Raw genomic sequence first — 55,272 nt, 5'->3', positions numbered from 1 at the left:
GGCGGCACAGGCTGCGCTTGAAGCCCAGATCGGCCCGGTTCACACAGGTTTTGCCGAGTGGCAACCGCATGAACGTGTCCTGCTTGCGGTATTTGGCCTACAGGTGTTTTTGAACGATCGTAAAGCTGCCACCAAGCTGCTCGATGACCTCAATCGCTCCTGCTTGGTGAAGGGCCTATCGCGGGCTCCTACTTACTTGCCGCTGTATTCGTTGGCCGACAAGGCTTTTGCGCGGGTGGTGGCAACGCCGGCCTTGGCGGAGTTGCTGGCAGTTCACTCGTTCAAGCGCACCATACTGGCCGGGCTCTACGGCCGGGATCTGCGTTTACCGTCTGCCCGTTTTCGCTGGCTCAAGGGTGTGGATCGCACCCTGTGGTACGCCTTGCACTCAGCGGATACTGCCAAGGTCTACATCGAAGGAGCGGGCGTACTTGCTCGCGCAAGAGCTGAAGCCAAAGCAAAGCAGCTCGCGTTGCCTTGCGGCCTACGGGTAGAGAAGGCCGTTGACGGGCTGCATAGCGAGCTGGAGGGCATTGGGCTGCTCCATGAGCATGAGTCAATGCCGGAAGCTGCAGCATCGGTTGAAGCAGTGCCATTGCTGCAGGCCATCTACAGCGCCGAGGCGATGCCCGCCGACGTGTAGATCCGCTGCTGGATCCGTGACATCCCCTTCGCGTCAACCACACCTCATTCGAACACTGACTACGTGACGCCATCGGCCGCCACAGCGAAGCCATGCGCGTCGTTCGTGCCCTGCACCCAAGGATTCCCATGCAAGCCACCATCCCACCGTTTCAAATCACCATCGCTGACGACCTGATGACCATCAGATGCTTTCGTGATGGCCACCCGCAGATGCTGTGCCTAATCGATCTAAGTGAGCGCTGCCATTTTGCTCTCGACGGGCGAAACGTCATCTACATCGGCGAACTGGGTCAGCTGGTGATCCAGGCACCCGAGCACACCGATGCTGCTGCGCTGCTGGATTGCATCGAATCTGCAGTGACCCACGATAAGAACAGCAAAAAACGCCGCGCCGTTAAACAGGCGCGTCGCAGAGTGCGTCGCACCAGCATTGCGTCGGCGGCATTGACGGCGATCGCCGTTGCCGTAGCGGTTACGTTCTCGGGTTGGAGCATCAAAAACATAATGAGCTTTACAGAACGTCAGGCCCCTGCCTTCGTGCAGGCATCTGATGTTGCGCAGGTCATGCCTGGAAACCCGAAGACCACACCTTCCGCAGCCACCTTGCCCGGCGCACCTCCGTCGGCACCAGGAATAACCGCAGAAACTGCCGAAACTGCTGATGTCGCCCAAGACGGCTGGACACTGCCCGAATCCATGCGCGCCGCCTTGCCGCGCAACCTGCAGATGGCCGCAGAGCGCAGGCTGTTTACGGTCGAGTACTCCAGTGGCCATGCCCGCACGCTGTATGTGTTTGCTGATCCCGAGTGTCCCAACTGCCATCGTCTGGAGCCGGCCCTGAAAGCCGCTGCCAAAGACTTCAACGTGGTGGTGTTCCCGGTCGCTGTAGTTGGCCGAGAAAAGTCGATCGCCTCGATCACACCGGTGCTGTGCCTGCCGCCTGAACAACGCAAGGCCGCCTGGAGCGATCTGTTCGACGTCGGGCACGGTGTGATGGAGCTGGGCAAAGCACAGGAAAGCGCTGCAGTAGAACCGGGTCATTGCGATATCGCCGGCAAGGCCCTGGGCGTCAATGAGGTGGCTTATCAAACGTACCGCATCCCCGGCACGCCGTGGGCCATTGCCGATGACGGCCGGCACGTGTCCCAGGAGGTGCTGCAGAATCCGCTGAAGCTACAAGCCTTTATGGCCGCAGCGGAGGTGAGCCATGCAGCCCAATAACCATGCGGTGGACCGCGCACGCATTAATCGGCGCGTTTACCACTCACCGCTGACGGCGTGGATGATGGGACCGGGTACCTTGGCGCTGGGCATGTTGGCCGCTGTGGTGGGTGGGGTTGTCTACCCCATCAGCCTCTGGCTTAGCTTTCCGGTGTTGATGTTCTGGGCGCCCGCGCTGCTGTTTGCTGACTGGCAGATGCCCATGCGCATGCCGATGGACATGGACCGGCTTGATCCCTCGACGCAGCGTCAGGTGCCTGGAAAGCTCTGGGGCTTCTTGCCGATCGCAGTCGCGCGCACGACGATGGATAAAGCCGCGGGCATTTTGTACATGGGCTATCTGCGCGGACAGGATGCAGGCCGCGAATTGTGGATGAGCATGGACGATATGTGCCGGCACATCCTGATGTTCGGCACCACCGGCGCCGGCAAGACCGAAGCGCTTCTGGGTTACGTGCTGGGTCAGCTCGGTTATGGCAAGGGCCTCATCTACACGGACGCCAAGGCACAGAACGACGTGCCGACGGCCATTGCCTCGCTGGCCCGTTACTACGGCCGTGAAGACGACTTGCGGCACAAAAACTTCATCAACGGCGGTCGCTCGCGTGCCCAGCAACTTCTGAATGAGGACAAGGGTCGCCCCGAGACCAACACCATCAACGCCTTTGGCTTGGCTCAAGAGTCCTACATCATCAACCTGATGGACTCGATGTTGCCGCCTGCCGGCAATGACGGTGGCTGGCAGGAGAAAGCCAAAGCGATGATCCAGGCGCTGGTTTTTTCCCTGGTCTATAAGTGCCGCCGCGAAGGCATAGTGATGTCGCAACGCACTATTCAGTCGCACATGCCCCTGCGCGCCATTGCCAAGTTATACATCCAGTCGGTGGAGGAGGAATGGCACGAAGAAGCCCGTCTACCCATTGAAAACTATCTGAACATGTTGTCCGGCTTCGACATCACCAAGGTGGATACTCCGGCCGACTGGGCACCTGAAGCCCTGAACCAGCATGGTTACCTGATCCAGCAGTTCAGCCGCATGCTGTCGCTGTTCAACGACATGTACGGGCACGTGTTCGCGCTCGATGCCGGCGATATCGACCTCAAGGACGTGATCCACAATGATCGCATTCTCATGGTGCTGATCCCGGCGCTGGAACTATCCGCCAGTGAGGCGTCAACGCTGGGCCGACTGTATGTATCGCAGATAGCCATGATCCTCGCCCAGGACCTGGGTGAGAAAATCGAAGGTAAAGCCGAAGACATCCTGGTGGTGCGCAAATACAAGGATCGCTTCCCGTTTCTCTGGTTCATGGATGAGATTGGTGCCATCTATACCGAAAAGGTCGGTGAGCTGGCCACGCAGGTGCGTTCCCTGGGCATCTGCCTGTTGCTCGCCGGGCAAGAAGCACAGCGTTTGAAGTCCGCTGCCGGCGACAAGATCTGGACCCTAATTGCCAACATGGGTACGCGGATCACCGGCAAGATCATGGACCCCAAGGACACCCTGGAAATTCTGCAACTGATGGCGGGTAAAGAGGTCGTGTCTGAAGTCAGTGGCATGGTGCGCCAAGCCGGCGTGCTGGGCAGCAGTTGGCAGGACTCAGACTCCCTGAACCTGCGCGAGCACAACAAAGTCAGCGTGGAAGAGGTGCAAAAGCTGCAGGAAGGCGAAAACATCACCTTGTTCAAAGGCGAGGTGATTCGGGGCAGCTCGCTGTACATCCCCGACGTGGACAAGCTGTCCAAAGAGGCCATCCGCATCAACCGCTTCATCGAGGTAGCTCCACCGACCCTGGAGGAGCTGCTTGCCACGGCGCCGGAGAAAGTCCGTCGCAGCTACCCACGCGCCGGGCGGATCCAGCAGATTCTGTTTCACCTCAAGTCCAAGCCTGGCCGGGCTGACCTGCAGAATCTGGTACTGATCGATCCAGCTTTGGCAGCGCTGAACGAGCTGGAGGAGGAATGGCAGCACATCTGGCGTCGCACACCTGGCGCGGCTGTGCGCAGCACGTTGCTCTGGCACACGGCGCTTGGCAGCATTCCAGCCCGGGGCCGAGGCTACCGAGCGCAGGTCGACGAGGCTCAGTCGTTGACAGTGGCGTTCAAGCGCCTGGATGCCTACAGCGGGCAGCACGTGCAAGCGATCAAACCCCAGCAGAACCAACACGGCTCTCGCCATTGGCAGTGAGGCACAGAGACGATGAGCAACATTTCATCCTTCATGCGCTGCGTGGGTGAATCACCTCGTGGCGATCGCAAGGCTCACAGCAATGTCCCCGTTACTCATGACGGGCCCTGTGATCTGCAGTACGAATTACGCGGGAATACCCACGTCGCTCGCTTCAACAGCTATCAACAGGCGCTGACGGCCGCGACGCTGGCCATCTTCTGTGAGGTGCATGACTACGCTCGTGTGTTGATTCGTGCCGGCACAGAGCCTGAGCCCTCGCAGCGCTTTCCCAATGCAGTGACCTGGCGCCGGGCGCAAGCCTGACCTAACCCGAAGCAACACCATTCACGCCGCCTGTTTTCAGGCGGTGCGAACTCACTCATCCCTGAAATGGAGCAATCTCATGGCACGTGGCGTAAACAAAGTCATCCTGGTGGGCACTTGTGGCCAGGATCCGGAAACCCGATACATGCCAAACGGCAACGCGGTAACCAACCTATCGTTGGCCACCAGCGAGCAGTGGACAGACAAGCAAACAGGTCAGAAGGTCGAGAAGACTGAGTGGCACCGCGTCTCGCTGTTCGGCAAGGTCGCTGAGATCGCCGGCGAATACTTGCGCAAAGGTTCTCAGGTCTACATCGAGGGCAAGCTGCAGACTCGCGAGTGGGAGAAGGACGGCATCAAGCGTTACACCACGGAAATCATCGTGGACATGCAAGGCACGCTGCAGCTGCTGGGCAGTCGGCCTCAGGGTGACCAGGCGCAGCGGCCGGCTACGGGTGGATATCAGAACTCGGCGCCTCGATCGCAGCCGCAGCGCGAGTCCCGACCAGCTCCGCAGTCAATGCCGCAGTCCAGTTCTGACGATTTTCCAGACGATGACATCCCGTTCATGGATCCCTATCGCTTTAGCTGGCGGCTTGTTTAGCGGCCAGTTCGCACCTTGAAAATCACGCTTTTCCATCCTTACTCAATTTATGAAACAACGACTTGGTATCGGCTGCGGGCTTGGTCAAATCAATCAAATTGAGTAACTGGTGGCTTCTGATAAATAAGTTATGTAAGTTACATCATTGTCACATGACGCAGGAATTCTGTTCTATGATTTTACTGTTAGGTGGGGAAAAAGGAGGAAGCGGCAAAAGCTGCTTGGCTCAAAATTTGGCAGTCTGGCTACAAGCACGAGGGGGCGACGTTCTGCTGCTCGACGCTGACCCACAGGGCACGACAGCGGATTGGGCTGCCGAACGGTCCGCTCAAGGCGATCTGCCCAGCATTCCTGTTGTGCAGGCTCACGGTAACATCCGACAGACCTTGTCAGATCTGCGCAACAGATATCGGCAGATCGTGGTCGATGCTGGAGGTTCTGACTCTGAGGCTCTGCGTTCCGCGATGACTGTCGCAACTCATATGCTTATCCCCTTTAGGCCAAAAAGGCGTGACCTGAAAACGCTGCCGAAGGTCGACAACCTCGCGCGCTTGGCGACGGCGGTAAATCCTTCTCTTATCGTTCGCGCCGTTATCACTCAATGCCCAGCGCTTCCTAGCCAAATTCAACGAATCTTGGATGCCAAGGAGGCGTGCAAGTCATTTGGGATCGAGCCTCTCACTGCAATTACTACGGCTCGGAACGTGTATGACGATGCGGATGAGGATGGATGCTCTGTCTTGGAGAGCAATACAGATCCTCGTGCGAAGGAAGAAATTGAGTTACTGGCCGATGAGTTGTGGGGAGATAAAACATGGGCTTAAAGGATTTGATTCGTAAGCCTGAGCAGGTGCAGTTGACCCGCGAGGAGAATGATGAGGCAGCACTGGCATTCATAGCTGCTGCGCCCGTCAGCGCGACACACAAGCCCAAGCGTAAACGTAAGAAGGCCCCTACCTTCGTGCGAACGACCTTCTCATTATCTAAAGAGCTAAACAGGCAGATCGACAAAATTTCTCTGATGCCCCGATCTTTTCGTGCCTCTCGTTCGGATGTGATTCGAGCAGGCGTTATTGCGTTGCAACAGCTAGATAAAGCGGATCTGCTCGCCTTGCTCGAGGCCGCTTCAAAAGCTGAGCCGCTCGCAATGATCGGGGAGGATGAAGGAGAGGAATGAGGTATGGCAGCTTAGGTTCACATGCCCCACCCCTGGCTTTGGATTATTAGCTTGAGCGTGACGGCTGCAAATGACCTCGGTTGCTCAAATCGTGTCGGCAGCAATAACGCCGCTGCATATGGCGACTCAGCTTGGAATGACAACGCCCTACTGCCGGTTCGCCATTTTCGTTTGCAGAATTGGCACGACCAACGTTCCCCCATGACGCCTTGCCGGTAAGGAATAACACGGCGGCATGGGGAGGCCTGCGAGCTGGAGCGTTTATCTCTACGGGCCATCAGAAATACGGTACAGCGTTAGGAAGGCGCCAACCTTCAAAGCGCTCATCTGCTACCGACGAATACCTGTGAGTCCGTGTCTCACTTCCAGCTATTCGGCGTTCTGTAGCTATGCTGGTGCAGCTTCCTTCATCCCGAAAAGTGAAGGAAAAGCCTGTCCTGTGCCTCAGATTTTATTAAATAACTGATTTAACTTACATAAGTTATTCACTTAATTTCTCTCAATCCCTTGCCTACCGCAGCTTCTAGCCAGGTCGAGGACACTCTTGCTCTGATGAAATAAACGTCTTAAGCGTCTATGCTTTTCGTTGCGAAGAGATGTACGCGGTGATAGTGTGCCCGCAACTTGCCTGTCTGCTGGTGAGGCAGATGCAAATCGGCAGTACTGATTAGCTTGAAAAAAGGGTAGAAATTTCGGTGAGATGACGAATAGCGGAAACCAAAAAGCCCCGGTTGGCGCCGGGGCTTTTTGGAAAATCTTGAACAGGCCCTTCGAAGGGGGAACACCTGTCCAACACACATAACGTGAACCGATTATGGCCTTCACTGGGGCTTCTTGCAACCTCAGATTGAATCCAAGATCGGTTCACCGCTGACATGCGGATATACGGACATGATTCTGAACAATGACGGTGCTATGGATCCAAAAAGCACCGAGCGCAGCACCCCTGATTTACCCCCCTCCCCCTGCGTTTATTGCCCACCCATTGGCCACCTGGTCTATGGCGGTGCTGCATGAAACGCAACCTCACGGTCGTCAAGCTCAACCCTGCTGACCCCCATTCCGCCTTACGCCGATCTGCCCGGCAAATGCCGGCACGCTATGCCGAGGTCCGTCACCTCAGTGAGAAGCAGCTACGTAATCCTCTGATCCGTTCGGCTTATGAGCGACTGAGCAACATGGTCGCGTACCGTGGCCAATACCTGCGCGAGCTGGATTCAGTGCATGGCGATCGGCGTACTCGCGTCGAGGTCTTTCAAGCGATCGAGCGCGTCGCCGAGCAGCTGCTGGTGCGCCTGGATCTGGCCAACAGTGTTCTGGGCTATATCGATCCCGAAAACGGCCGCTACGTCCTCAACACCCAGCGCAACATCGCCGAAGACGCCGGCACTATCTCAGCGCCGGCGCTGTGCCGCCTGTTCAAGACCCTGGAAGCTGCCGGCTACGTCTACCGTCGCATCGAGCGCATACGCCTCGATGAAAAGGACGAATACGGCCTGCACCTGGTGCGCACGCGAGTTCTCATCCGCTTTACCAAACAGTTTTGGGCCGATCTGGGCCTGCGCTACGTCTATGAGCGCGTGCAGAACGCAGCCAAGAAGCGCCGCGATGTGCAGTTGCGGGAGATTGGCCAGCGGCGCATGGCTGAAATCGAACGTCATTCCCTGGATCTGCAGCGCCGCACAATCTCTCGTAAGCGCTGGCAGGCCAAGGAAGCCCGTGACGCACGTGATCCAGAGCAACGACAGCTGGCCTTGCCGCAACAAACGGCAGCTGCTGCAAAACAGCCTGAGCCCGACATTCTTCCCGAACGTATGACCGGTCACCAAGCGCTGAAGGCCATTGGCGCCATGCTCACCCGGAAACCCGCCGGCAGCTGATTCGCTGGTGATCTGATCGGCAGAGCCACGTCCACTCGTTAACCGAGCGGGAGGACGGTAGATGCCTGCACCCTTTTTTCGTATCTGCTCACGCGGAGGCTTGCGCTCGCCTGTAATTCGGGTCAACGCATGCTGGTGACGCACCTGTGCTCAGGGGACGTGAAACGCGCTGCACACAGCGCCGATTTGCCCCTCGGGCGAGCCCTTTTTGAGAGGTGGCCACGCAGCAGCGGGTATCGCCTGTGGATGATTTGGATTAAATGAAATTTTATTCCCCATCCAGTTAACCCCTTCGGGATAAAAAAGAGCTTTCCGAGGTGAAGCACCTCGAACAGCAGTAATGCACCGCGCACTTCGTGCCTTCGGCACGGCGCGGTAACGCTACCTCAAGATTCAAAGAAAGCCTGTCTAAGCGGCCCAGGGCGATGAAGCTGCCCTGCCCTGGCCTACGGCCACCCTACGGGCGCTAAGACCCGGATAAATCGCCCCCGACCGGCAAGCCGGCCGAGTGCTCAACCGGGCGCGTGTGCGCGCTGGCTTACGGGAGAAACACTAACCGCGAATAGCCCTATGTGCCTTCGGTGAAGGCATGCATTTTGAAATCTCGGCCCGGCCACTCGTCATATGGAGCCTCCGACGACGAACCAGGGCTTTTGCAGGCGACTGCAGATGGTGTCCAGGCTGGCCCAAGGGTTAGCGGCCTGTTAGCCGTTGCCGCAACCAGGGCTGTGCGGGAGGTCGACGTACTTGAGATGTTCATGCTGCCGGCGGTGGCAGTACCTGACTGCTGCGGCCGTCGGATGGTGCTTGCAGCCGTTTAAACCACTGCGATACTGTACGCGCATACAGTTAATTGAGTTTCGTTTCATGGCAAAGGCATCCGCACCTCGTCCCCCAACGTCCTACGAGCTGCTGGCAATCAGGCTGCAGAAGGCAATCAACGACCCAATGTCGCAGAAGCGCAAATACGCGATTTTGGAACGTTTGCCTGACGACTGCGCGGACGATTGGTCGCAGATCCTGGAAGAGCTGGATGATGCCGATAACGTGACGGTGGCCTATCGGGATGATGGAGGTGTCCAGGTGTTCTGGACGGTTGTTAAAGACGACTGACGCGAGACTCTTTTTCGGCCCGCCCTGTGCGGGTTTTTTTTCCACCTCGTGCAGGGTAATGGCATGGCATTTTCGATTTTGGGACAACTGCAGGAAGGAGCCAGCAAGATGCCGCTCTATTCTTTCCAAGTGCCTGCTGGTTTCCCCTCCCCAGCTGCCGATCACATCGAGAAGCATCTGTCGCTCGATGAGCTGTTCGAGATTCGGGCGCCGCACGTGTACCTGGTGAAGATCGAGGGCGACAGCATGGAAGGTGCCGGGATCTTTACGGGCGACCTGGTAATCGTCGATCGCAGCCGATATGCCGAGCACGGCGATATCGTCATTGCAGCATTGAACGATGAGCCCGTATGCAAACGGCTCTACATGCGCGACGACCATGTGATGCTGCAGTCGGAAAATTCCCGGTACCCGGCTCGACACGTCATGGAATGCGACGAGCTGGCCATCTGGGGTGTAGTTCGCTACAGCATTCGCGATCATGAAAAAGCTTGAGCCTGTCTTCGCGCTGATCGACTGCAACAGCTTTTATGCGAGCTGTGAGCGTGTGTTTCGTCCGGACCTGGCCAAGGTCCCAATCGTCGTCCTGAGCAATAACGATGGCTGTGTGATTGCCCGCAGCTACGATGCCAAACCCTTTGTGAAGATGGGCGCGCCGTATTTTCAGATCAAGGATCTGCTTCGCCGGCACGGCATCGTCGCGTTTAGCAGCAACTACGCCTTGTACGGCGATATCTCCGAGCGCGTGATGAGCGTCATTGAGTCGATGGCGCCGGACTCCGAGACCTACAGCATCGATGAAAAATTTGCTGACTTGACCGGCATACCCGGCGACCTGACCCAGTTCGGGCGGAAGATCCGCAGCAGGGTGCTGATGCACACCGGCATTCCGGTGGGTGTGGGGATCGCGCATACCAAGACCCTGGCAAAGCTGGCCAACCACACCGCCAAGAAGCTGCAGAACCAAACCGGCGGCGTTGTAGACATCTGCGACCCGGCCAAGCGCGACTGGGTGCTCAAGCGCTGTGATGTGGGTGATGTCTGGGGTGTCGGCAAACGCATGAAGGCTCACCTGGAAGCGATGGGCATCAAGAAGGCCATGGATCTGGCCCAGGCGGACCCTACCCTGCTCGGCCGTAAGTTCAGCGTGGTGATCGAGAAGACTGCCCGCGAGCTGGCCGGCGTGTCTTGCCTGGAGCTGGCTGACGCTGAACCGCCAAAGCAGGAAATCTGCTGCAGTCGGATGTTCGGCAAGCGGTTGAGTGAGATTGAGCCCATTCGCGAAGCGGTGGCCACCTACATGCAGCGCGCAGCGGAGAAGCTGCGCGCCCAGCACTCGCTGTGCAAGAAGATCCGCGTCAGCATCCGCACCGGCATGTTCAATCCCGATGAAGCCAAGTACGCCAATGGCGCCCTGGTGGAACTGCCCTACCCTACCAACGACGTGCGGCTGATGACCAAGGCCGCAATACAGGCGGTGGATCGTTTGTTTCGTCCTGGTTATCGCTACAGCAAGGCCGAGGTGCTGCTGATGGATCTGCGTCAGCCCGGTGAATTCACTGACGATCTGTTTGCCCAGGTCCAGCCGGCGACGGCCGATCGCATCATGGGGGTGCTCGATGAAATCAACGAGCGTTGGGGCCGTGGCACGCTGCGCGCTGCCAGTGTGCCGGCGGATCCAGACTGGGCGATGCGACGAGAGATGATGAGCCAGAGTTTTACCACTCGCCTAGATCAGTTGTGGATTGCAAAGGCCAATTGATCGATAGCCGTCTGGCCTGGCCCTGCAACGATCCTGGTAAGGGTCAGTCGAAACTTCACCCGATCAACTCGGGCATTTCTGGATCTTGAAGCTTGCCAACCTTTGAGGGTTGATCAATGTGCAGCCATTACGAAGCCCCCTCCCCTGCAGCGCTGGCTGAAGCCTTTGGCGTTGAGCCTTACGAGCAGCTCAAGCTCAATTTGTGGCCCGGCTATTTTGGTCCCTTCCTGCGCGCCGCCCCTGACGATGAGGAGCCAGAAGGTTTGACGAGTGGTCTCGAGGTCGAATCCGGCTCTTTTGGCTTGATCCCAGGATGGAGTAAGGACGACAAGATTGCCCGACGAATCTACAACGCCCGATCAGAGACGGTGGCCAACAAACCATCTTTCCGGAACGCCTGGCGTCATGGTCAACACTGCATTATTCCTGCTGCAGCCATCTATGAACCCGACTGGCGTAGTGGCAAGGCTGTGCCCACTCGGATTGAGCGCACTGATGGGGAGATAATGGGGATCGCGGGCCTATGGGAGCGCTGGAAAAACGCAGATGGGGAAATCGTATTCAGTTACACCATGCTGACCATCAATGCGGATGACCACACTTTCATGCGCGACTATCACCAAGTCGACCACGAGAAAAGAATGGTGGTGATCTTGCCCAAAGGTGCGTATCGCGACTGGCTGAAAGCAGCACCTAGCGAAAGCATGGAGTTCATGCGTCAGTACCCTGCTGATCGTATGTCCGTGTCCAATCATAACGACCATTAAGCAGGTCGAAACGGATCCGCCCCTTCCCTGCGCATGTTCAGGTCATGACATTTACTAATTAATAATTCATATTTACTAATTGCCATTAAATAAGGCCCATTTGGGCCTATTATTCTCTTGCATATAGGCCCATATGGGCCTATTATGTGCTTGTTGGTGGCACGCAGAGAGCCACTCGAACCTGAGGAGGCTAGCCGTTGCCACCGCGAGGAACGAGATGAGACTTTCAGATGTAGCGACCATTCGGACGGATTTTCCAGAAGCTCATTTTTGGATAACCCGCCGGGGCTCAGCGGATCGATGTGGAGAGCCAGTACGAGAGTTCAATCCTGAACACATCGGCATACTGGTGAACCGTATAGACATCCTTCTCCCTGACTTCCTTTTCTACTCGTTGGTGCATGTACATCAATCTGGTTACTGGAAAAGGTTAGCAACAGGGACGCTGAGTTTGGTCAACATCCGTGTTTCAGACGTTCAGCGGATCGAGCTGTCGCCACGGTAAGGGGAGGGGCCTCACGGCCCCATTCTCTGATGATGCGAAAAACGAGCCGAGGCAATTGATAATTGATAATTCGTAATTGTGAATTGCGAACCGATGGAGGAGTACATGAAAATTGACTTACCGGATATACCAAGGCAACAGCGGTTGATCTTCGAGATGGCCACTCAAGAGGCCCTGAAGCAGCTTGAAGCTAATCTGAAAGCTCCGCAGCTGCCCAGCCAGGACGAGATAGACGAGTCGTTGTACTCGCGGGCACATCTACTGCGCAAGCACGAGGGGTGGGAACCCCCGCATCCTGAGGTCGTGCGGGCATATTTTCGCCATTTTCAGTCGCACTTCAAGGCCTACGACACGGACAAGAAATTGGCCAGCTTACTCAAGATTGCGTCTGATCGGAGAATTCGAAAATTCAAGGAGGGTAGCCAGGACATACCGTATGAGATCTGGCGAAATTTCCTAATTTTGACTGGCCGGGTGCCACAGGAAATAGTGAAGGTCATTGCCTTCATGGGATGAGAAAGATCGAGAAATGTGCCGGGGAATGGCTGCAACCACCCCCAGCGTGAACACAATTAACCTGGTGGAAAAATCATGCCCGATGCGAAATGTATCACAGCGCGCCCTCTACTGCTGCGCGAACTCACCAACCCAAAATACCGTTACTGGCTCAAGCAATATGCCGGTGAGATTGCCCCTGCCTGCGTCGCGGAAGCGTTGATGTCGATGTTGGAAAAAAGCCGGGCATTTGCTAATATTAATTAATAGTTAGTAATTCACAATTGTGAATTCGTATTTCGAGGTTTGTATGGGTGATATTGTGATCGTTGGTGGAAACAAGGGCGGCGTTGGCAAGACCACAACCGCGGTCAATTTGTCAGTCGGATTGGCAATGGAAGGTAAAGACGTGTGCCTGGTCGACGCAGATCCACAACGAAGCGCGTCGAAGTGGTACGCCGAACGCGAGGCGTCAAACATCACGCCTAAAATTACCCTGCTGGAAAAGCGAGATAACATCACGGTCACTCTGAGGACGCTGAGTGAAAAATTCGATTACGTCATCGTTGACGTGGCAGGAAGAAACTCGCGTGAGCTCATTACCGGCGCCGTCGTCGCTGACATCATCATTGCTCCTAACCAATGCAGCCAGCTTGACCTGGACACGCTTGGCGAGCTGCAGGAACAGGTACTGAGGTGCCGGGATCTGAACCCAAACCTCAAGACGTTCGCCTATCAATCCATGGCTTCGCCTAACCCATCAGTCCGAAAAACTGAGCGGAAAGAGTTTCTGGAGTTTCTGTCTGAGTTTCCCGAAATCCAACCCCTAAACTCAGTAGGGTTTTACCGAAAAGCTTATAAGGATGCGATTCCATTTGGGATGTCAGTGTTGGAAGGGAAAAACCGTGATGCAGCTAACGAAATCACAGAGCTTCTGAGCGAGGTGTTCCATGGCCGTTAAAAAATCGAGTGAAACGGCTACCAAGAAATCGACTGTTAGCCAGGAAGAATCAGAGCGTTTAGCGATTGAGCTGGCCGATAAACCTTACGGATCACAGCCTCAAGTGCGGGCTACCGACAAAAGGAAAGCCGTTCCCATTTCGGTGAGTTTGCCTCCCAGCATGATTGAGCAGATCGAGGACGTTGTGCGCGCAAACAAGCGTGGAGGCATGCCTAACAGAACGGTTAGCGCCCTCATCAGAAGCGCTTTAGAGGCCCAGGGATTTAAAGCGCAGTGAGTAGCCACGCTGGAGGTTAATAATTACCAATTAATATTTACTAATTAGTAATTAGGCGTATGACGTTAGGTTATCGGCTGATATTGGTAAGCCAGGGGAGGGGAGATCTTTGGACGATCCAGATGATCCATACCGTGAGTTCAACGCTGAAGCTGAAGCATATCAACAGGAAGTGAAGAGGATCGAGCAGGAGCGTCGAGTCACTTCGTTGTTGCAGATGCTGGGGGCAGTGACCGGTGAAGCCGTGCCTGCTGCGGATGAGGCTTGGATGGCCTCAATCGACCCCCTTTGGCCCATAGCAAGCGTAGATCGACCGACCATAGGAGCACATCAAAGATGGGCTGCATTTGAAGAGCGGCACCCCAAGCTTAAAGCGATTCCACCCTCGGAACGAGCTGAGCTAGCAAAGCAGGCTCACCCGGGTGAAAGTTGGAGCGAGCTTTTGTACCGGCTTGGTTATTCAAAGCAAGGAAAATCGAAGTCCTAACGTGTTCAAGCGGAGCGCACCATGGCCACCGAAGATAAACAGGATCAACGGACCGGGTTCATTACGGCCTGGCACACATCAGTCGAGGACCGTGAGGCGCTTTTGCGGGATCCGGAGGCGCATACCACGGCGCTGACCGAGCAGGCAAAGCAGGCGTGCGCCCAAGGTGTCATTACTGACGAGGATCTGCGCGAGCTGCTGGAGTGGGTCGATTCGGCGTATTCCTGGGCGGTTGAAGAACAGCTGACCCGCGAGCTGAACCAGTAGGGCGGTCATGTCGCGGCCCGGGCTAAGGACGTGACCCCAAAGAAGCCCAAGGTACGCAAGCGTCTGAACTGAAAGGAACCCCGACATGGCACATGATGATTTGAACGACTCGGAAAACATTGATGAGCATCGAACAGGAAGACTTAGAAGGTTTTGAACTGGTTTTCAGCGTTCAAGTTGATGAGAGCCGGATGCTTGAACTGCTGGTTGACGAGGTTTTTTCTGGGGACTGCGTTTGTCAGGTGACAAATGCTAGCGGCCAGGTCCTGGAGCGCTCCGAGATTTATCAGGATCAAGCGCACTGTCTGCGTGACGGTCTGAACAAAGCATTGAAGTAAGGAAAACGCCCTGCACCACCCCAAGCCCAGCCCTCGCGCTGGGCCGAGGCAGTAGAACCCAGCCACTCATCACGCAAGGAGCCCCACCCATGAGCACGTCCCCCGAGCAACTGGCCGCCGCCCTGGTCGACTTTCGCCACCTGTTGGAGCCGGTGCGCCTGGCCGATACACATGAGCAGCGCATTGACGCGCTAGGCCTAGCCCAGAGCAACCTGTTCATGCTGTGGCGTATCGACTGGATCGACCGCGAGACGTTTGACGTGCTGCACCGCGAAGTGTTGCAGGCCGATGCCGACGGCGTGCGCCGCTGCGAAGCCAAGCGCGGCTAAATCGAACCACCACCCGCCGATAACGCGGAAAATGGCCGCGCCATACAGGAATGGCCACCCATGCAGCAACAAGGAGTCCGTATGAGCTTTGCACACGTGAAAGAAATCGTTGAGGTAAGTGACGTCATTGAAGCCAACCGGCTGATCCAGGCGGGGCATGAGCTGCTACAGATCGTGCCGGGCTGGACCAGTGACAGCACCCCCTGCACGCTGTTTTATCTGAGCAAGCCGGCCGAGCCAGAAGAGGGCGAATACATCGATGGCGATTGGGTGCCGAAAAAGAAGAACTGACGCACAGCGCATAGGGCAGTGGCACCAAAGCGTATAGGAAGGAAAACGTGACCATGGCACATCTGATCGAGGCGCTACGCTCGACCGCCGCGAAGTGGCGAGCAGGCAACCAGGAACACAGTGAAGGCGTCGTGTTGGTGTGGAACGGCGAGGTTTACGGCTGGAAGGATGAACTGCGCGATCCGGCCAGCGAGCGCCCAGGCGCGTATGCCGTGGACAAGGTCGGGCTGATCTTCAAGGCCCAGGGCGGTGACGACTACAACGGTGCAAAAGCGTGGGTCGCGGTGGACCCTGACGCGCAATAGGAAAGCCAATGGACAAGCCGAAACGTCACCACTACCTGCCTGAGTCATATCAAAAAGGATTTTGGGATGAGCGGACCAGGAAGATTCATTTTGTCGACATCAAGTCAGGAAATCGAGCTGCGACAGATCCGAAAAATATAGGACTGGAAAAGCATCTGTACCGTTTTGCCAGTCCCGTGGAAGGCGTGTCAGATACTGCCATTGAGAATCCATTGCTTTCGACGCTTGATGGCCGCTTCGTTGGTGCGTTGCGCAATATACGTGGTGATTTCAGTCATGATGATAGGCAGTCGTTAGCGATCGCCTTGGCGTTTCTCCGCTTCCGTACCCCTACAATGTTCAGATCTATTGAAATGCAGGCGACGGAATTTTTTCTTACCGAGATCAAGAAGGATCCGAGCAAGGTAGCCAAAGCCGCTGAATTCGGGATAGACCTGAATGACGTGACCGGTTTTATGGCTTCTACTTCAGATGTTTTTCAAGTCGCTAAAGACCTTGTGCTCTCAGTTTTTCTCAAAAGCTCAGTGGAGTTTGCATTCGTTCTGGTCGGCATGGGATGGCGCGTCTATACATCAGACACAGGAAAATTCATCACCTCAGATAAACCATTCACCGCAGTGGAGGGGCCTGGGCCTTTCACCGCTCACGGCGTGAGAGGCAGTTTTATAGTTCCTCTCTCGTCGAGCTTATGTCTAGAGCTAGGTGTGTGTGAGCACCCGTTGGAATTCGTTCCTCTGTCGGTAGATGAGGTATATGAAGTCAACGAAATCATCGCGCATTGTGCGGACAAGAGAATTTTGGGTTCAAATTTTGATGACCTAGATCTAGCTCTGCTTGGGCGCAACTAGTGTGTGAACTTTTCAAGGAAAACGACATGATTTATCTAGTGACTAAAAACACCAACAACGAAGGCTATGAGGTGTTTCGAGCCTTCACGAATCGGAATGATGCTGAAGCGCTAGTTGAAAGTTTTGAGGCTTATGATAAGGAAAAACCGATTTTCACTACCGGCCACTTCTTTAATCAACAAAACTTTTCCTCGCTGCACAGACAATTCAATACTTGACCCTGAACGTGGGGGAGTCCTCTGGCCGGTTCTGCCGGCGATCGTAGATCCGCGTCGTGCTGATATTGGCGTGGCCCAGCCAGGCCTGCACCTTGGCGATATCCGCCTCGTGCTCCAGGGCATTCGTTGCCGCTGTAGCGCGCAGCCCGTGTACGCCCAGTCCCGCAACCTCTATCCCTGCAGCCTTGGCGTAATGCCCTACCACTGCGTAGATGCCATCGGCGCTGATTCCTGCGCCCGTTGTGCGGCCGCGCAGCGGGTGGAAGAGGGGAACCTTGCCGTCCTGCTGATCATGGCCGGACGCTTCCAGGTAGATGTAGATGCGTTCAGCGGCCACCGGATGCAACGGCAGAAAGCGCAGTTTGCCGCCCTTGCCGTGGATGCGCAGGTGCTTGATGCCTCGACGCTCCTGCAGGTCGGCGAGCATCAGCTGCGCGGCCTCTTCGCGGCGCAGCCCGTGGTACAGCAGCACCGCCAGAAGCGCCCGATCGCGCTTGCCTTTGAGCGTGTCCGGATCTGGCGCATCGAGCAGGGCCTTGGCCTGGTGATCACCGAGCGCCGGCGTTTTTCCTTCATTGGTTTCGATACGGGGTCGTTTGACGCCATGCACCGGATTGCCACCGGTGACTGCATTACTGTTGAGCAGGTGGTCATAGAGGCTGGCCAGCGCCGCCAGTTTGCGGCGGATGGTTGCGCCGGCAAGGCCCCGGCGCTCCAGATCTGCGCGCCAGGCCAGCACGTGCGCCCGGGTAACCGAGCGAAATTCGTCTGCAGTCGCCAGGCCGACGAACTGGCAGAAGTCCTCCAGATCGCCCTGGTACGCTCGCCGAGTACGCAAGTTGTCGATATTGGCGAACCACTCGACGGCCGCCGGCACTTCAGCCAGCTTCTGAAACTGTGCCGCCGTCAGCCGGCGTTCATTGGGGGAGGGGGCTGATACACCGGTGCCGGTGGCTTGCGTAATATCCTTCATCGAATGCCCGGTCCTGCAGGACGACCTGCCGCATGTTCGCTGGCCACCCAAGCCCAGTATTCGCGGATGGAGCGGTCCACCTCCGATTCGGGTACCAGGTGCTGCCAACGCAGTTGTTCTTGTTCCTGGTCACCCGTGCGGATATCGCGTTTGATTTCTGCGCCGGCAGCGGCAAACCGCCGGCGCGCCTTGCTCCAAAATCCCACGGCGGTGCCCACTTCGTGCAGCGGCACCAAGGGCACCTGGTGATTGCACCACAGACGCCAAAGTGTCGCCGACCCCACACCACGTCCCTGATACTCGCCGTCAATGGTCAGATCGTAGATGTACACCCGATCGTTGAGCGGATTGATGCCGTAGCGGATTTTTCCTGCGCGCTGGCCATCGAGCTCGATGCCGGCGACGAACTCAGTACCGGGAAACGCGAAACACCCGCGTGTGGACTCAGTATGTTCGATCACCACGCGGATGTTCGTACTAAGCTCATCCATCACTTTAGCGTTGCATACCTGACGAAAATTACGAAATCGGTCGAGAACTGACATGGCCTCTCCTGCTGTCCGAGAACTAACGATAACGTATTTTATCACCAGTAGCTGGTTTAGCGCCTGATCATGATTTTTTATTCAACCGAAGCTTTGTAAAATCAGATAAAATCACTGTTATTCATTATGGCCAAATGTGATGAGGATTGACTAATGGCTATTGCTACCAAAACGCGTTCCGTCACCGCTCACGTGCCCGTTGAGCTTGCTGAGCGCGTCGATGAAATCGCCGATCGTCTTGAGCGCTCCAAAAATTGGATTGTCAAGCAAGCGCTGTCTGCATGGCTCGACCAAGAAGAAGAGCGCAGCCGACTCACGCGCGAAGCCCTGCTCGATGTTGATGCTGGCCAGGTCATCGATCATCAGACGGTAGAGGATTGGGCGGCCAGCCTGGGTACCGATTCGCCACTACCGGCACCACGCTGATGCAACTGCAGTGGACCAGCAAAGCGGTATCGGACCTCGCGCGTCTTTACGACTTTCTCGCTCTGGTAAACTTGGCATCTGCTGCGCGTACCGTGCGGCAGTTGACTGCAGCCCCGAGCACCTTGCTAACCAACCCGCGTCTCGGCGAACGACTGGATGAGTATGAGCCTCGTGAGGTTCGCCGCCTTCTGGTGAGACACTACGAGTTTCGTTATGAAATCGTTGGATCGGTGATCTACGTTCTGCGCATATGGCATAGTCGCGAAGGTCGTTGAGAGCAGTAACAACATGGTGCAGGTAGCCATGCAATGGAAGCCAAATTCCCGTGTTTACAATGTGTACAGCTAGGGTAAGTGGCCCTGTTATTCAGGTGTCGTGCGCAGATAAAAATCATTTCCTGGGCCTCATGCTCAAGGGGTCATCGATTGTTTGAAGCAGAGATCAGCCTGCTTTCGCGGGAAGCGCTCGAGGCAGAGGTAAACCAATGGCGGACCGGAAGTCATCGGTTGAGTCAGGACAAAGCCTTACAGATTGCTGTGTTTGACAGTGCAATCGACTTTGCCATGGTAGTGACCGATCCGGCTGGCATTATTACGGCCTGGAACAGTGGTGCTCGGCACCTTATGGGTTGGACGGCCGACGAAATGCTTGGCCAGAATGCTTCGCGATTTTTTACGCCAGAAGACCGAGCAACCGGACGCGTGGCCTATGAAATGCGAGCTGCGTTGCGCAATGGTCGTGCCACAGATGAGCGATGGCATGTAGGCAAGAACAATGTCCGTTTTTGGACTTCCGGCGAAATGATGGTGTTGCGTGATGAAAATGGAACGCACATCGGCTTCATCAAAATATTTCGCGACCGCACCCCAGAGCACTTAGCTGGTAAAGCCCTCGAACAAACCGAGCGGCTGTTGCACCAAGCACAGGAAGCAGGAGGTGTTGGCCTGTTTTCCGTCGACTTGGCGAATGACCTACTCAAGGGAACGTCTGAATTCTTTCGCCTTTATGGCTTACCGCCTGCTGAAAGCTATCCTGCTACCCAGGTTCAAGCACTGATCGTCCCTGAAGATAAAAAACTGGTGTCAGAGGCTCTTCGTCGTCTAACCGATGACTGCAGCCTTGATGTCGAATATCGCATTCGTCGCCCAGACAACGGTGAACTACGTTGGATTAACCGTATAGGAAAAATACTGTGGGATGAAAGCGGACAGCCTGTACAGTTTTCAGGAGCTGTACGTGACGTCACTGCCCAGCGTGCGGATGAGGCGGCTCGCGAAGCGAGCGAAGCGCAGTACCGGATGCTATTCGAAGCGATCGATGACGGGTTCTGTGTCATTGAATTCATTGACGGACCTCACGGACCTTTGAGCGACTATATCCACGTTGAAGCCAATCCAGGGTACGAGCGGCAGACAGGTATTGCAGGGATCGTCGGTCAGACTATCTGGGGACTAGCACCTGATGAAGCCCAGGGCTGGGTCAAAAGGTACCGTAAAGTTCTTGATACGGGTCAACCTATTCGCTTTGAGCGCTATTTCGCTGCTGCAGGTCGAGAAATCGAGGTTTCTGCTGCTCGTGTGGAACGTACGAGCAAGCAGCAGGTTTCCATTTTATTTCGCGATATCACTGGTCGTAAAAATGCTGAAAGACTTGCCCAGCAGAATATTCAACGTGTGCAGCTCGCGTTGTCTGCAGGTGCCATTCTTGGGACTTGGTTCTGGGATATTCCAGCCGATCGTTTCAGTGTAGACAGTGGTTTTGCTAAGGCTTTTGGCCTGGATCCGCAGATAGGCTTGGACAATCTCTCCGTTGCTCAAATCATCCATACCGTGCACCCCGATGATCAAGAGGGCTTGGCCGCAGCCGTCACAGAAGCCGTTGTTCGAGGTGGGCACTACGCACATCAATATCGCGCCTTGCGTACAGATGGTTGCTATTACTGGCTCGAAGGCAATGGGCATGTCACCCATGCGCCGGATGGTACTCCTTTGACCTTTCCAGGTGTGTTGATTGATATCAACGAGCGGCGTGCGATAGAGGGGGAAAGAGACCGTGCGACGGCTGCTCTTCGCGCCCTTGCTGATACGCTCGAGCAACGCGTTGCGCAGCGAACTGAAGACTTACTCAAGTCTGAGGAGCGTCTGCGCCAATCACAGAAAATGGAAGCTGTAGGGCAGCTTACCGGCGGGCTTGCCCATGACTTCAACAATCTGCTGGGCGGGATCATGGGCAGCCTTGAGCTGATGAACCTGCGTCTTACTCAGGGCAGGGTCAAGGATATTGATAAATACATGGCCGCAGCTCAAGGTGCCGCAAAGCGTGCTGCTGCCCTGACGCACCGGTTGCTGGCTTTTTCACGTCGTCAGACGCTCGATCCAAAGGTCACAAACGTCAACGTATTGGCTGATGGTATGTGTGACATGATTCAGCGTACGGTGGGCCCCAGTGTTCACATCACGGTGACTGGGGCCGTCGATGCCTGGCTGGTTCAGGTTGATCCGTCGCAACTGGAGAATGCCCTGCTTAACTTGTGCATTAACGCACGAGACGCTATGCCGGAGGGCGGCTCGATCGTGATCGAGACAGCCAACCGCTGTATTGATCAGCAGGCGGCGTTGCGTCAGGACATACCAGAAGGACAGTACTTGTCCTTAAGCGTTTCGGATACAGGCACGGGCATGTCCCCTGACGTGCTCGCTAAAGCCTTTGATCCTTTCTTCACAACTAAACCGCTAGGTCAGGGAACAGGCCTGGGTTTGTCAATGATCTATGGATTTGCAAAACAATCCAACGGTCAGGTCCGCCTCCACTCGATCATGGGTCAAGGCACTACCGTCTCTATTTACCTGCCACGTCATGAAGGTCTCATCAAAGAGCACTCTTCTGCGCCTGGTGATGCCGTACTACCACATGCCAAGGCCGGCGAAACCGTGCTGGTCGTAGAGGACGAACCCACTATCCGTCTTCTGGTAACGGATGTGCTGGAAGACCTGGGTTACATTGCCATTGAGGCTGCGGACAGCTCGGCAGGACTTCGCGTACTGCAATCTAATGCGCGCATTGATTTGCTGATCAGTGATGTTGGTCTCCCTGGAGGTCTGAATGGCCGGCAGATGGCTGAAGCCGGTCGCGTGGCGCGTCCAGGACTCAAGGTGCTGTTCATAACCGGCTACGCAGAAAATGCTTTGCTGACCCACGGGCAGTTAGAAGTAAGCATGTCCGTTCTGACAAAACCCTTTGCGGTGGATGCGCTAGCAGCCAAGATCGAGCAATTGCTGGAGCACTAGCTGTTTGTTGTTGGCTTTGAGAGGCGTGCTTAAGACCCTGTTCACGGCCTCTTCCGGTCGTGCTTATGCCTAAACAGCTCACTGAGCACAGCCTGCTGTGGCTATCAGCTTGCCGAGATTTCGATGCTAGCTATTCCTTTGGGGCCATTCGTTGAACGACTGCCAGTAGAGCTGAACAGTGTATAGCAGCTTGGCCAGGTCGCCGATGTAGGCATGCACCTGCCTCTCCTCGTTCTAGTCGTAAGACCTGATCGTGATGGATGGTGCAGTGATCGCGGCGAGATCATTTTAGGTGCTACGGCTTTCGCTATGGCGGCTTTTCGATGCCTAGAGCAGTCGCTCGTTATAGGATCCTCTCCGGTCGTCAAACGACAGCTGAGCGATGAGGAGGTGGCCTGGAAAACCGCTGGCACTATTGAGTACTGAGAACTGGCCAAGAGATGCCTGAAAGACATGAAGATTTTTTATCCTGGCCCGCACTCATTTGCGAGCGGGCTCTTGGGGACTACTGTGTGATTTGCCGATTAATTTTCAACAAATACGCATTATTTTCCGCTGTCAGTTGGTCGAAACTGTTCTCGCCTACATGGTTAGCGAGTGTCGTGATTATTTCATCGCGCCGTTTAGGAGCGACCACACGATCTGCTCTCAGCAACGCTGCGCCTATCTGCGCAGCCGTCAGATCCGTGCAATAAACAGGGTTTCCAGGTTGCTGACGCCAAGAATCCAAAAGCGTGCCTGACGGGACTGCGTCAAATCCAGTTTGGTCGACTAGCTCACATACAATGGCCACCCCCTCCTTATCATCGCCTGCGATAGGCAGAGCAATCCTTTCCTGTATTCCCTTGGCAAGCCCCAGGTCAGCCAAGCTACCTGCGAGTATGGTGTTCCATGCCTTCACAACAGGCCGCCCAAGCTGTTCACAAACCCAAAGACTCTCGATCTGGCCTTCCTCAAGGGCGTCTACGGAACCGTCGCGATGTGGGTAATAGTTAGACGTATCGGCAACGATTGTTGTCGACGGTGCTTGGGCAAGGATCGGCTTTAGATGCGGGATTTTTGTGAACGGGACGGATATGATTACGACATCAGCAGCCGTGACAGCTTGCTCAGGTGTCGCAGCTTTAACCCCCGTTTCGGCTGCAAAATTTTCCAGCGACTGGGGGCCGCGAGAGTTCGCTAGGTAGACATCGTGCCCTGCCACGCGCAGCTTTCGCGCCAACGTAGCACCGATGAGTCCACTGCCTATGATGCCAATTTTCATGAAAATCAAACCTCTCAACTATTTGGTTCTGTGCGGTCTCGGGGAGGAACTGTCGGCGATGAGCGCTAAACTCTCGCCAAAACGGATACACCCTCCGGTTAGTGAATTGATTATATGGAGTGTTCCTCCGTATAATCAACTCCTGCTCAGAGCCTAGGAAAGTCCAATGTCCGGCAAGCTACAAATCGCCCGACCGCCTAGATCCGATGCACTGCGAAATCGCGCCAACATTCTTGGGGTCGCTATCAAGCATTTTCAGGATTATGGTACGGGAGCCTCCCTGGAAGGGATCGCCAAGGAGGCCGGTATCGGGGTCGGTACCCTCTATCGCCATTTTCCACAGCGCGAGGATCTGATCGCTGCGGTGTTGCAAACGCGTGAGGTTGCCTTGGGCCAGACCATTGAGCGCTTTAATGCAATGGCGGATGCAAAACAATCCTTGCAGTCGTGGATGGAGGCCTTGAACGAGTATTTGACCAGCTTCGATGGTCTGGCTGATCCCCTCAGCCGCGCGATGATGGCCGCGGAATCTTCGTTGGCCATTTCCTGCGACTGGCTCGTTGGTGTTACTGAGCGATTTCTGACTGCCGCTCAACTAGCGGGGTTTGCCCGCAAAGACCTCAAGGCGCGTGACTTGTTTCTTCTGGTACTCGCTTCATCTTGGGTAACCCGCTCCGTTGTCGCCGATAAGCAGATCTTGAGATCCGTGCGTACCGTGATTTGGGATGGAATCCAGGCAGAGAGCGCAGGACTGCCGCAGCAGTGAATTGCGCCTGAGATCTCGCCGCCTCCGGCAGCTTTGGATTGGTAGAGCTCCCGGCACAGGTAGCTTTCGGCCCAGAGTGTGTAAAAACGCCTTCACGAATCCTTCGCTATGATTTTTAAGGATTCATCGCAGGGATCTCCCATGAATAGCTTTATCCAAGGTGAACATCGAGGCCGAAGCCGATGCCCTCCTCTCGATACATGGTTGTAAGGCGAGATTGTGTCTTAGGCATTCGCAGACGTGATGGGTGGACGCCATAAGCTGCTACCTAGCCATGCGCAGAGAGAACCAGAGGTTGCAAAAAGCTATAGGCATGATGACAATGCGACTGATTATCATTAATGCATTTGGTGCTCACTCGCTCATGCATACTCGCCACTTTGCAGTTGCAGCCCTCTATAGCTCCCATCATGGTTGGCTCAGCACGTGGCTACGTAGCCGCCTAGGCAATGCTTCAGATGCGGCAGACCTGGCTCAGGACACCTTCATACGGCTACTGCAACGTACCGACCGGCTGGAGCTCAAGGCGCCTAGAGCTTTTTTGCGCACTGTTGCTGGCGCACTGGTAATCGATCTCTGGCGCCGCGAGGAACTGCACCGTGCGTATTTAGAAACAATCGCCCATCTTGAGCCTGAATGCGCACCTTGTCCGCAAACCCGACAATTGGTGATGGATCTACTTGAGCAGATCGCGTGGATGCTTGAAAGCCTGCGCCCCAAGGTGCGGGAAGCTTTCCTGCTGGCTCAATGTGATGGGCTCAGCCACAGGGAAATCTCGGCGCGCATGGGCATATCCCTGCGCTCAGTCGAACGGCATGTGGCGGATGCGCTGTTTCGTTGCTACCAACTGCGCTATGAGTGAGCCGTTGCGGCTGGAACAGCACATCGTTAAGCAAGCCATCGACTGGACGCTGCGGCTGCAGAACAACACCGGCAACCGCGGTCTGGTGCAGCAGTGCGAAAACTGGCGGGCCGCGCACGGCGATCATGAGTTGGCGTGGCAACGCGTGCAGACGCTCAACGCCGAGCTTTCCGCCAACCTGAGCGCCCAGCCCGACACCCGCTATATCCTGGAGACCAGTTCACAACGAGTGGGTAGGCGAAAGGCCCTGGAACTGCTCAGCGCCATGCTGGTAATCGGCTCGACCACCTTGCTGGGGAGCGAAGCGAACCCATTGCTTGACTGGACGTCCGACTACACCACGGCGGTGGGCGAACGCAAGCGCTGGACGCTGGCCGATGGCTCGCGCCTGGACCTCAACACCCATAGCGCCGTGGACCTTGCTGTCGGGCCGCAGGTTCGCCAACTGCACCTCAAGCGTGGCGAACTCATGCTCCACTGCGCCAACGCAGACATACCGTGGCGAGTGAGTTCATTGGATACCGTTCTCCAAGCCAACGACGCGCAACTTACCTTGCGCCACGATGACCACTGCACTCGCCTGGGCGTCATCACCGGGCGCGTGGCCATCCATATGCCCGGCCGCACGGTGCAATGGGCCGAGCCTGGTCAGCACTATCGCGTGACCCGGTCTGGGGCGGTGTTGGCACAGCCGCCCGACATGGACATGCAAGCCTGGGCAGAGGGGCTAATCGTGACCCGTGGTATGCGCCTGGACGCCTTTCTTGGAGAGGTGAGCCGCTACCGGCCAGGGCACCTTGGCTACGACGCCGACGTGGCGGATATGCGTTTGTCTGGCGTGTTCCGGCTCGCCGACACCGATGAACTTCTGCAGGTATTGACCCAGACGCTGCCGCTCACTGTTCGCTATCGCACGCGCTGGTGGGCATCCGTGCAGCGGCGGGTGTGAAGTTTTTTTGGCGGGTTCCGCACGCACGTTCGGCTAGGACAGTAAGCAACTCATCATGTCCAGATCGGAACCTCGTCATGCCTACAGCGTTACCAACCCCTCCTTCACCCCTCAGTCGCGCGGTGCGCGTCGCGCTGCTCTCGGCCACCTTGGGTGCCTGTGCACTCCCCGCTCTCACCTTTGGCCAGCCGGACACAGGGACGGCCATGGCCACCTACGACATCGCCCCTGGCCAACTCAGCGAGACCCTGAACACGTTTGCCCGGCAAGCCGGTATTACCTTGTCCAGCACCCCGCCTCAAACCCAGGGCTTGCGATCCTCCGGCGTGCAGGGTAACTACGACCTTGAACAGGCGCTGGTACGTCTTCTGTCCGGCACTGGCCTCAAGGCCGTTGACCAAGGGAATGGCGGATACACGCTGACAGCATCGTCGTCCACTTCCCTGGACCTGCCCACGACAGATATCCGCGGCTTCGCGCTAGGTAATGCTTTGGGTAGCACGGACGGGTACAGCGCTACTCATAGCCAGGTCGCCACCAAGACCAGTACCGCATTGCTCGAAACCTCTCAATCGGTGTCCGTAGTCACTCGCCAGCAAATGGACGACCAAGGCGCACAGACCGTGTCGCAGACCATGCGCTATACGCCTGGGGTACTCACCAATCCCTATGGCGCCACCCACCGCTATGACTATGTGGCCATGCGTGGCTTCAATGACGGGTCCGTGGATAACATCTATCTGGATGGCCTGAAGTCCATGGGTGACAGCGGCACCTACAGCACCATGCAGGTGGACCCCTATTTTCTGGAACGCGTCGACATCCTCAAGGGGCCGTCATCGGTGCTGTATGGCCGCAGTTCTCCCGGCGGCCTGGTCGCACTGACCAGCAAGAAGCCCTTGTTTGAGCCCTATCACCAGGTTCAGGCCAGCGTAGGTACCCAAGGTCAGCGAGGAGCAGGCTTCGACTTCAGCGGGCCATTGGATAATGACAAACGCATCGCCTACCGACTGACCGGTCTTGCGGACGAGTCCGACACCCAATTCGATCATAACGAGGAAAAGCGTTACGCCTTGGCACCTACCCTGAGCATCGACTTCAATGAAGACACTTCGCTGACGTTACAGGCGTACCTGCAACACGACCCAGAGGGTGGATACCACGGAGGACTGCCCGCGGACGGCGCGCTGCATCAGCGCAACGGACAACGCATCTCCGATCACTTCTTCGAAGGCGAGCCCGGCGTCGATCAATACAAGCGCAACCAGCAATCCTTCGGCTATCAGTTCGAACACCGCTTTAACGATGTACTGACTGCACGGCAAAACTTCCGGTACCTGGACTCCAAGGTCACCCTGGACCAGGTGTATGCCTATGGCTGGACCAGCGCCGACAGCAACGCGCTCAATCGGTACTATTCGGGCGGCGACGAGCGCTTGCATGCCTTCATCGTCGACAACATGCTGCAGGCTGAATTCTTTACCGGCAGCGCCAAGCACACGTTGCTCACAGGCGTGGACTATCAACGACGCAAGACTGTAGTGGATGGGGCCAGTGGTGCGCTGGCGCCGATCGACGCATTCAACCCCGTATATGGCAACTCTGCAATCAGCGAGTACCCGCTGACGAGCTACCTAAGGCGGTTGCAACAGACCGGCGTTTACATGCAGGACCTGGTAGAGCTTGATCAGTGGAGATTCTCCCTGGGTTTGCGTCAAGACTGGGTCAAGACGTCCGATGAAAACCGCTTTGCTGAAACCGGCCGCCCGGTTGGTACCAGAATCAGCGACGACCGCTCCAAACTCACGGGTCGTGCAGGGATTTTGTATCTGTTCGAAAATGGCCTGGCACCCTATCTGAGCTATTCAGAGTCTTTCAACCCGAACTCTTACTCGGACGAAGCCGGTAACCCCTTGGCTCCCACTGACGGCAAGCAGTGGGAGGCGGGCATCAAATACCAGCCGCCTGGGACCGATGCGCTCTATACCGCCTCGGTCTTCCGAATCGACCAAGAGAATCTGGCGACCAAGCTGCCGCAGGAAAACTATTACAGGGCCGTGGGCGCGGTGCGATCACAGGGCATCGAACTCGAGGCTCATCTCCAACTGACCGATAACCTCAAGCTACTGGGCAGCTACACCTTTACCGACATCGAGTATTCGAAGTCGATGATCAGTACGCTGAGCACCGCTGACAATGTGATCGAGAACAAAGGCAACTCCCCCACTCAAGCGCCCAAGCAAATGGCTTCGGTGTGGGGCGATTACAGGTTTGTAGCAGGCCCGCTGGATGGACTGCGCCTGGGTGGCGGTGTGAGATATGTAGGCCATAGCTGGGCAGACGCCGAAAACACAATGAAGGTGCCTGCCTATACGCTGCTGGACGCGTCGGTGGGCTACGACCTGGGTAAGCTAGGTCTCAAGGGGGTTGATGTGCGTGTGAATGCAAACAACCTGACCAATGAGAGCTACATCGCCACCTGTGCCAGCCTAAACTTCTGCTACATGGGTGAAGAGCGGAATGTCAGTGCGACGATTAGTTATACGTTCTGACCACAGCTAGCCAGAAAGCAAAACCCCTGCCTGTGTCAGCAGAAAGGGGTTTTATTCAAGCTTGACGATGACTGTAGTCAGACTTGTGAGCTTCCGGATTCTTGAAGCTTAAAGATTCTTCGCGCAAACTGGCTGTGATTGGGCATCAAGTAACAGTTCGCTACCGATTTTCACGTCAGGCGCAACACGCTGATAGCGGGGGTAGCCCTTGGGATCATACTCAATGTAAGCCTCTGCTTACTTAAGACGCTCATGAGCATTGTGAAATGCGATGACCTCGGCGCTCGGCAATGCGTCATTGCCATAGAAATGAGGGATTGCTGGACCTAGCTTCGATTCCGCACATCCTGCAAGCAGTGTACTGGTCAACTGATCCCGAACACTCAACTTAGTTTTTCCTCAGCGACCGCAGACGCTAGCCCTTCGTTGAACTGTTGCAGTCGCCGCCAGTTGTATCGCTCCATCAGGAATCGGCCGATATCATGTTTCGCTAGCGCAATGCTCATGTAGCCACCCGCGCCAGCGCAGTTTCGGTGCCGGCGCGCATGTCCATGGGGTCGGTGGCGAGCCAGATGGAGTCGACGCGGATCATCGCAACAGGTCTCGCAGAAAGGTCACACAGGCCGCCGCGTTTTCGGTCGGCCATTTCACTTTCACGGTGCCGCGAGGTGGGGTTTCGAGGCAAATAGTCGCAGAGGTGATATCTGGTCGTTACGTCGGGGGACGGTAATGCCAGAGGGATAAAGGTAGATTGCTGGACAATCGTTTTTTGCGATCGCAGCCGAATCCACTTATGGACGAGATTTGCGTTGAGGTTGTGGCCCAGCGCGACGCTGGCAATTGAGGCGCCAGGTTCGGAGCACTCCTGAATGACTCCAGCTTCGAATAATTTGGAGTAGGAATGGCGATGTGGCTGCATAAAAGACCCGCTTAAAAGGCTAGAAATAGTGTCTAGTTAAATTTAAGTGCACATCACCGCTCTTTGGTGTCGGGGGTCAGGAAGGCATGTAAACCGGACGCATACGCATGCTTCGGTAACCCAATTGCTTAGAGGTGCGACCTGGCTGTGTCTCTAGAGTTGATTCTGCCTTTCTACGGAAAAGCAGATCCGATGGAAGTCAATGCCATATCGTCGCATCCCTTCCACTTCACATCCCACACACCAAAACGCTCGGGAGTTGATTTGTGTAAGGCTGGGCCTGGTCTCGTCTGAACGAAGAATTATGTATCTAGTCAAAGTAATCTTTAGGTCGGGGTCCTGGAGTCGAATTGCACGGCGGGCACAAAATCGGAGTCAATGCTTTTTCCGCCTACCTCGACAGCTCTATTGAGATTGGTTATTATCCGCAATAAGTCTTTCCAATTTTCGACGGTCCAACGACATTTTGCCGACGTCTCCCTTAATCTCCAATGCCGTTGGCAGCCTTTACGTCGATCACGGCAGTTGGCTGCAGCATTGGTTGAGCCGACGCTTTGGTGGTTCCTTCAATGCCGCCGATGTCGCCGACCTGACACACGACACTTTCGTACGTCTGCTGCTCAAACCCCGCGAGTTCGACGGCAGCGGTGATGCCCGGGCGTTTCTGTGCACGGTGGCGCGGGGCTTGTGCATCGACCAATGGCGCCGCTGCCAGTTGGAACGCGCCTGGCTCGAGGCGCTGGCTTCGCAGCCGGAGTTTGTCGAGCCGTCGCTGGAATACCGCGCGTTGATGCTGGAAACCCTGGAAGAGATCGATGCCATGCTACGGCGCCTGCCGGGCAAGGCGCGGCAGGCGTTCCTGCTGGCCCAGCTGTACGGCGTGGGCTACCGGGAGATTGCCGCCGAGGTTGGGGTGTCGGAGCGCATGGTCAAGAAGTACATGGCCCAGGCAATGTTCCAGTGCCTGTTGCTCGAGGCCGGCCTGGCACCATGAATCCCGATATGAACAGCGCCAATGTCCCCGGCTATCTGGTGCTGCAGCAAGCCGCCAGCTGGTACGCGCTCCTGCGCTCTGAACGTGTGACCGAACACGACCGCAGCAAGTGGCGGGCCTGGCACGACCGGCACGCTGAGCACCGTCACGCCTGGAGCCTGGTGGAGCGGGTAGGCGGGCGCTTCGGACAATTCGGCGACGCGGCGCAGAAAAAAGGCGCGATGGCGGCCCTCCACGACAACGGCGGCCCGGGTCTTAGCCGTCGTCGCACCCTGTTGTCGCTAGGTGGCCTGACCCTAGCCACTTGGCTGGGCTGGCGTACCTTGGGCGACAGCACCGCTGTCGGCGGTTGGCTCGCCGACTACGCCACCCACACCGGCGAACAGCGGCAGGTGCAATTGCCCTCAGGCGGTCAGCTCTGGCTCAACACCGCCAGTGCCATGGACATGGATGGCCCGCGTCTGAAACTGATCAGTGGCGAGATCAACATCGACGACCGCCTCGGGTACGGTGGCACACTGCAACTGAATACACCCTATGCCGAGTTCGGTGCCAGCCGCGCCAGGTTCAACCTGCGCCTGGGCGACGCGGGGCTGTGCCTCGATGTGTACGCCGGTACCGTCGAGGTGGCCTGCAAAGACCAGCGCCAGACCGTGCAACCGGGCCAGCAAATCACTATCAACCGCCAAGGCCTGGGCCCGTTGTCGCTCGCCAGCGAAGCGCACCGCGCCTGGGTGCAGGGCGTGTTGGTGGCTGAAGGCACGCCGCTGGGCCAGGTCATCGCCGAGCTGGCCCGTTACCGCCACGGCTATCTGGCCTGCGACCCGCGCATCGCCAACTTGTCAGTGGTCGGCACCTTCTCCATCCGCGACACCGATCGCGCCCTGGCCTCGCTGGCCAGCGCGTTGCCGGTGCGGGTCAACCGCCTGTTGCCCTGGTGGGTCACCTTGCAAGCGCGCGTCTGACGACCGAGCGCTTGTTATTCGCGATTATTTTCGAGGACTCGGTTCCCTTTTCGCGAACGCCGTTCGGTGTCAGGGAAAGCACGCTATTTCACCTACCATACGTTGCGGAACCGGCCACATGTCTTCGATCCACAAGCGCTCGCGTCGTTTCAACCTCACGCCCCTGGCAATCCTTGTACCTTTGGCTTTGGGCGGGATGGCCCTGTTGGCCGTCCCCAACGCCCAGGCGGCTCAGGGGGTGCAGACCTTTCACGTACCCGCCGGTAACCTGACACTGCAACTGGCGCGCTTCGCCCAACAGGCCGGCATCGAGCTGGCCGGTAACGCCCAGCTAACCGACGGCCGCAGCGGCCCAACCCTGGAAGGCGACTACAGCGTCGACGCCGCTCTCGCAGTGCTGCTCAGCGGTGCTAGCCTGCAAGCGCAGAAGCAGGCCAATGGCAGTTACATGCTGGCCGCCAGTGGCGACCTGCAGATCGCCGCCACCGAGATCGACTCAAACAGCGACGTCAACACCAGCTACCAGCCGGCGCCGCCGACCTCCAGCTCCATCCTGCACAGCGACAAGCCGACGCAGAACACCCCGCAGGTGGTCAACGTCGTCACGTCGCAAGTGCTGCGCGACCAGAAGCCGCGAAACCTCGACGATGCCCTGGCCAACGTCAGCGGCATCACTCAGGGCAACACCTTGGCGTCGACCCAGGACACCATCATGAAGCGCGGCTTCGGCGGCAACCGTGATGGCTCGATCATGCACAACGGTATGCCGCTGGTGCAGGGCCGCGGTCTCAACGCCGCCGCTGACAGCGTCGAAGTGCTGAAAGGGCCCTCGTCCCTGTTATACGGCATCATGGACCCGGGTGGTGTGATCAACGTGGTCAGCAAACGCCCCTCGCTGCAAGCCTACAACTCCATCAGCGCCCGCGCTTCAGGCTACGCCCACGGCCGCGATGGCAGTGGCGGCACCCTCGATAGCACCGGGCCGATCGGTAACACCCCGCTGGCGTACCGCATGATCGTCGACTACGAGGACGAGGATTACTGGCGCAATTTCGGCACCCACCGCGAATCCCTGGTGGCGCCATCGGTGGCCTGGTATGGCGACGACACCCAAGCGGTGTTGTCGTACGAGCACCGCGAGTACCTCACGCCATTCGACCGTGGCACCGCGCTGAGCAACAACGGCACCTTCCTGAAAGTGCCGCGCACCGAGCGCCTGGATGACAAGTTCAACACCATGGAAGGCCGCGCCGACCTGACCCAGCTGCTGATCGACCACCAGTTCGACGACAACTGGAAGGGCCACTTCGGCTACAGCTGGAACCGCGAAACCTACGACGCCAACCAGTTGCGGGTCACCTCCATCGCCAACAACGGCGCGGCCACCCGTAGCAACGACGCCACCCATGGCGCGGTCAGCACCGACAGCTATGCGATCGCTTCGATGGAAGGGAGCGTCGAGGTAGCCGGCTTCCAGAACGACCTGCAGTTCGGCTTCGACAACGAAAAGCGCAAGATCTATCGCGCCGACCTGTTGCGACAGACGCCGTCCAGCGGCTTCAACGTCTACGACCCGGTGTACGGCCAGATGAGCCCGTCGTCGACGGTATCGGCCAGCGACAGCGACCAGACCGACAAGCTGCGTGCGCAATCGGCCTTCCTGCAGGACGCGCTGCACTTGACCGAGAAGTGGACGCTGGTACTCGGCGGCCGTTACCAGATGTACGATCAACTGGCAGGCAAGGGCCGGCCATTCAAGACTAATACCGATATCAACGGCCAGAAATTTCTGCCCCGCGCCGGCCTGGTGTACCAGTTCAATGACGTGTTGTCGTTCTACGGCAGCTACACCGAATCGCTAAAGCCGACCTCCAGCATCGCCCAACTGTCCAGCGGCGTGACCATCGATTCGTCGGTGCTGCCGGAGCACGCCAAGTCTTATGAAATCGGCGCCAAGCTGGAAATGCCCGGCCGCGTGACCGGTACCCTGGCGTTATTCGATATCGACAAGAAGAACGTGCTGGTGTCGCAGTACAATAACGCCACCGGCGCCACCGACTGGCGCACCTCTGGCGCCGCCCGTTCGCGGGGCGTGGAACTGGACGTGTCCGGGGAAATCACCGACGCCTGGAGCGTGATCGGCAGCTATGCGTACCTGGACGCGATCACCACCAAGGACCAGCTCTACCAGGGCAATCGCCTGTGGAACACCGCCCGCCAGACAGCGGCGCTGACGGCGGTCTACGACTTCGGCAACGTGTTTGGCGGCGACCGCCTGCGCGTCGGCAGCGGCGCCCATTACGTGGGTGAGCGCCCGGGTGACTCGGCGAACAGCTTCTACCTGCCGTCGTACACCACGGTGGACGCATTCGCCTCGTACAACACCTACCTTGATGGCCACAAGCTGAACTTGGCGTTCAACGTCAAAAACCTGTTCGACCGCACCTACTACACCTCCAGCGTGAACCGCTACTTTATCTCCATGGGCGACGTGCGCCAGTTCATCCTGTCGTCGACGCTGGAGTTTTAAACCATGAAGACTTTGAAACGGCTGGCCTTGGCTTTACCGCTGGTGTGTGGCCTGGCCCATGGGCAGGACCCCCTGCTGTACCGCACCGAAGCAGTGCGCACCTTGGCCGGCAGCGGCCACAGCTGGGGTTTCGGCGCTCTCGACCCGAACAGCCCGACCCTGTTCGTGGCGCGCCGGGAAAACGGCCTGAGCCTGTTCGACGTGCAGCGGCAGAAAGCCCTCGGCACGCTGGCCAACTCCAGCGGCGCTAACGCGGTGGTGCTGGTGCCGGTGCGCAACCGCGCCTACGTAGCCAACATGGACGGCAGCCTGGGCATTGTCGACCTCAAGCAACGCAAGGTGCTGAAGCGCTTGCCGGTTGACAGCGGCAACCTCAACAACCTGCTGTACGACTCTCACAGCGACCGGGTAATCATCACGAGCGGCCGCCGCGGCGACCACTCGACTCTGTACTTTCTCGACCCGGCCAGCGATCGAATCGTCGGCCAGCGCGACATCGCCGCGCGCAAGCTTGATGGGCCCATTGGGCTTAAGGACGGACGCTTTATAGTGCCGATGAGGGATGAAGATCAGGTCGCGATGCTCAGCGGTCCACAGCTGGTTGAGCAGCGCCTGCTGAGCTATCCGGGCTGCAGCAAACCGAGTGCGCTGGCCGCGGACGAAGCGGGTGGGCATCTGTTCGTGGCCTGCCGCGGTGAGCAGCCGGTGCTGGTTATCGCTGACCTGGTCAGCGGCGCGCCGCAGGCCACGCTGCCGATCACCCATGCGGTCAACGCTCTGGCCTATGATGCACAGCGCAAGCAGGTGCTGGTTCCCAGCGGGGTCGACGCCAGCCTCACCGTGGTTGGTCTAGACGGCGATGGCCAGTTCCGCCTGCGTGGCACCGTGGGCACCCGGCCATGGGCGCACAATATGGTGTTCGACGCAGTGAGCGGCAAGGTCTATCTATTTGCGATGGACTACACCCTACCAGCGGCCGATGATGGAAGTAGCCCGGAGCTCCGATTCCATGCCGGCACGTTTAGTGTGCTGACTATGAAACCTTAAATAAACAGTCAACATCCGGCTCCAGAACTCGCTGAACCGGCCCGTGACGCCCACTTCCAGTCCGTGCGAGCGCTCCTTGCCGGAAGCATGGGTGCAGGTTTCGTACTGCAGGTTTCACTGAACTGCACGTTGTTCTTTTCGATGTTGAACGGCGCCACGGTGGTGATCGCATCGCTTTGGTACTTGGTGTCGTTCTTGTAGAATTTGCCTTTGGGTGGCAAGTTGCCAATGAAGGTATTGCGGCGAAACGACTCGGTGTAGGTGGTGTATAGCGACCACTCCAGCTGGATTATGTACACCGGGCCGACCCAAGCCACCATCTTGCTGTCGTTGACGTTGGCACCAACGATAAAGGGTCGGCTCTTGCCGCTCATTTCCTTAAATGGGTCGTAGCGCAGGCCGTCTTGCGAATCCAGCGTTCAGCTAGATGCATGGTGTCCTGGATGAATAGGTCACGGGTGTCGGCCTAGCTACTGTTGGCGCACTGGCGGCGCTGGGTGCAGGTACTTGACCTTAGACCGGGTTGGTGCAGTTGAAGCCCGCTGGGCGAACGCTACAGGTTCTTCAACAATCGGTCATTTTTCATGTAATCGACCCCTCAAGCCGACTATCGCACTGAGAAATTCATCACGCTGCTCTGTGGAAAAAATTACGCAGATCACACCTAACCTAATGATATGTATAGAATATATATCATGGAAAATAACCTATTTTATCATTAGCTATTACACATCACCTGAACCAAAGCCGTTTTTCAAGGATAGTGGTGACATGTGGCTACGTTATTGGATAGCAGTGGGTTTCATAACGCTGCCTGCATTTCTCTTACGTTTCTTGTAGGTTGACAGATTGACTGGTTGACGAGTTGACAGTATCCCCGTACATTGGCAGTCAGTTGATTGTTTAATGAGTCGTCAGGAGGTTCCATGTCTGTCTCTTTCAAGGCGTCCGTCCCTACTTCGAGAGTGGATCTTGAGGATGCGGTGGACAGACGTTTCCGCCAGTTCATCGCAAAGCTGCCGCAGGCGGTGCTCGAAAAGGCGCTGAAGCTTTCAGATGATAGAGAAGCTCTCGCTGAGATGACGAGATCCACAGCTGAGGCAGTGCGAAGTGTCGAAATCGAGAATCAAGAGGCTGTCGCTGCCATGCGATCCAAAGCCTTTGCGAGGGTGCAGGAAAGGTGCGAACTGCTTGAGAGCAAAGATCTCGTTAGGATTTTGGGTATCACTAAACAGGCGTTGAGCAAGCGTATCCAGGCTGGCCAGATCGCCGTTTATACGAACCAAAGCAACGGCAGAAAATACTATCCGGCTTTCCAGATCAAAGATAACAAGGTACGACCTGTAATAGCCGACCTGATTGCTGAATTCGGCGTCGATCCTGCAGACCAGGTTGCAATGAACCTGTTTGTTCAGCACTTGCTCACAAGAATCGATTATTCAAACCCAGGTGAGCCCGAAAACATCGTAGAGATGCATACGCTCATAGACAATCCTGCCGCCCGCAAAATCATCAAGCGGGAATGGGACAACAAGTATCTGCATGGTAGGTAAAGACCGCCCCCTCTTGCGAGGGGGACGGTTGTTGCTTACTCCAGGCTGACGCCCAGGTCTTGCAGGTGCTTCGCGGCTGTCTTACCGTTCGACAAGCGGCCCTTGAGGAGCAACTTGTGGCTGACCGGCTTAACCTGCTCGCCCCGTCCGTCAAACAGGGCGGCATTACACCCCTCAAGGGTGCCGGCTGGCGAATACACGGATGAGGTGTACAGAAGTCCATCGACCTGTGCACCACATTCCATGCAAGCCTTGCTCAGTGCCCGAGTTGGGTCATAACCTTCAGAGCCCTGTCCCTTTGCCTGGACGACGTCGCGCAGCTTTAGACCCGTCAAATTAGCCAACATCGGCAGGTCTATCAGTTTCAAGTCCCGTGCCGCAACAAGCTCATGCAACGAGCTTTGCTCCAGCTTGGCATACGCCACTGGGGTTTCATCTCCCGGCGGTTGGAACACCTCGGCGACTGCAACAGTGTCGCTAAGCCCAAGGTACAGAACTCCCACAGGAAGATCGGGGCTGCCGAAGCGGCTATCCGATTTTTTGTTGTAGAAGCGGGGCTCAGCGTCATGCTCCGAATCTTGGGCACGGGCAAACGCGGTTCCTTCAGGCATGATCCGGATAACCTCGGGGTTGGTGTCCAGAACTGCCTTTACATCGTTAACATCGATCATCACCTTTGTTGTACTCCTGATAGAAAATGAGAGGGTGCTTTTGGATTTGCATGGGTTTCTTCCCTTGCTGGTTGTGTTTACCCGCGCAGAAATCCGCACGGGCATGTTTGGCCCAGTCGGGCCGAGAGCGAATATAGGGCAAAGTGCTAGCTTTCAATAAGATCTATCGCGCAAATCGGATCCTTTTTTGCGTCTAAGCAGTTTCAATCGACCAGCCTAGGGCGGCATGCACGTTGAAGGCAGTGTCAAACCCGCACCTTGATGCAGGTTACATGTGGTTGCGATTCCTGTAGTTTTGAGTTTCTCAGCCTGGTCTGCCCCTATGATTGTCGATCCAGTCCTGTCTGCTCTTGCAGCCAAGATCACTCAGAACTACAGCAACGCCCAGATTGCCCAGTTGATCCGGATGATCAGTCCTGTTTCACCCTGCGCTCTAATGGCCGCGGACGAATTTGAGCGGGTCATGAACGTGCTTGCGGGCCAGAATCGACGTCGAGCGTTCTCAGATCGCTCGATAAGTGCTGCCAGGCTTGTCCTGGTCATGGGTGCCAGCGTGTCCGAAGCAGCCTTGGAAACTGGGTTGACCCGGCAGGTGGTTCACAGGCTGATGGCACGCATTCAGGCGCGCCTGGAGGGATTACCGGGTGATTGGGTCAAGGTTGAAGCCTGGCTACCTCCTGCAGCAGCTGGTGACGTTCTGGCTTTAGCTCAATCACTCAGATCTGCTAGATCGCAATAGGAGAGGAGTGCCCTGGTTGTTCAGCCTCGGTGCAGCTTGACCGCTGACAACCTCTGACGTGCGTTCCCTTCGCTGCGCTCAGGGCCGGGCTTTCGTGCTGCGCATCGAGCCAGGCCATGAAGCCGGCCCGTCTCGCCCCTTCGGGCTTCAATCCTCGCCGGCAAGCCGGCTCTAACGCCTCCGGCCTCTCGGCCTGCGCGCTCCGCTTGCCGTCGCTGCCTGTACCTCTCGTATCACCTGCAGGCTTTGCTGCGCACCTTTCGCCGTGCGCTTGACGGTAGATCGAGCGCGGCACCTGACAAGGGTTCGGCTGCGCCCGCGACACTCCCCCGTTCAGACTCGCTTCGCTCCCTTAGCTGCGGCCTCGCATCGCGCCCTTGTCACGCACCTATGCGCCCGATCGACCTAAGCGCATGGCGAAAGGCACTCAGCAAAGCCAGCACAGAGATGAGACGAAATGAACAGACAAGCAAAGCAACAGCTGATGAAGCGCTTCACAAGCGGTCAGGTCGAGATCTGCAAAAAACTGCTGAAACTGAGTCGCCAGGTACACAAGTTCAATGCCCGCGTCGAGTTCTTGGTTCTGACGTTCAAGCATGACCTGGTAGATGCCGTGGTCAGGTATGAAATTTGGGACAACGGTTTCGAGGGGCTCGGCGAACGCCAGTTCGACAACTGCTTTGAAATGGGCGACTCGGCCGAGGTGATCGCTGCGCTAATCACCACAGCGCGCCGTGAAGGTTTCGTGGAGAAAATTGAGACCTGGTGCGGCAACGATTCGTTTGTCCGCTGGTGCAGCTATGCCGACCGCCAAGGCGACCTTTTCGCCGCTTAACCCCGCTTGCGCCCGGTTGGCCGGGCGCACCACCAGGAGAAATTTATGCGTATGTCCAGCAACTTCCGTAACCCGTGCATGATTCGCAGTGATGTTGCACTGAGCAACGATCAGATCGCTCACTATGTGCCTTCCATCTTCGCTGAAGAAGCGCACAACAGCCGCTCTGACCGTTACCTGTACATCCCGACCGTTCAGGTGCTCGATGCGCTGCGCGCAGAAGGTTTCGAACCGTTCATGGCTTGTCAGACGCGGGTACGCGACGAGGGCAAGCGCGAGCACACCAAGCACATGCTGCGCCTGCGTCACGCGAGTCAAATTCTGGATCAGGAAGCCAATGAAATCATTCTGCTAAACAGCCACGACGGCAGCAGCAGCTACCAAATGATTGGCGGCAAATTCCGTTTTGTGTGCGCAAACGGTCTGGTACTGGGTGACGTTGCAGCCGACCAGAAAGTGCGCCATAGCGGCCGTAGTGACGTGGTACATGACGTGATCGAAGGCGCCTTCGAAGTGTTGAAGCATTTCGAACAGATCGACCACATCACCGCTGACATGAAGCATCAGCAATTGCACCAGGACGAGCAAGAAGCCTTTGCAATGGCTGCCCTGGCGTATCGCTACGATCCGGCTGAAGGACCCGCACCTGTTACCCCGTCGCAGTTGCTCATGCCACGTCGCCGGGAAGACCGTAACAGCGACCTTTGGACCACCTTCAATCGAGTGCAGGAAAACACCATTAAAGGCGGTTTGACCGGTCGTAACAAACAAGGCCGACGCACAACAACGCGGGCAGTCAACGGCATTGATCAGGATGTGAAATTGAATCGCGCCCTGTGGGTGCTGGCACAGGCTCTGCAAAGCCGTCAGCTCGCCGCCTAATCCTAAGCCCGGACAACATCTGTCCGGGCCCACCACACCCTAATGGAGGAGAACACCATGGGCCCGTATATCGTGACCTGGACCATGTACAGCGAAAATCCCGGAGACCACAAGGCCGCCGCCCAGGAAATAGCGGAGAAGTATTTTCAGGAGCGCATCGCAGCCGGCGAGCCCGATACGGCGTGCACGTTTGTAGTAACAAACAGCAAAGGCGAATCGAAGAAAATCGACCTTGCTGCGCGCTAGCCGAGGTAACCTGCCGAACAAAAAAGCCCCACGATGTGGGGCTTTTTTATTGCTCATTTTTTAATGTGAGCGAGCGTTAAGCCGTCTGCGCTTTGGTGCGAGGGGCAGTCCGTTTGCGAGCAGTCGTCAAATCAGTAATTTCCTTGGCACTCACATTCAAGCCGACGTCCGCGAGGGCTTGCTTGACCTCGGTGACTGTGTAGCCCTTCGTTGCGCATAGCTGAACTATTTCCGCTTTCAATGATTGAAGAACTTCCGCCTGGCTCAGTTTGTCCTTGCTCTGATCTGGAAGCTCAGAGAGTTTCTGCCGTGCGGTTTCCAGATCTTTTTGGGTGAACGTCTTTTGCTTCGCCATTGCGCGATTCCGAATGATGTTGATCGATAACGGCGCCCGATCAAAGGGCAGGGCGCCCGTTAGTCGCCGAGAATACCAAGAAGCGGCTCACCGACGACAGCGGTTAACCTACGTCAATCAGGCCGTGATGAGGTATTCAGGCGCGTAAGACCGTTGCAGGTTGTTTTTTCATAGTTGAAGCCTGACCTCCCGTAAGCGTCCTCAGAGCCTCCAGGTCGCATCCGGAAGGCGAACCAGCCACCGCCGCAGCCGCTTCTCTGCTTTGGCCCTAGGCGGCCTTGAGCCTAAATGCTAGTCTAGAGCCCGAATCGAGCCCTAAAGATATGACCGGAAATGTTTTGTGGCCACCGCCCGCACGCGGTCGATGTCCACAAAACCCGGATCAGGGCTACGCCCCGACACCCCAGCATCGTCAGTCAGAGTTAAGTTATGTCCAAAAGCGAGTCGCGGCAGAGGGACCAGATGATCAAAGTCCGCTGCACGCTGGATGAAAAGGTCCTTCTGGGCGAGAAAGCTTCCGCGGCAGGTATCTCCGTTTCGGATCTGATGCGTAGCGCAGCCCTGGGCCGCAAGATCAAGACACCCACTGACAAGAAACTGATGGGCGAGCTGCTGCAGTTGGGCGGGTTGCAAAAGCATCTGTTCAACCAAATGCAGGCCGGCATGACGACTGAACTAAGCAAGCATTTTGCGGATGTCCTGGTCGCCATCAAAAAAGCTGTTATTGCCATCGACCTTTCTCAAACTCACGTGAAATAGATTCCTGATCATGAACGTCATCATCCCTCCGAAACGCGGTGATAAAGGCTCCAGCTTTAACAGGCTGGTGAGCTATATCAGTGATCGTGCGGACAAACCTAAAGATGATGACGAGGTGACTAATAGGACACGGCCAAGCGAATCGCGTAGCAAGGACGCCATGTTCGATCGGCTTGTGGATTACGTCGATCGCAACGAGGGCGATGATCGAGCCGTGGTCATCACTGATGAATATCCCGATGGTCGTCAGCGACTCATAAGCGGCGGCATTTCCTGCGAGACCAACTGTTTTTCCTGGGAAACAGCAGCGGCAGAAATGAACATGGTTGCCGCGCAGAACACGAAGTGTGTCGATCCGGTTTACCACTTCATCTTGTCCTGGCGCGAGAACGAACTGCCTACCGATGCGCAGATCTTCGAATGTGCTGAATATTGCATCCGCCAGATCGGAATGGAGGGTCACCAGTACGTGACCGCCATTCACCAGGACACGGACAATACTCATTGCCACGTGGCTGTGAATCGGGTCAATCCGATCAATTACAAGGCTGCCAATTTATGGAATGACGCTGACGCGCTTCAGAAAAGCTGCAGGGTTCTTGAGCGTAAGTACGGTTTCATCCAGGACAATGGCAGCTGGGAATGGGGGGTTAATGATCAACTGACGCGTGCGCCGTTTCGCTTCACCCGTGCTCCCCGTGATGCTGTGCCGTTGCAGGTCTACTCCAACACAGAAAGCCTTTATCACTATGCGGTAGAGCATGTCAGGGATGACATTTCGAGTATGTTGGAAACCAATGAGCTGACCTGGGATAAAGCCCACCGTGCGCTGCATGAAAGCGGCCTCGGTCTACGCGAGCAGGGTGACGGGTTGGTGGTCTATGACTACCTACGTCCCGAGGCGACATCTGTGGTCAAAGCCTCTTCGGTTCATGTCGCTCTCACTAAAGCAAAGCTGGAACGTCACATCGGTAAATTTGAGAGTCGACCTTCGTTCGCTGTTGAGCATTATAGCGACAGTGACAGTCCAGTTTTGATGCGCTCGACTTACCAGCCTCAGTTCGAGCTACGGGATAAATCGGCCCGATTCGAACGCCGGCAGGAGCGGGCAGAGGCGCGTCTCGATCTGAAGATGCGCTATCAGCGCTACCGTGCAGAGTTCGTTAAACCTGAGCTGAATGTGCTCGGCAGGCAGCGTGAGATTGCGGATCACTTTCGTGCGATGAAGGCCACGGTTCGTGACAAACACCGCGATCCCACCATGCGTAAGCTGATGTACCGCGTTGCTGAGTTCGAACGGATGAAAGCAATGGCCGAGCTGCGCATCCAGTTGCGCCATGAACGTCAGGATCTGGCTGAAAAGGGCATGGCTCGACCAATGCCTTACAGAGCTTGGATCGAGAAAGAAGCGCTGCTGGGTGACGTCGCGGCTGTGAGTCAGTTGCGTGGTTTTGCGTACCGAGAAAAGCGCCAGGCTAAACGTGTGGAACGTGATGCCGACCGTATTATCTTGTGCAGCGCTGCTGACGATTCACCCGTGCATGACTGGAAAACTCACGCCACACAACTGTATCGCAACGGTACAGTCGAATACGTTCGGGATGGTGTTGTTGGTGTTCGTGATGAAGGCGATCGCGTGCACATCGGTGAGTCCTTTGATGGTGCAGAGGATCCGGCTAACTATGCCTTGGCAATGGCGGTCACAAGCCACAAGAGTGGTGAGCAGATTGCTTTCGAAGGAGAGGTTTCATTCATGAAGGATGCGCTGTCCGCATTGCATAATTTCAACCAAGAGTTTGGCAACTCTCGTTTTGAACCAACGCGTCAGGATCAGCGCCTCTATCTTGATCACCTGGAGCAGGATGGACGACCTTCGGCGGATGTCAGTTACGACTCTGACTCTAATCAGCCGCAGCCTTCTACTCCGGATCCAGTTCAATACCCACGGCCCTGAATCGCTGGCAGTGTGTGCCGCTGGGATTACCCGGGGTTGGTGATCACGGCTTGCTTGGATATCTGCGATCTCATCGAGCTGCAGGGTTTGCTCCAGCTCGATAGATCCAATGCGCTGGAGTCGACTCGACTTCCCAAGCCTGGGATTGCCACCAGGCTCATTCGGCTTCGCCTTAGAACCTAGAAGCTAGGCCGACAGTTTCCGAGATACGGTGAACCAGTAAGCGATGTCAGTCGGGCCGGCCAGGTGACGCGTAGTCGTAAGCAACAGCCTATGACTGTTTGTCTAGGAGTGAAATCATTATGGTTGAGACCTCCATCTGCTCCCCATACTGAATTTCTAACGATGCCTCAGGGTGTAGGCTTTCGCGTAATTGATAAAAATCCCATGCGTAAAGATCGGAATCCACCAGCTCAAGCGGCGTTTTTTCTATAATTGGCTGGCCTAAACTCGCTAGCGTGGTGGGTCTATTCCCAATGTGACAAAGCGGCTCGGGTAGAAGGCTGATGAGGTCTTTACTTAGAGATTCACCCGCTATGACAATCATTTCAAACCGCATTGTTTCTTTCCAATACACCAACTCAATTCCGTTCTCTAATACAACCTCTATCGTGTCTTCATCGGTATAGATATGTTCGGCGGGTACATTATTAATAATGTTATTGCTGATCATTGCTTCATAGTGGTATCCAAGGTTTCGTATAACCTTTTCAAATTCTTTTCTGTCCATGATGTAGCAGCCTAGGTCAAGGGTCAGTGACTTCTTGCGAGAGCTTCTAGCAGATTCTTCCCGAATCCGCCTGTCCTACCGCGTTTTTTTTGCTCGATTTAACGTTTCTCGTGCTTTATCCAGCAATTTTCCTAACTCGATTGGATCATCAATGGCGTAGATGCAGTCGACCAGACCTGCCCGTAGATCAATCACGGACTGTCGCTCAACGTCGATTTGCCCTGGTAGAAGATCCATTGGAGTTATTTGGAAGAAGGCCGCAATTTTTACAAGCTGCTCCCCGTCGGGTGCGTATTCACCACGCTCGTACCTTCCTAAGGTTGTGACCTCACAACCTATCGCTTCAGCAAGCGCTGCTTGCGTAGCTCGGTTTTTTTTTCGAAACGCCTTGATGCGTTGCCCGATCAGCGTTCGTATCGGCGAATTCATGAGGTGGCCCAAAAAGCCACCATTTTCAGTGGTTTATCGTGAAATAAAACGTCTTAAAATCACATTGTGCAGAAATGCATTGCTGTATGAGTGCATTAGTCATAAAATACGCCAGTGGCACAGGGCCATTGCATTATTGACCACTGTATATATAATCAGCGCCGGCCTTGGATCCTCATCGGATTTGCAGGCCCCTCTCATAAAGCGCCACGGCGATTTAGTGGCGGCGCGTACCCGAAAGAAGGACCTTGCCATGCTGAAGTGGTATCTCATCACCTACAATCTCCACGCTTTTCAGCTGGTCACGTCTAGGCTGAGAGTCCTAGGTGCTGACTTTTTTGCTCCTACTAAGGAGAAGGTTTCGAAGCGAGCTGATTGCCAAGGGCATCGCGTCACTCAAACGTTGCTGTTCCCTGGTTATCTGTTTGTCCGCTTGGATCCAGAGATCGTCCACCCGACTCAAGTCGGTGACATATCTGGCGTTAGGGAGTTTGTTAAGTTTGGCGGCGATATTTGCACAATCTCGAACTCGTTGATTGAGGCTTGGCGCCTTGGCCTGATGATCAAACCTAACAAAAATGTCACCAAGATTGAGGTCAGGAACGTATCGGCTTCAGTTTTAACTGCGCTACAAAATGTCGTGAGCTTGGACTGCAAACTCGCAAGGCAGGCGGCCCTGTTCGATCTGCTGCAAGCACAGGTCGAGCTGCCAGAAAGAAGTTCGTCACCGCGCTCTCTGATTGTGACAGTGCTCGAAACACCCTATGTCGATGAAATGCTGCACTAGTCAGCTTTACTATTCCCGGAGGTTAAATGTGGAAAATCCTTCCAATGCTCTCAACTTAGATTCAAAAGTAAAAAGAGTGGTTTACATAGGAGCAGAGCGTCATCTTGAAGTCGAACAACACGCTATTGATGTGAGCAACGACATGCGAGTCCAGATTACCCCGACTCAATTCGTTCAACATTTAGTCGATCATTACAGCGAAGTAGCTCGGCAGAATTGGTCAAAAACCCTCATGACCGCAGCTCAGAAGGTTCGCTCCGAGGCTGAAAATCAAGCATAGCTTGTTCGTCAATGCCCTCTTGACCGTGACACGCTGCCGCTGAAGGCACGCATCCGCTTCACCTCTTCGTTCGTTTCACTCCCTTACCCCACCGCAATGCTTGGCCCATGATGCCGATATCGGCAACGTGTGGTCGCTCGTTTTTCTCACATCCCTACTTCTCGCCTATGAATGTTCATATCGGCGCCGATAAGAGGCACCCCATGCGAAACCCCCTGCTACTTGCGGCAGCCTTTGCGATCGTTTCAGGCTGCCAAACTGCCCCACCGACAGAGTTCACGCCTGCCACGCAGCTGATCGATGATCAGATTGCCCTTAGCGCGTCGACCATCAGTCAGGCGCAGATGCGCCTGCATCAAACGGCTTCACCCGCACCTCCAACGCAACTCCCTGCACAGCCAGCGCCGGTCAGAGCTGTGGCCGTTGCCACGCCAGTCAAACCTGCTGCTGCGCCGATCGTAGTGATGCCAGCTTCGGCACCTACGCCAAAGATCGTCGAGGTCGTACAGCCGCACAGCGGTCCTAGTCCAGCGGCGCAGGTCGTTGCCGATGCATTGAAGACGTCCTCACCGGCGAAAAGCCCGACGGTGTCGGCTGCTTCCTCGGCACCCACTTCTCATGTACAGACCAGCTCCACCGCAGTGCCGGCGAAAATTATTCCTGCCGCTGCAGTGCCGACTGTTGTGATCGCGAAAGTCACTCCACCGCCTAAGCCCATTCCCGAGCAGTGGGTGCTGAACACCTCCGACGTCACGCTGCGCCGCGCCCTGGGCAAGTGGGCCGCTAAGGCCGGCTGGCAGCTGGTGTGGGACGCCTCGGTCGATGTGCCGATCAACGTCACTGCCACGTTCGAGGGCGACTTCCGCTCTGCTGTGAAACGCCTGTTCCAGTCGCTGTCCGCCGCTGACGTCAACCTGACCGGCATGCTCTATGCCGGCAACAAAGTCCTTCGCGTCACCGAGTCCGGTCGCCGCGCTCAATAATCCCCTGGAGTTAAACCTATGACTTCGTACTTGAAACGAAGCCTTGCCGTGGCCGTTGCATTGGCATTGTCCGGATGCGGCGCGATGACCGAACGCGACGGCATTCGCGGCGCCTCGGTCGAAGGCAACCAGAAAGTGCAGGACAGCCTGGCCCGGCTGCGCCAGGAAGATTTACTGCGTGGCGCAGCTGTGCGTGAATTCGACGGCATGTGGCTGGGCGGCAAGACGGTGAAGGTGTCACGCGACGCTGAGCTGCCGGCGGTGTTCAGTGAACCGATTCGCTTCTCGTTTCCCGACAAGCCCACCATCAACGTATTTGCCGATCGCATCAGCAAGATCACCAACCTGTCGGTGCGTGTCAGCCCTGATGCCCTGGTGCCGATCCAAGTGTTCACGGCACAACGCATGGGCTCAGCCGGGGGTGGTTCGGCCATGCAAAACGCAACGCCGATGCCAATGAGCGTGCCCCTCAGCGGAACGCTTGGGCAGTCGGTGCCAAGCCTGGTGTCTATGACCGGCATGGGCAGTGGTGGCTATACGGCGGTGCCCCAGGGCGATGCCGTGGCGCGGTCGTTCTTCATCGATCAGGCCAGCCCGGCCGGCGCGACCTTGAGCGAACTGCTCGATCAGAAAACCGCTGAATACGGCGTGGGCTGGGATTTCAAGGACGGCATCATTCAGATCTCGCGCCTGGTGACCCGCACCTACCAGATCGCCACGATCACCGACATCAACGATGTCAACAGCACCATCGCCAAGACCGCGTCTACCGGTGCTAATGACAGCGGCAGCAGTGGCAGCGGCGGAACAAGCCAGGCAGGCCAGCTTTCATCCTCATCGGATGTGTCGGCCAAAATGACAGCGAATGTCGATGTGGTTAAAAACCTAAAGGTCGCGATCCAGGGTGCGCTGACGCCTAACGGCATTGGCAAATTCTCGATATCCGACTCCGGTGTGGTAACGGTCACGGACACCCGCGAGATTCAAGAGCAGGTCGAAGAGCTGATCAACGCCGAGAACAAGTCGGTTAGTCGCCAGGTGCGCATGCGCATGCAGATTATTGATCTGACGGCCACCACCAACAATGACCTGGGCGTGAACTGGGCCTGGCTGATCAACGACGCCACGTCGCGTTGGAATGTCAATCTGTTCTCACCGGCAGGCCTCCCTGGTGCCTCTACCGGCTTCGGGCAGATCGGTGTCATCCGCAACGGCGACAACTCGACCACTTCCACGTTTCTGCAGGCGCTGGCCACCGTCGGCAAGGTGAATGTCCGTAAGGATGAAACCTACCCGATGATGAACAACCGACCGTTGTCGATCGCCAATACGGAAAACTTCATCTACCCGGCTCGTTCAAGCTCCGCGTCTTCCAACGGCACCGGCACCAACAACACCACCGTGGTGCCAGGCGTTGAGCCCGGCCAGCTGACAACGGGCACCTTCTTGAACATGCGTTCCTCGATCCAGCCCAATGGTTCGGTCATCGTGCAGTTCTCGATGGACGCCTCGATGCGCGGTGCGACGAACACCTTCGTCAGCAACGGGGTCACGCTGCAGTATCCGCAGTCCACGGCCAATCAGTACCAGATCTACACCACGATCGTTAAAGGTGAGACAGCGGTACTGGCCGGCGTGCAGAACATCCAGCAGCAGGCCACCGACAAGTCGTTTGACGGCCAGCTGACGCCGCTGTTGGGCGGCGGTGTGGCCAGCTCATCCACGCAACGCGCCGTGCTGATCCTTCTGACGCCACAGGTCGTGGAAGGGGTGAACTGATGCTGACCCAATTGCAGGTTCCGGGGTTCGGTACCGCGCTGATGGGGCTGGACTGGTTGACGCTGCCCGGCCTTGACGGCACTCGCGATGAAATCAAGCAACTGGGACGAGGCGCCGATGCGGCCTGGGAGTTTGTCTGGCACGCCAACGGGCAGGCCGACAGCTGTGTAGCCCTGGTATCACGTGCCATGAGCAAGAGGCGGCCCGTTGCAGCGGCTGCACTGCTGCGTGCCGCTATCAGCGAGGATCAGTACCTGACGTTGATCGAGATCGGCGAGGACCGGCTCTGGCTTTTTGCCGCGCAGGACGGCGTGCCGATCCCGCGTACGGATCGTGTAGGACCGGCCAGTGAAGTGATGAGGCAAGTCAGGGACGTGCTCAACCGCTTCTCCAATCCTGCAGAACTGCCGATCTACACCGATCAGCAGGTGCTGCTGGAGCCATTGCCTCACTCGCTGGATCTGCGGCACCTCTCTTTGCAGACGCTTGGCCACTCGCTGCACAAGCGCGACTTTGGCAAGGCGGCGTTTACTCGTCACACCTCGCTGCCGGTTATTCCTTTACTGCTGTGTATCACGCTGTTGGCAGGGGGGTGTGCCTATTACGTCTACCAGCTGCAGGCCGAAGAGACGGCACGTCGTGATGCCACTCTGGTTCGGGAGCAGGCCATCGCGCAACGCAAGCTGGAGCTGGCCAACGCGGTTAACGCTGCGATCAACGCGACGGTGCCGGCACGACTCTCCGTGCCGGCGTACCTGGAGACCACGCGGGATCTGAAACGCCTGCTGGAAGGCTGGCGATTGACCGGTCTCGAATGCGCCGCATCGACGTGCACGCTGACCTATCAGGCGCAGGCCTTCGCGACCTGGGCTGGCTACCTGGCCGCCAAGCCCAAAAGCTGGCCGGCGCCGATTTTTGACAGCGACACACAGAAGGTCACTCAGCCGCTGCCCGTTGAGCTGCCCTCCAGTCCTGCGCGCACCGTGGAGGCGTTGCCACCCCGCGATGCCATCAACCAGAAGCTGGGCAACTTGGCTCAGGTCTCCAAAGTGCTTGGCGTCACGTTGACCCTGCCTTCGGCCTGGGCGCGAGTGGCCGGGAATGCGGCCGTCGCCGTACCGGAAGAGAAATGGATACCCATGATCGGTGCGTTCAGCGCATCAGGATCTGCGGTGCTGTTGGAGAACCTGGCGTCGCGATTGCCCGCGACCAGTGGCGTATCCCGCGTGACGTTCAAGCTCGATGACCCACTCACTTTCACTCTGGAGGGGACGGTGTATGCCAACCCGTAAATTTGCCTGGTCTTTGCTGTTGCTGCCGTTGGTGGCCATGGCCGACGACACACCACTGCTCGACAGCGGCACCGATACATTTGGCCGGCTGCTGACCAAACAGGCTCAGTTGCTGGATTCGGAAATGGATCTGCGCATTCGAGCGAACCAGAACAGCGGCACGGCCGCTGCCTCGGTGTCAGCCAACCCGCTGCCGGGCTCCAAACAGGAGGTCAAGGACGGTGAGCCCACGGTGGAGGCCATCTGGGGCCTGGTCGGCAAGGAGGTGGCCGAAATCAGCTACAAGGGCCGGCGTGTGCCGGTGTCGATGCAGGAGCCCTATATCTCCAAAGTCGATGGCTGGAAGCTCGACAGCATCCAGCAGTACCAGATCCAGCTGGTGCGCACGGACGGGCGCAAGGTCGTGCAGCGCAAAACCATCCTGCTGGACTGGATGGGCGGGCAGGGCGGCCAGCCCATGACCTCGGCCGTTGACCCCGCTGCTGTCCCAGGTGCTCCGATTGCTCCAATTACCCCTTCCATCACCGCGCCGCTGATGCGCTGATCCTGGAGTCGCCATGTCGTCCAAAGATACGAAAGACACCAAGCCAGGCGGCGGTCTGAAACTTTTCGGAAGTCGTCGCGAGAAAAACACGCCGTCCCTGGAGGACGCGGCGCAGCTGCAATCCCGGCTGGTTGCCGCCGTTCGCAAGCACCCTCGGCTGCGTCAACGTGATGAGCTTCCAACGCATCGCTCCACGATCAGCCAGTCGCAAGGCGTTTCGGGCAATGATCTGTCCCTGGTGGCCGTGCTCGATCTGGGCAACCGTGAAGCGCTGTTGCTGGTGTCGGAACAAGCCTTGGGTCAGCGTCTGCACCTGGATCTGCGCAGCCGGCTAATCACGGCGGGTTATGCCCTGGCCCAGGAGCGCCTGGCCGATGTCTCGTTAATCGCTGCGGTCAACCAGGCCATCAACGGCGCACTGGCCGACAACAAGGCCAGCGATGCCCACTCGATCGTGGAAGAGCTGATTCACGCGGCGATCGAGGATCAGGCGACGGATATTCATCTGTGCTGCCGTGACAAAACGGGCAGGGCGCTGTTTCGTGTGCACAGCCGCCTGTTTCCCTATCAGCAGTACAACGCGGAAACCTGCAGTCAGATGGCTGGCTACCTGTACACCGAGCTGTCCGACCCCAAAACGCGCAGCCATAACACCTTTTCGATGGAAAAGAAGTCGCTGAGCTGCATGGTCACTACCAGGGTCAACGGTACGCTGTACAAGCTGCGCTACAAATACATCCGCATGGTGGATGGCTGGGACGTGATTATCCGTCTGCTGCCCGTGGAGACGCATAATCAGGTCAGCAAGACCTTTGCCGATCTGGGGTACGAGAAGTCCCAGATCAAATTGTTGACTCAGTGTGTATCACGCACCATCGGGCTGATTGCGTTTCTCGGTCCTACCGGATCAGGCAAATCCACCGCGCTGAAAGTGTGCATGGAGGCCGATCCCAACCGCATGGAGCGCAAACGCTACTCCGTTGAAGATCCGGTGGAATACAAGATCTTCGGCGTGTCACAGATTTCCGTGCAACGCGACGATCACGAGGAAGCGGTCGATAGCATCCAGGCGCTCAACGGCACGTTGCGCGACATCTTGCGCGGTGATCCCGATGAAGTGACGGTGGGTGAGACTCGGGATGCTTCCACGGCGTCGATCGTGGCCGACTTCGTGATGACCGGGCACAAGGCTTACACCAGCTTGCATACCTCATCGGGCTTTGGCGCAATTTTGCGTCTGCTCCGGCTGGGCCTGGACCGGCACGTGCTGGCTGACCGGCAGTTCCTGTCAGCCTTGGCGTTTCAGCGGCTGCTGCCGGTGCTGTGTGAGCATTGCAAGGTGCCGGCAGTAGAGGTGCTGCCTGAAGTCAAGCTGCAGCTGCTGCAGGAGAAGTTTGGTCTGGACCCGGCATCGGCACGCTGCTCGGCTCAGGGCGCCTGCTCGCACTGCAAGGGCCGTGGTATTGCAGGCTCCACTGTGGTCGCCGAAATCATCGCGCCGGACAAGGTGATCCGGCAGATGATCGCCGATGGCAAGGATGATCAGGCCGAAACCTACTGGCGGCAGAGTCGCGGCGACACCCGCTTTGACGATTCGGACATGACCGGCAAAACGGCCTACGAGCACGCGCTCTACAAGGTTTCGCAGGGATGGATTGATGTTCGGGATCTGGAGCGTGAATTCGAATCGCTGGAAAGCTACGAGCTGGCCGAGGTGTCGATATGAACCTGGCGTTCAAGTGGTCGCGCTGGCTGTTCAACTTCTCCGGCGATTCGCGGCGGGAGTTCTACGAGGACTTTGCCTCGGCCTTGCGCGATGACATGGGCGGCCCCGAACGATTGAAAAAGATGGCTGCACGGGCGCGCAAGCGGCATACCGGCTGGGCGCCTTTGTATGAGCACTGGTTGCGCAAGATGAAACGTCAGTCGTTTGCGAACGCGTTGCAGCATACGGTGCCGGATTATGAGGTGATGGTGCTGGTCGCTGCAGAGGAAGACGGGCGACTGGAGGACGCCATGGACTACCTGGCGAAATCCCTGCGCCTGTCGGCCAAAATCTCCAGTGCCTTTTTTACCTCCCTGGTGTCGCCCATTGCAGCGGTTGCTACGCTGCTGGGCTTCTTCCTGGCGTATGCCCTGGTCATTGCACCGCAGAACCTGGAGATATTGCCGCTGGATAAATGGCCGGCGTTGAGCCAGCTGCTTTACACCCTCTCTCAGGGGTTGGTTGATGGAGGCATTGCTCTGGGCGTTGCGGTGATTGCGCTGGGCTGGTTGATTGCCTGGAGTCGCAGCCGCTGGTGCGGCAGAGTGCGCCGGGTCATTGATCGGGTGCCTTTGCTGCCCTGGCGCGGCTACCGCGAACGCCAGGCCAACAACTTGCTGGTGTCGTTGGCCATCCTGCTGCAATCGAACAACCACGGTCCCAAGGAAGCCCTGGAGCGCATGCGCTACTTCTCCGGGGCATGGATGAACGAGCATCTGCGAGACATGCTGGCCCGCCTGAAAAGAGCCCCGGACGAGCCAGCGCGGGCACTGACCAGTACCGGTTTGTTTCCCCTGCACATGATGGACCGCATCGAGGACTATGCCGAACGCCGTGACTTCACCAACGCCCTTCTGACTTTGGCCTTTGATCAGGCAGACAAGCAGGTGCAGCGGGCTGAACGTCAGGCCGTGGTCAGCGGCCTTCTGGCCATGCTGTTTGTCGGCGGCGTGATTGGTTTCATCGTGCTGGCCAACTTCGAATTCAACCAGGCCGTGGAAACCTACATTCAGAACGTTCGCTAGATCTGACCCCCTCGAAGTTTCGTTAACCCCCCTTGCAACATCACACCGGCCCTGGCCGGCTCTTTGTCGTACCCCAAGGAAACTAAAATGCAAAACACTCAAGTAAACACTGTGAGCGTCCCAGCCCTGCACGCTCGCCCATCGGCCCGCAAACTGCCTGGACATAAGCAACGCGGTTACACGCTGGTTGAGCTGGGCATCGTGACGCTGATCATCGGTCTGATTGCGACCCTGGCATTACTGGTCCTGCCCAATATTCTTGCAACCGTGCGATCTAACAAGATCATTGATGCATTCAATAGCGCCATTCCCGCCATCCAGACGGCCTACCAGAACCGCACGTCCTACACCGGTCTTACCACGGCCCAGGTCGCGCAGAATCGCTGGATGGGCAGTGGCCTGACCGAGGTCACCGCCGGTGTACCGACCGGCAATCTGCTGACTCAGTGGGGCCAATTGACCTTTGCGCCGGCTTCCAATGGCACTCAGGCGCAAGGCACGCTGACCGCTATCCCCAGCCGTGAATGCATCAAGATCGCTACCGCCATGACCAGCGACCAGTACCTGACGGTCAGCGTCAATGGCACGGCCGTTAAGACCGGCACCACGGATCTGGACCTGACCGCAGCAGGCACCCAGTGCAACGCCAGTAACGCCAATACCGTCGTATTCACCTTCGGTCGCGCCTGATGGCTGCTGAAACACCTGCCATGCCGCTGATCACTGACGTCCACCTGTCCACGGACAAGCAAGGCAGTGCAATCATCTTCCCCGGCCAGAAGCAGGCCGGGGCAGAACATCAGGCCTTGATTGAGCAACTGATCGCGGGCATCGAGCAGCATCCGGATCGCAAGAAAATCGTGATGCCGGATGACAGCCGCTGGCGGGTTCAACGAATGCGCGCAGGGCGCTTTGCACTGCGCCACTTGCGTGATCTGTGCCCTGATCTGGACTTGCTGGGATTACCGCAGTGGGTCAAGGCGTTGTTGCTGGGCTCCAGGATGCGCGATACCGGCGGTTTGGTGGTGATCTTCGGACTCACCGGCGCCGGTAAAACCGTGACCTGGGGTGCCACGATCGCGGCACGCTTGCGCTTGCTGGGCGGTTACGCGTTGACCCTGGAGGATCCGCCAGAGGATCCGCTGGAAGGGCCGCATGGTGCGGGCTACTGCGAACAGATCGACGTCGCCGAACTGGGCGGTTACGACAGCGGTATCCATGCGGCACTGCGCTGCTTTCCGGCCAAGGACGCATCGATGCTGGGCTTCGGCGAAGTGCTGACCGCCCAGATGGCCGCGCAGTTGTTTCGACTGGCCGGCGACGGTCATCTGGTGCTGGCCACCGTGCACGCCAAATCCATTCATGCCGGGCTTGAGCGCCTGGCGGCGATGGCCCGAGCGGCGGGTGAAGCCAATGCCAATGAGTTGCTGGCTTCCAGCCTGCAGTTGGCCATCCACCAGCGTTTCGACGACAGCGGCAAGCTCTGCGTGCAGGCCTTGCCGCGTGAACACAAGATCACTGCACATATCTCCCGAGGCGAATACGCAGCCCTTGGCCCCGAGGTCGAGCGCGTGCGCCTCATGCACTTACAGGATCAATAACCATGAAGCGATTACCCACGGTGCGCTTGCCACCCAGGCAACGGCAGCGGGGCTTTCTGTTGCCGCAACTGGCCTTGGTGGTCGGGGTGCTTGTCCTGATTACCGCCTATGCCGGCAATCGTTATGCCCAGGCAAGCATGGATCAAAAGCGGGACGACAAGGCCAAGCTGATCGGCGAACGGATGGCCAATGTCAGCGATGCCACCAAGACCTATGCCACCACGTTCTTCACCCAGATCCAGCGCGGGGAAAGCGTGACGCGTAACGGCTACTCACTGCCACCCCAGCGGCTGTTGGTTCCCACCCTGACCGACCTGAGCGGCCTTGGGTTTCTGCCGGCAACGGCTATAAACCCAATGGTCTATAACGGCCAGACCCTTCAGCTCAACGTCGCCATGCGGATCAACACGCAGAGCGGCTGCACGATTCCAACCTGCAGCCTGTTGTTTCAGGTGACGACCTCGGCGCCGTTGCTGATCCCCAATGGCAATACGGTGGACATCCGCCGGGCCACGATCGCGGCCACGGCAGCGAGCCCTGGCAATGCAGGCGTCTCGATTCCCAGCTCGATGGGCGGTGACCCCAGCGTGTTTGTCGGCAACGGCGGGACGGTGACGGGAACCAACAGCGGCGGCGTGGCAGGTCTGGTGTCGATCAGCAACGGCTACGACAGTCAGGGATTCTTTGAATTTCTGCGTCGTGACGGCAGCTTGCCCATGACCGGCACGCTGAATATGCAAGACGCGGCGGGTGCCAAGCACGACATCACCAATGCCAATGACATCGGTGCAGTGGATGTCACAGCCTCAGGTGATGTGAACGCAGCGGGGACGATCACCGCCGCAGGAGCCGTGATCGGTAAGACGGTCACCTCTACCGGTCGTATGAAGACCGGGGAGTACCTGCAGATAGACGGGGTGGCTGTTGAAAACACCTCCTGCCCCTCAAATGGACTGGTCGGCCGCAATAACATCGGCTTAACACTATCTTGCCAATCCGG

62 protein-coding genes and 1 pseudogene (1 of these 63 only partly in view) are annotated in these 55,272 nt (G+C 57.1%); 53 read left to right on the top strand and 10 right to left on the bottom strand.

Annotated elements, in window-relative coordinates:
* The 24 genes from AC07RO_RS25470 to AC07RO_RS25355 all read left to right on the top strand — a co-directional run.
* On the top strand, positions 1–643 hold the 3' portion of the coding sequence (locus tag AC07RO_RS25470; protein WP_495087403.1) for a secretion/conjugation apparatus DotM-related subunit. The gene continues 398 nt to the left of window position 1, outside the view; 643 of the gene's 1,041 nt are visible here — the last part of the coding sequence; the start codon falls outside the window, past its left edge; it ends in the stop codon at positions 641–643.
* A gap of 128 nt (positions 644–771) precedes the next feature.
* Positions 772–1,866: a thioredoxin fold domain-containing protein gene (locus tag AC07RO_RS25465; protein ID WP_495087402.1), complete on the top strand. Its 1,095-nt coding sequence runs from the start codon at positions 772–774 to the stop codon at positions 1,864–1,866.
* Positions 1,853–4,054: an F-type conjugative transfer protein TrbC gene (trbC, locus tag AC07RO_RS25460; protein WP_495087401.1), complete on the top strand. Its 2,202-nt coding sequence runs from the start codon at positions 1,853–1,855 to the stop codon at positions 4,052–4,054. The genes AC07RO_RS25465 and trbC overlap by 14 nt, the downstream gene beginning before the upstream one ends.
* 12 nt (positions 4,055–4,066) lie before the next feature.
* On the top strand, positions 4,067–4,360 hold the full coding sequence (locus AC07RO_RS25455; protein ID WP_495087400.1) for a hypothetical protein: 294 nt from the start codon (positions 4,067–4,069) through the stop codon (positions 4,358–4,360).
* Positions 4,361–4,439: 79 nt separating this feature from the next.
* Positions 4,440–4,964, top strand: a complete 525-nt coding sequence (locus AC07RO_RS25450; protein ID WP_495087399.1) for a single-stranded DNA-binding protein — start codon at positions 4,440–4,442, stop codon at positions 4,962–4,964.
* A gap of 173 nt (positions 4,965–5,137) precedes the next feature.
* The gene (locus tag AC07RO_RS25445) at positions 5,138–5,788 is read left to right on the top strand and encodes an AAA family ATPase (protein ID WP_495087398.1); all 651 of its coding nucleotides are present in this window, start codon (positions 5,138–5,140) and stop codon (positions 5,786–5,788) included.
* A complete protein-coding gene (locus AC07RO_RS25440) occupies positions 5,779–6,141 on the top strand; it encodes a hypothetical protein (RefSeq protein ID WP_495087397.1) in 363 nt (120 codons plus the stop codon). Before AC07RO_RS25445 ends, AC07RO_RS25440 begins: the two co-directional genes overlap by 10 nt.
* A gap of 1,088 nt (positions 6,142–7,229) precedes the next feature.
* Positions 7,230–8,021 (top strand): hypothetical protein, encoded by a 792-nt coding sequence (locus AC07RO_RS25435; protein WP_495087431.1) that lies wholly within the window; start codon positions 7,230–7,232, stop codon positions 8,019–8,021.
* A gap of 867 nt (positions 8,022–8,888) precedes the next feature.
* Positions 8,889–9,134, top strand: a complete 246-nt coding sequence (locus tag AC07RO_RS25430; RefSeq protein ID WP_495087396.1) for a DUF1654 domain-containing protein — start codon at positions 8,889–8,891, stop codon at positions 9,132–9,134.
* Positions 9,135–9,197: 63 nt separating this feature from the next.
* Positions 9,198–9,629: a LexA family protein gene (locus AC07RO_RS25425; RefSeq protein ID WP_495087395.1), complete on the top strand. Its 432-nt coding sequence runs from the start codon at positions 9,198–9,200 to the stop codon at positions 9,627–9,629.
* Positions 9,616–10,896: a translesion error-prone DNA polymerase V subunit UmuC gene (umuC, locus tag AC07RO_RS25420; protein ID WP_495087394.1), complete on the top strand. Its 1,281-nt coding sequence runs from the start codon at positions 9,616–9,618 to the stop codon at positions 10,894–10,896. The genes AC07RO_RS25425 and umuC overlap by 14 nt, the downstream gene beginning before the upstream one ends.
* A gap of 116 nt (positions 10,897–11,012) precedes the next feature.
* Positions 11,013–11,663 carry an SOS response-associated peptidase gene (locus AC07RO_RS25415; RefSeq protein WP_495087393.1) on the top strand — a complete coding sequence of 217 codons (651 nt, stop codon included), beginning with the start codon at positions 11,013–11,015 and terminating at the stop codon, positions 11,661–11,663.
* A gap of 610 nt (positions 11,664–12,273) precedes the next feature.
* Entirely contained in the window at positions 12,274–12,684 is a 411-nt protein-coding gene (locus tag AC07RO_RS25410) for a hypothetical protein (RefSeq protein WP_495087392.1), read from the top strand.
* Between the two features lie 75 nt (positions 12,685–12,759).
* Complete coding sequence (locus AC07RO_RS25405; RefSeq protein WP_495087391.1) at positions 12,760–12,930, top strand: hypothetical protein; 171 nt, start codon at positions 12,760–12,762, stop codon at positions 12,928–12,930.
* Between the two features lie 43 nt (positions 12,931–12,973).
* Positions 12,974–13,624: an AAA family ATPase gene (locus tag AC07RO_RS25400; protein ID WP_495087390.1), complete on the top strand. Its 651-nt coding sequence runs from the start codon at positions 12,974–12,976 to the stop codon at positions 13,622–13,624.
* A complete protein-coding gene (locus AC07RO_RS25395; RefSeq protein ID WP_495087389.1) occupies positions 13,614–13,901 on the top strand; it encodes a ribbon-helix-helix domain-containing protein in 288 nt (95 codons plus the stop codon). The genes AC07RO_RS25400 and AC07RO_RS25395 overlap by 11 nt, the downstream gene beginning before the upstream one ends.
* Positions 13,902–14,010: 109 nt before the next feature.
* Positions 14,011–14,388, top strand: coding sequence for a hypothetical protein (locus AC07RO_RS25390; RefSeq protein ID WP_495087388.1), 378 nt, complete (start codon positions 14,011–14,013; stop codon positions 14,386–14,388).
* A 21-nt stretch (positions 14,389–14,409) separates the two neighbouring features.
* A complete protein-coding gene (locus AC07RO_RS25385) occupies positions 14,410–14,655 on the top strand; it encodes a hypothetical protein (protein ID WP_495087387.1) in 246 nt (81 codons plus the stop codon).
* A 122-nt stretch (positions 14,656–14,777) separates the two neighbouring features.
* Positions 14,778–14,993: a hypothetical protein gene (locus AC07RO_RS25380; RefSeq protein ID WP_495087386.1), complete on the top strand. Its 216-nt coding sequence runs from the start codon at positions 14,778–14,780 to the stop codon at positions 14,991–14,993.
* Positions 14,994–15,082: 89 nt separating this feature from the next.
* Positions 15,083–15,322 carry a hypothetical protein gene (locus AC07RO_RS25375; RefSeq protein WP_495087385.1) on the top strand — a complete coding sequence of 80 codons (240 nt, stop codon included), beginning with the start codon at positions 15,083–15,085 and terminating at the stop codon, positions 15,320–15,322.
* An 81-nt stretch (positions 15,323–15,403) separates the two neighbouring features.
* A complete protein-coding gene (locus tag AC07RO_RS25370; protein ID WP_495087384.1) occupies positions 15,404–15,613 on the top strand; it encodes a hypothetical protein in 210 nt (69 codons plus the stop codon).
* 53 nt (positions 15,614–15,666) lie between these two features.
* A complete protein-coding gene (locus tag AC07RO_RS25365; RefSeq protein WP_495087383.1) occupies positions 15,667–15,918 on the top strand; it encodes an antirestriction protein ArdR in 252 nt (83 codons plus the stop codon).
* 8 nt (positions 15,919–15,926) lie between these two features.
* Entirely contained in the window at positions 15,927–16,766 is an 840-nt protein-coding gene (locus AC07RO_RS25360) for a DUF4238 domain-containing protein (protein ID WP_495087382.1), read from the top strand.
* 26 nt (positions 16,767–16,792) lie between these two features.
* A complete protein-coding gene (locus AC07RO_RS25355; protein WP_495087381.1) occupies positions 16,793–16,984 on the top strand; it encodes a hypothetical protein in 192 nt (63 codons plus the stop codon).
* On the opposite strand, the gene AC07RO_RS25350 is transcribed toward AC07RO_RS25355, so the two are convergent.
* Both AC07RO_RS25350 and AC07RO_RS25345 read right to left on the bottom strand, forming a co-directional pair.
* Positions 16,974–17,957: a tyrosine-type recombinase/integrase gene (locus AC07RO_RS25350; protein ID WP_495087380.1), complete on the bottom strand. Its 984-nt coding sequence runs from the start codon at positions 17,955–17,957 to the stop codon at positions 16,974–16,976. The two genes, AC07RO_RS25355 and AC07RO_RS25350, sit on opposite strands and share 11 nt — an antisense overlap.
* Positions 17,954–18,502 carry a GNAT family N-acetyltransferase gene (locus tag AC07RO_RS25345; RefSeq protein WP_495087379.1) on the bottom strand — a complete coding sequence of 183 codons (549 nt, stop codon included), beginning with the start codon at positions 18,500–18,502 and terminating at the stop codon, positions 17,954–17,956. Before AC07RO_RS25345 ends, AC07RO_RS25350 begins: the two co-directional genes overlap by 4 nt.
* Before the next feature lie 153 nt (positions 18,503–18,655).
* Here AC07RO_RS25345 and AC07RO_RS25340 point away from each other — a divergent pair, with 153 nt between their 5' ends.
* From AC07RO_RS25340 to AC07RO_RS25330, 3 genes are all read left to right on the top strand, one after another.
* The gene (locus tag AC07RO_RS25340; RefSeq protein WP_495087378.1) at positions 18,656–18,928 is read left to right on the top strand and encodes a CopG family ribbon-helix-helix protein; all 273 of its coding nucleotides are present in this window, start codon (positions 18,656–18,658) and stop codon (positions 18,926–18,928) included.
* Positions 18,928–19,203, top strand: a complete 276-nt coding sequence (locus AC07RO_RS25335) for a type II toxin-antitoxin system RelE/ParE family toxin (protein WP_495087377.1) — start codon at positions 18,928–18,930, stop codon at positions 19,201–19,203. The genes AC07RO_RS25340 and AC07RO_RS25335 overlap by 1 nt, the downstream gene beginning before the upstream one ends.
* 150 nt (positions 19,204–19,353) lie before the next feature.
* Positions 19,354–22,215 (top strand): PAS domain-containing hybrid sensor histidine kinase/response regulator, encoded by a 2,862-nt coding sequence (locus AC07RO_RS25330; RefSeq protein WP_495087376.1) that lies wholly within the window; start codon positions 19,354–19,356, stop codon positions 22,213–22,215.
* Positions 22,216–22,720: 505 nt separating this feature from the next.
* On the opposite strand, the gene AC07RO_RS25325 is transcribed toward AC07RO_RS25330, so the two are convergent.
* The gene (locus AC07RO_RS25325; RefSeq protein WP_495087375.1) at positions 22,721–23,479 is read right to left on the bottom strand and encodes an NADPH-dependent F420 reductase; all 759 of its coding nucleotides are present in this window, start codon (positions 23,477–23,479) and stop codon (positions 22,721–22,723) included.
* Between the two features lie 166 nt (positions 23,480–23,645).
* On the opposite strand from AC07RO_RS25325, the gene AC07RO_RS25320 reads away from it, so the two are divergent.
* The 4 genes from AC07RO_RS25320 (at position 23,646) to AC07RO_RS25305 (ending at position 28,608) form a co-directional block, all read left to right on the top strand.
* On the top strand, positions 23,646–24,245 hold the full coding sequence (locus AC07RO_RS25320; protein ID WP_495087374.1) for a TetR/AcrR family transcriptional regulator: 600 nt from the start codon (positions 23,646–23,648) through the stop codon (positions 24,243–24,245).
* A 364-nt stretch (positions 24,246–24,609) separates the two neighbouring features.
* A complete protein-coding gene (locus AC07RO_RS25315) occupies positions 24,610–25,107 on the top strand; it encodes a sigma-70 family RNA polymerase sigma factor (RefSeq protein ID WP_495087430.1) in 498 nt (165 codons plus the stop codon).
* Entirely contained in the window at positions 25,100–26,056 is a 957-nt protein-coding gene (locus tag AC07RO_RS25310) for a FecR family protein (RefSeq protein WP_495087373.1), read from the top strand. The genes AC07RO_RS25315 and AC07RO_RS25310 overlap by 8 nt, the downstream gene beginning before the upstream one ends.
* Positions 26,057–26,133: 77 nt before the next feature.
* Positions 26,134–28,608 carry a TonB-dependent siderophore receptor gene (locus AC07RO_RS25305; RefSeq protein WP_495087372.1) on the top strand — a complete coding sequence of 825 codons (2,475 nt, stop codon included), beginning with the start codon at positions 26,134–26,136 and terminating at the stop codon, positions 28,606–28,608.
* 502 nt (positions 28,609–29,110) lie between these two features.
* On the opposite strand, the gene AC07RO_RS25300 is transcribed toward AC07RO_RS25305, so the two are convergent.
* A complete protein-coding gene (locus AC07RO_RS25300) occupies positions 29,111–29,254 on the bottom strand; it encodes a hypothetical protein (RefSeq protein ID WP_495087433.1) in 144 nt (47 codons plus the stop codon).
* Positions 29,255–29,440: 186 nt separating this feature from the next.
* Positions 29,441–29,527, bottom strand: a pseudogene (locus tag AC07RO_RS25295) (IS66-like element accessory protein TnpA); the annotation flags it as partial.
* A 466-nt stretch (positions 29,528–29,993) separates the two neighbouring features.
* Between AC07RO_RS25295 and AC07RO_RS25290 the strand changes: the two are divergent.
* The 4 genes from AC07RO_RS25290 to AC07RO_RS25275 all read left to right on the top strand — a co-directional run bounded on the left by AC07RO_RS25290 (position 29,994) and on the right by AC07RO_RS25275 (position 35,063).
* The gene (locus AC07RO_RS25290; RefSeq protein ID WP_495087371.1) at positions 29,994–30,521 is read left to right on the top strand and encodes a sigma-70 family RNA polymerase sigma factor; all 528 of its coding nucleotides are present in this window, start codon (positions 29,994–29,996) and stop codon (positions 30,519–30,521) included.
* An 8-nt stretch (positions 30,522–30,529) separates the two neighbouring features.
* On the top strand, positions 30,530–31,486 hold the full coding sequence (locus AC07RO_RS25285) for a DUF4880 domain-containing protein (protein ID WP_495087370.1): 957 nt from the start codon (positions 30,530–30,532) through the stop codon (positions 31,484–31,486).
* 118 nt (positions 31,487–31,604) lie between these two features.
* The gene (locus AC07RO_RS25280) at positions 31,605–34,016 is read left to right on the top strand and encodes a TonB-dependent siderophore receptor (protein ID WP_495087369.1); all 2,412 of its coding nucleotides are present in this window, start codon (positions 31,605–31,607) and stop codon (positions 34,014–34,016) included.
* Between the two features lie 3 nt (positions 34,017–34,019).
* Positions 34,020–35,063 (top strand): YncE family protein, encoded by a 1,044-nt coding sequence (locus tag AC07RO_RS25275; protein WP_495087368.1) that lies wholly within the window; start codon positions 34,020–34,022, stop codon positions 35,061–35,063.
* 8 nt (positions 35,064–35,071) lie between these two features.
* Here AC07RO_RS25275 and AC07RO_RS25270 read toward each other — a convergent pair whose 3' ends face one another.
* Positions 35,072–35,437, bottom strand: coding sequence for a hypothetical protein (locus AC07RO_RS25270; protein WP_495087367.1), 366 nt, complete (start codon positions 35,435–35,437; stop codon positions 35,072–35,074).
* 552 nt (positions 35,438–35,989) lie between these two features.
* Here AC07RO_RS25270 and AC07RO_RS25265 point away from each other — a divergent pair.
* A complete protein-coding gene (locus AC07RO_RS25265; RefSeq protein ID WP_495087366.1) occupies positions 35,990–36,616 on the top strand; it encodes a hypothetical protein in 627 nt (208 codons plus the stop codon).
* 35 nt (positions 36,617–36,651) lie between these two features.
* On the opposite strand, the gene AC07RO_RS25260 is transcribed toward AC07RO_RS25265, so the two are convergent.
* Positions 36,652–37,287: an RES family NAD+ phosphorylase gene (locus AC07RO_RS25260; RefSeq protein ID WP_495087365.1), complete on the bottom strand. Its 636-nt coding sequence runs from the start codon at positions 37,285–37,287 to the stop codon at positions 36,652–36,654.
* Positions 37,288–37,609: 322 nt separating this feature from the next.
* Here AC07RO_RS25260 and AC07RO_RS25255 point away from each other — a divergent pair, with 322 nt between their 5' ends.
* From AC07RO_RS25255 to AC07RO_RS25240, 4 genes are all read left to right on the top strand, one after another.
* Positions 37,610–38,026: a TrfB-related DNA-binding protein gene (locus AC07RO_RS25255; protein ID WP_495087364.1), complete on the top strand. Its 417-nt coding sequence runs from the start codon at positions 37,610–37,612 to the stop codon at positions 38,024–38,026.
* A gap of 457 nt (positions 38,027–38,483) precedes the next feature.
* A complete protein-coding gene (locus AC07RO_RS25250; protein WP_495087363.1) occupies positions 38,484–38,861 on the top strand; it encodes a hypothetical protein in 378 nt (125 codons plus the stop codon).
* Between the two features lie 45 nt (positions 38,862–38,906).
* Complete coding sequence (locus tag AC07RO_RS25245) at positions 38,907–39,743, top strand: DUF932 domain-containing protein (protein WP_495087362.1); 837 nt, start codon at positions 38,907–38,909, stop codon at positions 39,741–39,743.
* A gap of 57 nt (positions 39,744–39,800) precedes the next feature.
* Entirely contained in the window at positions 39,801–39,989 is a 189-nt protein-coding gene (locus tag AC07RO_RS25240; protein WP_495087361.1) for a hypothetical protein, read from the top strand.
* 76 nt (positions 39,990–40,065) lie between these two features.
* On the opposite strand, the gene AC07RO_RS25235 is transcribed toward AC07RO_RS25240, so the two are convergent.
* A complete protein-coding gene (locus AC07RO_RS25235) occupies positions 40,066–40,344 on the bottom strand; it encodes a mobilization protein (RefSeq protein ID WP_495087360.1) in 279 nt (92 codons plus the stop codon).
* Between the two features lie 429 nt (positions 40,345–40,773).
* Between AC07RO_RS25235 and mobA the strand changes: the two genes are divergently transcribed.
* Both mobA and traI read left to right on the top strand, forming a co-directional pair.
* Positions 40,774–41,103: a plasmid mobilization protein MobA gene (mobA, locus tag AC07RO_RS25230; RefSeq protein ID WP_495087359.1), complete on the top strand. Its 330-nt coding sequence runs from the start codon at positions 40,774–40,776 to the stop codon at positions 41,101–41,103.
* Between the two features lie 10 nt (positions 41,104–41,113).
* Complete coding sequence (traI, locus tag AC07RO_RS25225) at positions 41,114–43,057, top strand: TraI/MobA(P) family conjugative relaxase (protein WP_495087358.1); 1,944 nt, start codon at positions 41,114–41,116, stop codon at positions 43,055–43,057.
* 271 nt (positions 43,058–43,328) lie between these two features.
* On the opposite strand, the gene AC07RO_RS25220 is transcribed toward traI, so the two are convergent.
* Together AC07RO_RS25220 and AC07RO_RS25215 are read right to left on the bottom strand one after the other, a co-directional pair.
* Positions 43,329–43,787 carry a DUF6392 family protein gene (locus tag AC07RO_RS25220; RefSeq protein WP_495087357.1) on the bottom strand — a complete coding sequence of 153 codons (459 nt, stop codon included), beginning with the start codon at positions 43,785–43,787 and terminating at the stop codon, positions 43,329–43,331.
* Between the two features lie 75 nt (positions 43,788–43,862).
* On the bottom strand, positions 43,863–44,216 hold the full coding sequence (locus AC07RO_RS25215) for a helix-turn-helix domain-containing protein (protein WP_495087356.1): 354 nt from the start codon (positions 44,214–44,216) through the stop codon (positions 43,863–43,865).
* Between the two features lie 253 nt (positions 44,217–44,469).
* Here AC07RO_RS25215 and AC07RO_RS25210 point away from each other — a divergent pair, with 253 nt between their 5' ends.
* From AC07RO_RS25210 to pilV, 11 genes are all read left to right on the top strand, one after another.
* The gene (locus tag AC07RO_RS25210) at positions 44,470–45,003 is read left to right on the top strand and encodes a transcription termination/antitermination NusG family protein (protein WP_495087355.1); all 534 of its coding nucleotides are present in this window, start codon (positions 44,470–44,472) and stop codon (positions 45,001–45,003) included.
* A gap of 28 nt (positions 45,004–45,031) precedes the next feature.
* Positions 45,032–45,283, top strand: coding sequence for a hypothetical protein (locus tag AC07RO_RS25205; protein WP_495087354.1), 252 nt, complete (start codon positions 45,032–45,034; stop codon positions 45,281–45,283).
* 464 nt (positions 45,284–45,747) lie between these two features.
* Positions 45,748–46,266 (top strand): toxin co-regulated pilus biosynthesis Q family protein, encoded by a 519-nt coding sequence (locus tag AC07RO_RS25200; RefSeq protein WP_495087353.1) that lies wholly within the window; start codon positions 45,748–45,750, stop codon positions 46,264–46,266.
* 18 nt (positions 46,267–46,284) lie between these two features.
* Complete coding sequence (locus tag AC07RO_RS25195; protein ID WP_495087352.1) at positions 46,285–48,045, top strand: secretin GspD/PilQ domain-containing protein; 1,761 nt, start codon at positions 46,285–46,287, stop codon at positions 48,043–48,045.
* The gene (pilO2, locus tag AC07RO_RS25190; protein WP_495087351.1) at positions 48,045–49,337 is read left to right on the top strand and encodes a type 4b pilus protein PilO2; all 1,293 of its coding nucleotides are present in this window, start codon (positions 48,045–48,047) and stop codon (positions 49,335–49,337) included. Before AC07RO_RS25195 ends, pilO2 begins: the two co-directional genes overlap by 1 nt.
* Positions 49,324–49,881 (top strand): hypothetical protein, encoded by a 558-nt coding sequence (locus tag AC07RO_RS25185; protein WP_495087350.1) that lies wholly within the window; start codon positions 49,324–49,326, stop codon positions 49,879–49,881. The genes pilO2 and AC07RO_RS25185 overlap by 14 nt, the downstream gene beginning before the upstream one ends.
* 13 nt (positions 49,882–49,894) lie before the next feature.
* Complete coding sequence (locus tag AC07RO_RS25180) at positions 49,895–51,607, top strand: GspE/PulE family protein (protein WP_495087349.1); 1,713 nt, start codon at positions 49,895–49,897, stop codon at positions 51,605–51,607.
* A complete protein-coding gene (locus AC07RO_RS25175; RefSeq protein WP_495087348.1) occupies positions 51,604–52,671 on the top strand; it encodes a type II secretion system F family protein in 1,068 nt (355 codons plus the stop codon). Before AC07RO_RS25180 ends, AC07RO_RS25175 begins: the two co-directional genes overlap by 4 nt.
* Before the next feature lie 87 nt (positions 52,672–52,758).
* A complete protein-coding gene (locus AC07RO_RS25170; protein WP_495087347.1) occupies positions 52,759–53,361 on the top strand; it encodes a type 4 pilus major pilin in 603 nt (200 codons plus the stop codon).
* The gene (locus AC07RO_RS25165) at positions 53,361–54,272 is read left to right on the top strand and encodes an ATPase, T2SS/T4P/T4SS family (protein ID WP_495087346.1); all 912 of its coding nucleotides are present in this window, start codon (positions 53,361–53,363) and stop codon (positions 54,270–54,272) included. The genes AC07RO_RS25170 and AC07RO_RS25165 overlap by 1 nt, the downstream gene beginning before the upstream one ends.
* Positions 54,273–54,274: 2 nt before the next feature.
* On the top strand, positions 54,275–55,272 hold a 998-nt coding region (gene pilV / locus AC07RO_RS25160; protein WP_495087345.1), incomplete at its 3' end, for a shufflon system plasmid conjugative transfer pilus tip adhesin PilV.

Source organism: Pseudomonas sp. GW821-FHT07F05 (genome assembly GCF_059418765.1).
This window is presented reverse-complemented; position numbering and strand designations above follow the sequence as displayed.

Bases quoted from the DNA above. Each gene is read 5' to 3' on its own strand.
- AC07RO_RS25465 (WP_495087402.1), top strand. From the start codon at position 772: ATGCAAGCCACCATCCCACCGTTTCAAATCACCATCGCTGACGACCTG.
- trbC (WP_495087401.1), top strand. From the start codon at position 1,853: ATGCAGCCCAATAACCATGCGGTGGACCGCGCACGCATTAATCGGCGC.
- AC07RO_RS25455 (WP_495087400.1), top strand. From the start codon at position 4,067: ATGAGCAACATTTCATCCTTCATGCGCTGCGTGGGTGAATCACCTCGT.
- AC07RO_RS25450 (WP_495087399.1), top strand. From the start codon at position 4,440: ATGGCACGTGGCGTAAACAAAGTCATCCTGGTGGGCACTTGTGGCCAG.
- AC07RO_RS25445 (WP_495087398.1), top strand. From the start codon at position 5,138: ATGATTTTACTGTTAGGTGGGGAAAAAGGAGGAAGCGGCAAAAGCTGC.
- AC07RO_RS25440 (WP_495087397.1), top strand. From the start codon at position 5,779: ATGGGCTTAAAGGATTTGATTCGTAAGCCTGAGCAGGTGCAGTTGACC.
- AC07RO_RS25435 (WP_495087431.1), top strand. From the start codon at position 7,230: ATGCCGGCACGCTATGCCGAGGTCCGTCACCTCAGTGAGAAGCAGCTA.
- AC07RO_RS25430 (WP_495087396.1), top strand. From the start codon at position 8,889: ATGGCAAAGGCATCCGCACCTCGTCCCCCAACGTCCTACGAGCTGCTG.
- AC07RO_RS25425 (WP_495087395.1), top strand. From the start codon at position 9,198: ATGGCATTTTCGATTTTGGGACAACTGCAGGAAGGAGCCAGCAAGATG.
- umuC (WP_495087394.1), top strand. From the start codon at position 9,616: ATGAAAAAGCTTGAGCCTGTCTTCGCGCTGATCGACTGCAACAGCTTT.
- AC07RO_RS25415 (WP_495087393.1), top strand. From the start codon at position 11,013: ATGTGCAGCCATTACGAAGCCCCCTCCCCTGCAGCGCTGGCTGAAGCC.
- AC07RO_RS25410 (WP_495087392.1), top strand. From the start codon at position 12,274: ATGAAAATTGACTTACCGGATATACCAAGGCAACAGCGGTTGATCTTC.
- AC07RO_RS25405 (WP_495087391.1), top strand. From the start codon at position 12,760: ATGCCCGATGCGAAATGTATCACAGCGCGCCCTCTACTGCTGCGCGAA.
- AC07RO_RS25400 (WP_495087390.1), top strand. From the start codon at position 12,974: ATGGGTGATATTGTGATCGTTGGTGGAAACAAGGGCGGCGTTGGCAAG.
- AC07RO_RS25395 (WP_495087389.1), top strand. From the start codon at position 13,614: ATGGCCGTTAAAAAATCGAGTGAAACGGCTACCAAGAAATCGACTGTT.
- AC07RO_RS25385 (WP_495087387.1), top strand. From the start codon at position 14,410: ATGGCCACCGAAGATAAACAGGATCAACGGACCGGGTTCATTACGGCC.
- AC07RO_RS25380 (WP_495087386.1), top strand. From the start codon at position 14,778: ATGAGCATCGAACAGGAAGACTTAGAAGGTTTTGAACTGGTTTTCAGC.
- AC07RO_RS25375 (WP_495087385.1), top strand. From the start codon at position 15,083: ATGAGCACGTCCCCCGAGCAACTGGCCGCCGCCCTGGTCGACTTTCGC.
- AC07RO_RS25370 (WP_495087384.1), top strand. From the start codon at position 15,404: ATGAGCTTTGCACACGTGAAAGAAATCGTTGAGGTAAGTGACGTCATT.
- AC07RO_RS25365 (WP_495087383.1), top strand. From the start codon at position 15,667: ATGGCACATCTGATCGAGGCGCTACGCTCGACCGCCGCGAAGTGGCGA.
- AC07RO_RS25360 (WP_495087382.1), top strand. From the start codon at position 15,927: ATGGACAAGCCGAAACGTCACCACTACCTGCCTGAGTCATATCAAAAA.
- AC07RO_RS25355 (WP_495087381.1), top strand. From the start codon at position 16,793: ATGATTTATCTAGTGACTAAAAACACCAACAACGAAGGCTATGAGGTG.
- AC07RO_RS25350 (WP_495087380.1), bottom strand. From the start codon at position 17,957: ATGAAGGATATTACGCAAGCCACCGGCACCGGTGTATCAGCCCCCTCC.
- AC07RO_RS25345 (WP_495087379.1), bottom strand. From the start codon at position 18,502: ATGTCAGTTCTCGACCGATTTCGTAATTTTCGTCAGGTATGCAACGCT.
- AC07RO_RS25340 (WP_495087378.1), top strand. From the start codon at position 18,656: ATGGCTATTGCTACCAAAACGCGTTCCGTCACCGCTCACGTGCCCGTT.
- AC07RO_RS25335 (WP_495087377.1), top strand. From the start codon at position 18,928: ATGCAACTGCAGTGGACCAGCAAAGCGGTATCGGACCTCGCGCGTCTT.
- AC07RO_RS25325 (WP_495087375.1), bottom strand. From the start codon at position 23,479: ATGAAAATTGGCATCATAGGCAGTGGACTCATCGGTGCTACGTTGGCG.
- AC07RO_RS25320 (WP_495087374.1), top strand. From the start codon at position 23,646: ATGTCCGGCAAGCTACAAATCGCCCGACCGCCTAGATCCGATGCACTG.
- AC07RO_RS25315 (WP_495087430.1), top strand. From the start codon at position 24,610: ATGCATACTCGCCACTTTGCAGTTGCAGCCCTCTATAGCTCCCATCAT.
- AC07RO_RS25310 (WP_495087373.1), top strand. From the start codon at position 25,100: ATGAGTGAGCCGTTGCGGCTGGAACAGCACATCGTTAAGCAAGCCATC.
- AC07RO_RS25305 (WP_495087372.1), top strand. From the start codon at position 26,134: ATGCCTACAGCGTTACCAACCCCTCCTTCACCCCTCAGTCGCGCGGTG.
- AC07RO_RS25300 (WP_495087433.1), bottom strand. From the start codon at position 29,254: ATGGCCGACCGAAAACGCGGCGGCCTGTGTGACCTTTCTGCGAGACCT.
- AC07RO_RS25285 (WP_495087370.1), top strand. From the start codon at position 30,530: ATGAACAGCGCCAATGTCCCCGGCTATCTGGTGCTGCAGCAAGCCGCC.
- AC07RO_RS25280 (WP_495087369.1), top strand. From the start codon at position 31,605: ATGTCTTCGATCCACAAGCGCTCGCGTCGTTTCAACCTCACGCCCCTG.
- AC07RO_RS25275 (WP_495087368.1), top strand. From the start codon at position 34,020: ATGAAGACTTTGAAACGGCTGGCCTTGGCTTTACCGCTGGTGTGTGGC.
- AC07RO_RS25270 (WP_495087367.1), bottom strand. From the start codon at position 35,437: ATGAGCGGCAAGAGCCGACCCTTTATCGTTGGTGCCAACGTCAACGAC.
- AC07RO_RS25265 (WP_495087366.1), top strand. From the start codon at position 35,990: ATGTCTGTCTCTTTCAAGGCGTCCGTCCCTACTTCGAGAGTGGATCTT.
- AC07RO_RS25260 (WP_495087365.1), bottom strand. From the start codon at position 37,287: ATGATCGATGTTAACGATGTAAAGGCAGTTCTGGACACCAACCCCGAG.
- AC07RO_RS25255 (WP_495087364.1), top strand. From the start codon at position 37,610: ATGATTGTCGATCCAGTCCTGTCTGCTCTTGCAGCCAAGATCACTCAG.
- AC07RO_RS25250 (WP_495087363.1), top strand. From the start codon at position 38,484: ATGAACAGACAAGCAAAGCAACAGCTGATGAAGCGCTTCACAAGCGGT.
- AC07RO_RS25245 (WP_495087362.1), top strand. From the start codon at position 38,907: ATGCGTATGTCCAGCAACTTCCGTAACCCGTGCATGATTCGCAGTGAT.
- AC07RO_RS25240 (WP_495087361.1), top strand. From the start codon at position 39,801: ATGGGCCCGTATATCGTGACCTGGACCATGTACAGCGAAAATCCCGGA.
- AC07RO_RS25235 (WP_495087360.1), bottom strand. From the start codon at position 40,344: ATGGCGAAGCAAAAGACGTTCACCCAAAAAGATCTGGAAACCGCACGG.
- mobA (WP_495087359.1), top strand. From the start codon at position 40,774: ATGTCCAAAAGCGAGTCGCGGCAGAGGGACCAGATGATCAAAGTCCGC.
- traI (WP_495087358.1), top strand. From the start codon at position 41,114: ATGAACGTCATCATCCCTCCGAAACGCGGTGATAAAGGCTCCAGCTTT.
- AC07RO_RS25220 (WP_495087357.1), bottom strand. From the start codon at position 43,787: ATGGACAGAAAAGAATTTGAAAAGGTTATACGAAACCTTGGATACCAC.
- AC07RO_RS25215 (WP_495087356.1), bottom strand. From the start codon at position 44,216: ATGAATTCGCCGATACGAACGCTGATCGGGCAACGCATCAAGGCGTTT.
- AC07RO_RS25210 (WP_495087355.1), top strand. From the start codon at position 44,470: ATGCTGAAGTGGTATCTCATCACCTACAATCTCCACGCTTTTCAGCTG.
- AC07RO_RS25200 (WP_495087353.1), top strand. From the start codon at position 45,748: ATGCCAGCTTCGGCACCTACGCCAAAGATCGTCGAGGTCGTACAGCCG.
- AC07RO_RS25195 (WP_495087352.1), top strand. From the start codon at position 46,285: ATGACTTCGTACTTGAAACGAAGCCTTGCCGTGGCCGTTGCATTGGCA.
- pilO2 (WP_495087351.1), top strand. From the start codon at position 48,045: ATGCTGACCCAATTGCAGGTTCCGGGGTTCGGTACCGCGCTGATGGGG.
- AC07RO_RS25185 (WP_495087350.1), top strand. From the start codon at position 49,324: ATGCCAACCCGTAAATTTGCCTGGTCTTTGCTGTTGCTGCCGTTGGTG.
- AC07RO_RS25180 (WP_495087349.1), top strand. From the start codon at position 49,895: ATGTCGTCCAAAGATACGAAAGACACCAAGCCAGGCGGCGGTCTGAAA.
- AC07RO_RS25175 (WP_495087348.1), top strand. From the start codon at position 51,604: ATGAACCTGGCGTTCAAGTGGTCGCGCTGGCTGTTCAACTTCTCCGGC.
- AC07RO_RS25170 (WP_495087347.1), top strand. From the start codon at position 52,759: ATGCAAAACACTCAAGTAAACACTGTGAGCGTCCCAGCCCTGCACGCT.
- AC07RO_RS25165 (WP_495087346.1), top strand. From the start codon at position 53,361: ATGGCTGCTGAAACACCTGCCATGCCGCTGATCACTGACGTCCACCTG.